General features: G+C 65.3%; 59 protein-coding genes and 1 pseudogene (1 of these 60 running past the window's edge). 26 read left to right on the top strand and 34 right to left on the bottom strand.

Annotation, left to right across the window (positions count from 1 at the left end; all coding sequences use genetic code 11):
* Positions 1 to 459 precede the first annotated feature (459 nt).
* From rpsI to EYE42_RS13235, 12 genes are all read right to left on the bottom strand, one after another.
* On the bottom strand, positions 460 to 954 hold the full coding sequence (rpsI, locus tag EYE42_RS13180) for a 30S ribosomal protein S9 (RefSeq protein ID WP_130991788.1): 495 nt from the start codon (positions 952 to 954) through the stop codon (positions 460 to 462).
* Position 955: 1 nt separating this feature from the next.
* Positions 956 to 1420, bottom strand: coding sequence for a 50S ribosomal protein L13 (rplM, locus tag EYE42_RS13185; RefSeq protein WP_130991789.1), 465 nt, complete (start codon positions 1418 to 1420; stop codon positions 956 to 958).
* A 149-nt stretch (positions 1421 to 1569) separates the two neighbouring features.
* Positions 1570 to 1995 (bottom strand): PaaI family thioesterase, encoded by a 426-nt coding sequence (locus tag EYE42_RS13190; protein ID WP_130991790.1) that lies wholly within the window; start codon positions 1993 to 1995, stop codon positions 1570 to 1572.
* A 128-nt stretch (positions 1996 to 2123) separates the two neighbouring features.
* Positions 2124 to 3527: a UDP-N-acetylmuramoyl-L-alanine--D-glutamate ligase gene (murD, locus tag EYE42_RS13195; RefSeq protein ID WP_130991791.1), complete on the bottom strand. Its 1404-nt coding sequence runs from the start codon at positions 3525 to 3527 to the stop codon at positions 2124 to 2126.
* Positions 3528 to 3600: 73 nt separating this feature from the next.
* A complete protein-coding gene (gene mraY / locus EYE42_RS13200; protein ID WP_130991792.1) occupies positions 3601 to 4683 on the bottom strand; it encodes a phospho-N-acetylmuramoyl-pentapeptide-transferase in 1083 nt (360 codons plus the stop codon).
* 3 nt (positions 4684 to 4686) lie between these two features.
* A complete protein-coding gene (locus EYE42_RS13205; protein WP_130991793.1) occupies positions 4687 to 6069 on the bottom strand; it encodes a UDP-N-acetylmuramoyl-tripeptide--D-alanyl-D-alanine ligase in 1383 nt (460 codons plus the stop codon).
* Positions 6066 to 7565: a UDP-N-acetylmuramoyl-L-alanyl-D-glutamate--2,6-diaminopimelate ligase gene (locus tag EYE42_RS13210; RefSeq protein ID WP_165455793.1), complete on the bottom strand. Its 1500-nt coding sequence runs from the start codon at positions 7563 to 7565 to the stop codon at positions 6066 to 6068. Before EYE42_RS13210 ends, EYE42_RS13205 begins: the two co-directional genes overlap by 4 nt.
* Positions 7555 to 9393, bottom strand: a complete 1839-nt coding sequence (locus EYE42_RS13215; protein ID WP_130991794.1) for a peptidoglycan D,D-transpeptidase FtsI family protein — start codon at positions 9391 to 9393, stop codon at positions 7555 to 7557. The genes EYE42_RS13210 and EYE42_RS13215 overlap by 11 nt, the downstream gene beginning before the upstream one ends.
* 5 nt (positions 9394 to 9398) lie before the next feature.
* Entirely contained in the window at positions 9399 to 9749 is a 351-nt protein-coding gene (gene ftsL, locus EYE42_RS13220; protein ID WP_130991795.1) for a cell division protein FtsL, read from the bottom strand.
* A complete protein-coding gene (gene rsmH / locus EYE42_RS13225; RefSeq protein WP_130991796.1) occupies positions 9749 to 10717 on the bottom strand; it encodes a 16S rRNA (cytosine(1402)-N(4))-methyltransferase RsmH in 969 nt (322 codons plus the stop codon). The genes ftsL and rsmH overlap by 1 nt, the downstream gene beginning before the upstream one ends.
* A gap of 3 nt (positions 10718 to 10720) precedes the next feature.
* A complete protein-coding gene (locus EYE42_RS13230) occupies positions 10721 to 11233 on the bottom strand; it encodes a division/cell wall cluster transcriptional repressor MraZ (protein ID WP_130991797.1) in 513 nt (170 codons plus the stop codon).
* 609 nt (positions 11234 to 11842) lie between these two features.
* Positions 11843 to 12943: an Mrp/NBP35 family ATP-binding protein gene (locus EYE42_RS13235; RefSeq protein ID WP_130991798.1), complete on the bottom strand. Its 1101-nt coding sequence runs from the start codon at positions 12941 to 12943 to the stop codon at positions 11843 to 11845.
* A gap of 346 nt (positions 12944 to 13289) precedes the next feature.
* Here EYE42_RS13235 and EYE42_RS13240 point away from each other — a divergent pair, with 346 nt between their 5' ends.
* The 7 genes from EYE42_RS13240 (at position 13290) to EYE42_RS13270 (ending at position 19206) form a co-directional block, all read left to right on the top strand.
* Complete coding sequence (locus EYE42_RS13240) at positions 13290 to 13511, top strand: YjiS-like domain-containing protein (RefSeq protein WP_246020799.1); 222 nt, start codon at positions 13290 to 13292, stop codon at positions 13509 to 13511.
* Between the two features lie 409 nt (positions 13512 to 13920).
* Positions 13921 to 14139, top strand: coding sequence for a hypervirulence associated TUDOR domain-containing protein (locus EYE42_RS13245; RefSeq protein WP_130991799.1), 219 nt, complete (start codon positions 13921 to 13923; stop codon positions 14137 to 14139).
* Between the two features lie 36 nt (positions 14140 to 14175).
* Positions 14176 to 14958: a 23S rRNA (adenine(2030)-N(6))-methyltransferase RlmJ gene (gene rlmJ / locus EYE42_RS13250; protein ID WP_130991800.1), complete on the top strand. Its 783-nt coding sequence runs from the start codon at positions 14176 to 14178 to the stop codon at positions 14956 to 14958.
* 68 nt (positions 14959 to 15026) lie between these two features.
* Positions 15027 to 15320, top strand: coding sequence for an FtsB family cell division protein (locus EYE42_RS13255; protein WP_130991801.1), 294 nt, complete (start codon positions 15027 to 15029; stop codon positions 15318 to 15320).
* 97 nt (positions 15321 to 15417) lie between these two features.
* On the top strand, positions 15418 to 16470 hold the full coding sequence (gene pdhA / locus EYE42_RS13260) for a pyruvate dehydrogenase (acetyl-transferring) E1 component subunit alpha (RefSeq protein WP_130991802.1): 1053 nt from the start codon (positions 15418 to 15420) through the stop codon (positions 16468 to 16470).
* 15 nt (positions 16471 to 16485) lie between these two features.
* Positions 16486 to 17856, top strand: coding sequence for a pyruvate dehydrogenase complex E1 component subunit beta (locus EYE42_RS13265; protein ID WP_130991803.1), 1371 nt, complete (start codon positions 16486 to 16488; stop codon positions 17854 to 17856).
* A 12-nt stretch (positions 17857 to 17868) separates the two neighbouring features.
* Positions 17869 to 19206: a pyruvate dehydrogenase complex dihydrolipoamide acetyltransferase gene (locus EYE42_RS13270; protein ID WP_130991804.1), complete on the top strand. Its 1338-nt coding sequence runs from the start codon at positions 17869 to 17871 to the stop codon at positions 19204 to 19206.
* Positions 19207 to 19330: 124 nt separating this feature from the next.
* On the opposite strand, the gene EYE42_RS13275 is transcribed toward EYE42_RS13270, so the two are convergent.
* The 7 genes from EYE42_RS13275 to EYE42_RS13305 all read right to left on the bottom strand — a co-directional run bounded on the left by EYE42_RS13275 (position 19331) and on the right by EYE42_RS13305 (position 27481).
* Positions 19331 to 19849 carry a type 1 glutamine amidotransferase domain-containing protein gene (locus EYE42_RS13275; RefSeq protein ID WP_130991805.1) on the bottom strand — a complete coding sequence of 173 codons (519 nt, stop codon included), beginning with the start codon at positions 19847 to 19849 and terminating at the stop codon, positions 19331 to 19333.
* Positions 19850 to 19906: 57 nt separating this feature from the next.
* Entirely contained in the window at positions 19907 to 22960 is a 3054-nt protein-coding gene (locus EYE42_RS13280) for an efflux RND transporter permease subunit (RefSeq protein ID WP_130991806.1), read from the bottom strand.
* Positions 22957 to 24126: an efflux RND transporter periplasmic adaptor subunit gene (locus EYE42_RS13285; RefSeq protein ID WP_130991807.1), complete on the bottom strand. Its 1170-nt coding sequence runs from the start codon at positions 24124 to 24126 to the stop codon at positions 22957 to 22959. Before EYE42_RS13285 ends, EYE42_RS13280 begins: the two co-directional genes overlap by 4 nt.
* 80 nt (positions 24127 to 24206) lie before the next feature.
* Entirely contained in the window at positions 24207 to 24977 is a 771-nt protein-coding gene (locus tag EYE42_RS13290; RefSeq protein ID WP_130991808.1) for a division plane positioning ATPase MipZ, read from the bottom strand.
* A gap of 120 nt (positions 24978 to 25097) precedes the next feature.
* On the bottom strand, positions 25098 to 25970 hold the full coding sequence (locus EYE42_RS13295; RefSeq protein WP_130991885.1) for a DMT family transporter: 873 nt from the start codon (positions 25968 to 25970) through the stop codon (positions 25098 to 25100).
* A gap of 32 nt (positions 25971 to 26002) precedes the next feature.
* Positions 26003 to 26572: a peroxidase-related enzyme gene (locus EYE42_RS13300; protein ID WP_130991809.1), complete on the bottom strand. Its 570-nt coding sequence runs from the start codon at positions 26570 to 26572 to the stop codon at positions 26003 to 26005.
* A 63-nt stretch (positions 26573 to 26635) separates the two neighbouring features.
* Positions 26636 to 27481, bottom strand: coding sequence for a LysR family transcriptional regulator (locus tag EYE42_RS13305; RefSeq protein WP_130991810.1), 846 nt, complete (start codon positions 27479 to 27481; stop codon positions 26636 to 26638).
* A gap of 98 nt (positions 27482 to 27579) precedes the next feature.
* Here EYE42_RS13305 and EYE42_RS13310 point away from each other — a divergent pair, with 98 nt between their 5' ends.
* The 9 genes from EYE42_RS13310 (at position 27580) to rpmE (ending at position 33103) form a co-directional block, all read left to right on the top strand.
* Positions 27580 to 28167 carry an FMN-dependent NADH-azoreductase gene (locus tag EYE42_RS13310; RefSeq protein ID WP_130991811.1) on the top strand — a complete coding sequence of 196 codons (588 nt, stop codon included), beginning with the start codon at positions 27580 to 27582 and terminating at the stop codon, positions 28165 to 28167.
* 176 nt (positions 28168 to 28343) lie between these two features.
* The gene (gene ffh / locus EYE42_RS13315; protein ID WP_130991812.1) at positions 28344 to 29837 is read left to right on the top strand and encodes a signal recognition particle protein; all 1494 of its coding nucleotides are present in this window, start codon (positions 28344 to 28346) and stop codon (positions 29835 to 29837) included.
* A gap of 4 nt (positions 29838 to 29841) precedes the next feature.
* Entirely contained in the window at positions 29842 to 30372 is a 531-nt protein-coding gene (locus tag EYE42_RS13320; protein ID WP_130991813.1) for a GNAT family N-acetyltransferase, read from the top strand.
* The gene (locus tag EYE42_RS13325; protein WP_130991814.1) at positions 30369 to 30665 is read left to right on the top strand and encodes a chorismate mutase; all 297 of its coding nucleotides are present in this window, start codon (positions 30369 to 30371) and stop codon (positions 30663 to 30665) included. The genes EYE42_RS13320 and EYE42_RS13325 overlap by 4 nt, the downstream gene beginning before the upstream one ends.
* A 41-nt stretch (positions 30666 to 30706) precedes the next feature.
* Positions 30707 to 31063 carry a 30S ribosomal protein S16 gene (rpsP, locus tag EYE42_RS13330; RefSeq protein ID WP_130991815.1) on the top strand — a complete coding sequence of 119 codons (357 nt, stop codon included), beginning with the start codon at positions 30707 to 30709 and terminating at the stop codon, positions 31061 to 31063.
* 46 nt (positions 31064 to 31109) lie between these two features.
* On the top strand, positions 31110 to 31610 hold the full coding sequence (gene rimM / locus EYE42_RS13335) for a ribosome maturation factor RimM (protein WP_130991816.1): 501 nt from the start codon (positions 31110 to 31112) through the stop codon (positions 31608 to 31610).
* Entirely contained in the window at positions 31603 to 32490 is an 888-nt protein-coding gene (gene trmD / locus EYE42_RS13340; RefSeq protein ID WP_130991817.1) for a tRNA (guanosine(37)-N1)-methyltransferase TrmD, read from the top strand. Before rimM ends, trmD begins: the two co-directional genes overlap by 8 nt.
* Positions 32487 to 32870, top strand: a complete 384-nt coding sequence (rplS, locus tag EYE42_RS13345; RefSeq protein WP_130991818.1) for a 50S ribosomal protein L19 — start codon at positions 32487 to 32489, stop codon at positions 32868 to 32870. The genes trmD and rplS overlap by 4 nt, the downstream gene beginning before the upstream one ends.
* Positions 32871 to 32881: 11 nt before the next feature.
* On the top strand, positions 32882 to 33103 hold the full coding sequence (gene rpmE, locus EYE42_RS13350) for a 50S ribosomal protein L31 (RefSeq protein WP_130991819.1): 222 nt from the start codon (positions 32882 to 32884) through the stop codon (positions 33101 to 33103).
* A gap of 52 nt (positions 33104 to 33155) precedes the next feature.
* Here the strand turns inward: rpmE and EYE42_RS13355 are convergent, their stop codons facing one another.
* Both EYE42_RS13355 and EYE42_RS13360 read right to left on the bottom strand, forming a co-directional pair.
* The gene (locus tag EYE42_RS13355; protein WP_130991820.1) at positions 33156 to 33362 is read right to left on the bottom strand and encodes a hypothetical protein; all 207 of its coding nucleotides are present in this window, start codon (positions 33360 to 33362) and stop codon (positions 33156 to 33158) included.
* Between the two features lie 167 nt (positions 33363 to 33529).
* A complete protein-coding gene (locus EYE42_RS13360) occupies positions 33530 to 33736 on the bottom strand; it encodes a hypothetical protein (RefSeq protein WP_130991821.1) in 207 nt (68 codons plus the stop codon).
* Positions 33737 to 33895: 159 nt separating this feature from the next.
* Here EYE42_RS13360 and EYE42_RS13365 point away from each other — a divergent pair, with 159 nt between their 5' ends.
* The gene (locus tag EYE42_RS13365; RefSeq protein ID WP_130991822.1) at positions 33896 to 35428 is read left to right on the top strand and encodes an ATP-dependent DNA helicase; all 1533 of its coding nucleotides are present in this window, start codon (positions 33896 to 33898) and stop codon (positions 35426 to 35428) included.
* Between the two features lie 69 nt (positions 35429 to 35497).
* Here EYE42_RS13365 and EYE42_RS13370 read toward each other — a convergent pair whose 3' ends face one another.
* Positions 35498 to 36286 carry an EcsC family protein gene (locus tag EYE42_RS13370; protein WP_130991823.1) on the bottom strand — a complete coding sequence of 263 codons (789 nt, stop codon included), beginning with the start codon at positions 36284 to 36286 and terminating at the stop codon, positions 35498 to 35500.
* 100 nt (positions 36287 to 36386) lie between these two features.
* Positions 36387 to 36863 (bottom strand): annotated as a pseudogene (locus EYE42_RS13375) (GNAT family N-acetyltransferase); the annotation flags it as partial.
* A 122-nt stretch (positions 36864 to 36985) separates the two neighbouring features.
* Between EYE42_RS13375 and EYE42_RS13380 the strand changes: the two are divergent.
* Together EYE42_RS13380 and EYE42_RS13385 are read left to right on the top strand one after the other, a co-directional pair.
* On the top strand, positions 36986 to 37588 hold the full coding sequence (locus tag EYE42_RS13380; protein WP_130991825.1) for a flavin reductase family protein: 603 nt from the start codon (positions 36986 to 36988) through the stop codon (positions 37586 to 37588).
* Positions 37585 to 38118, top strand: a complete 534-nt coding sequence (locus tag EYE42_RS13385; protein ID WP_130991826.1) for an adenine phosphoribosyltransferase — start codon at positions 37585 to 37587, stop codon at positions 38116 to 38118. Before EYE42_RS13380 ends, EYE42_RS13385 begins: the two co-directional genes overlap by 4 nt.
* 89 nt (positions 38119 to 38207) lie before the next feature.
* Here EYE42_RS13385 and EYE42_RS13390 read toward each other — a convergent pair whose 3' ends face one another.
* The 11 genes from EYE42_RS13390 to coxB form a co-directional block, all read right to left on the bottom strand.
* On the bottom strand, positions 38208 to 38735 hold the full coding sequence (locus EYE42_RS13390) for a hypothetical protein (protein ID WP_130991827.1): 528 nt from the start codon (positions 38733 to 38735) through the stop codon (positions 38208 to 38210).
* A 13-nt stretch (positions 38736 to 38748) separates the two neighbouring features.
* Positions 38749 to 40146, bottom strand: coding sequence for an FAD-binding oxidoreductase (locus EYE42_RS13395; RefSeq protein ID WP_130991828.1), 1398 nt, complete (start codon positions 40144 to 40146; stop codon positions 38749 to 38751).
* A gap of 10 nt (positions 40147 to 40156) precedes the next feature.
* Complete coding sequence (locus EYE42_RS13400) at positions 40157 to 40738, bottom strand: GNAT family N-acetyltransferase (RefSeq protein ID WP_130991829.1); 582 nt, start codon at positions 40736 to 40738, stop codon at positions 40157 to 40159.
* Positions 40738 to 42012, bottom strand: coding sequence for a M16 family metallopeptidase (locus EYE42_RS13405; RefSeq protein WP_342772714.1), 1275 nt, complete (start codon positions 42010 to 42012; stop codon positions 40738 to 40740). The genes EYE42_RS13400 and EYE42_RS13405 overlap by 1 nt, the downstream gene beginning before the upstream one ends.
* Positions 42009 to 43385 (bottom strand): threonine synthase, encoded by a 1377-nt coding sequence (gene thrC, locus EYE42_RS13410; RefSeq protein WP_130991830.1) that lies wholly within the window; start codon positions 43383 to 43385, stop codon positions 42009 to 42011. The genes EYE42_RS13405 and thrC overlap by 4 nt, the downstream gene beginning before the upstream one ends.
* Positions 43386 to 43394: 9 nt before the next feature.
* Positions 43395 to 44066: an SURF1 family protein gene (locus EYE42_RS13415; protein ID WP_130991831.1), complete on the bottom strand. Its 672-nt coding sequence runs from the start codon at positions 44064 to 44066 to the stop codon at positions 43395 to 43397.
* A gap of 73 nt (positions 44067 to 44139) precedes the next feature.
* Positions 44140 to 44970: a cytochrome c oxidase subunit 3 gene (locus EYE42_RS13420; RefSeq protein ID WP_130991832.1), complete on the bottom strand. Its 831-nt coding sequence runs from the start codon at positions 44968 to 44970 to the stop codon at positions 44140 to 44142.
* Positions 44971 to 44998: 28 nt separating this feature from the next.
* A complete protein-coding gene (locus tag EYE42_RS13425; protein WP_130991833.1) occupies positions 44999 to 45574 on the bottom strand; it encodes a cytochrome c oxidase assembly protein in 576 nt (191 codons plus the stop codon).
* A complete protein-coding gene (locus tag EYE42_RS13430; protein WP_130991834.1) occupies positions 45571 to 45771 on the bottom strand; it encodes a hypothetical protein in 201 nt (66 codons plus the stop codon). Before EYE42_RS13430 ends, EYE42_RS13425 begins: the two co-directional genes overlap by 4 nt.
* Entirely contained in the window at positions 45771 to 46688 is a 918-nt protein-coding gene (gene cyoE / locus EYE42_RS13435) for a heme o synthase (RefSeq protein WP_130991835.1), read from the bottom strand. Before cyoE ends, EYE42_RS13430 begins: the two co-directional genes overlap by 1 nt.
* Positions 46689 to 46716: 28 nt before the next feature.
* Positions 46717 to 47613 (bottom strand): cytochrome c oxidase subunit II, encoded by an 897-nt coding sequence (coxB, locus tag EYE42_RS13440; RefSeq protein ID WP_170309511.1) that lies wholly within the window; start codon positions 47611 to 47613, stop codon positions 46717 to 46719.
* 182 nt (positions 47614 to 47795) lie between these two features.
* On the opposite strand from coxB, the gene tldD reads away from it, so the two are divergent.
* From tldD to ybgC, 7 genes are all read left to right on the top strand, one after another.
* Positions 47796 to 49217, top strand: a complete 1422-nt coding sequence (gene tldD, locus EYE42_RS13445) for a metalloprotease TldD (RefSeq protein WP_130991836.1) — start codon at positions 47796 to 47798, stop codon at positions 49215 to 49217.
* A 65-nt stretch (positions 49218 to 49282) separates the two neighbouring features.
* Positions 49283 to 50413, top strand: a complete 1131-nt coding sequence (gene dprA / locus EYE42_RS13450) for a DNA-processing protein DprA (RefSeq protein ID WP_130991837.1) — start codon at positions 49283 to 49285, stop codon at positions 50411 to 50413.
* Positions 50414 to 50509: 96 nt separating this feature from the next.
* Positions 50510 to 53191, top strand: a complete 2682-nt coding sequence (gene topA, locus EYE42_RS13455) for a type I DNA topoisomerase (RefSeq protein ID WP_130991838.1) — start codon at positions 50510 to 50512, stop codon at positions 53189 to 53191.
* Positions 53192 to 53299: 108 nt separating this feature from the next.
* Positions 53300 to 54004, top strand: coding sequence for a CoA transferase subunit A (locus tag EYE42_RS13460; protein WP_130991839.1), 705 nt, complete (start codon positions 53300 to 53302; stop codon positions 54002 to 54004).
* Positions 54004 to 54630 carry a CoA transferase subunit B gene (locus EYE42_RS13465; protein ID WP_130991840.1) on the top strand — a complete coding sequence of 209 codons (627 nt, stop codon included), beginning with the start codon at positions 54004 to 54006 and terminating at the stop codon, positions 54628 to 54630. The genes EYE42_RS13460 and EYE42_RS13465 overlap by 1 nt, the downstream gene beginning before the upstream one ends.
* A 102-nt stretch (positions 54631 to 54732) precedes the next feature.
* On the top strand, positions 54733 to 55308 hold the full coding sequence (locus EYE42_RS13470; protein WP_130991841.1) for a hypothetical protein: 576 nt from the start codon (positions 54733 to 54735) through the stop codon (positions 55306 to 55308).
* Positions 55305 to 55511, top strand: the 5' portion of a protein-coding gene (gene ybgC, locus EYE42_RS13475) for a tol-pal system-associated acyl-CoA thioesterase (protein WP_165455796.1). Its footprint extends 207 nt past the window's final position; the window shows 207 of its 414 coding nt (coding positions 1-207); the start codon lies at positions 55305 to 55307; its stop codon lies off the right edge, out of view. The genes EYE42_RS13470 and ybgC overlap by 4 nt, the downstream gene beginning before the upstream one ends.

The following is a 55511-nucleotide window of genomic DNA, read 5'->3' on the forward strand; positions in this document are numbered from 1 at the left end:
ACTCTCACGACGCACCGTCCGGTCAGTCATTCCCAGAATTTTCCCAGGAAACCCAGGCCATCAAGCCCGTCCCCCCGTCCCGACAACGTTCCCGCCTTCGGTGAAGCGGTATTTACGGAGACGAGATCGAAGCCGCAAGCCGAAAAATTAGCGACTGCGCAATTTTTCCTGTAACCCAATATCTCTAAAGGAAAATTTTCTCACCGGGAATGCCCGGTTCGATGGCATCAGGCCGGCTTGGTGCCGGCACCCAGACGAATCTCAGCCCTGATCGCGCCGTGATTCTGTCCAGATAACCTCGTCTGCCCTGTGCTTTGCCCGCGGAATCACCCCAAGCCATTCTGTTGAGCAGTCTCCTCCTACCCGATGACACGCAGATGACGATCCCATGGCAGTCAGGAAACGAAACAGGCGCGGCCCTTGCGGGTCGCGCCTGGTCGATAGGCCGTTTTGCCGGGATCAGCGCTTCGAGAACTGGAAGCTGCGGCGCGCCTTGGCCTTGCCGTACTTCTTCCGCTCCACCACGCGAGAGTCGCGGGTCAGGAAACCGGCCGCCTTCAGCGCCGCGCGCAGGGACGGTTCGTGCAACTGCAGCGCCTGGCTGATGCCGTGCTTTACGGCGCCCGCCTGGCCCGACAGCCCGCCTCCCTTGACGGTGGCCTGCACGTCATACTGACCCGCCACCCCAGCAACGTCGAAGGGCTGGCGCAGAATCATTTGCAGCACCGGGCGCGCGAAATACTCTGCGATATCCTTGCCGTTCACCACCACCTTGCCGGAACCGGGCTTGACCCAGACCCGGGCAACGGCGTCCTTGCGTTTGCCGGTCGCATAGGAACGGCCATGCTGGTCGCGCTGCGATTCGCGGCGGATGGGGGCTTCGGCCGGGGCAGCGGCAGCCGCGCCCGACACGACGGATTTCAGATCGTCGAGGCTTTTGATGTCTTCGGCCATATTACGCGCTCCGGGTGTTCTTGGGGTTCAGGACCTTGACGTCCAGAACTTCGGGCTGCTGCGCCTCGTGCGGATGATCCGAGCCCGTATAGACGCGCAGATGGGTCATCTGCTGCTTGCCCAGCTTGTTGCGGCTGATCATGCGCTCGACGGCCTTGACCACCACGCGCTCGGGGTGAGCGCCTTCCAGAATCTGGCGTGCGGTGCGGTGCTTGATGCCGCCGGGGTGGCCGGTGTGCCAGTAGTATTTCTTGTCATCGCGCTTGTTGCCGGTCATCTGCACCTTGTCGGCGTTGATGATGATGACATTGTCACCCATGTCCATGTGGGGGGTGAAGGTCGGCTTGTGCTTGCCGCGCAGGCGATTGGCGACGATCGTGGCGAGGCGGCCCAGAACGACGCCTTCGGCATCAATCAGGATCCACTTCTTCTCGATCTCCGCCGGTTTCGCGGTATAGGTTTTCATCTTTCGTCCCTTCCAGGGTCGTCAAAATCCGAGATGGCGGTGTATCTGCGATTGCGCCTGCTCCGTCAAGCACAGAAGAAGTCATTATTCCACAATAAAACATGAACTTAATATTTAGGTATTTTAATACCCAATTGAAGGGTGCTGTTTTATTGGCGCTTTGGGGGAATCGAATAGGTCATCGAACAGCGGGCCACCCCTTCAGCCGATCCTTCCGAGAAGATCATCGCCTCGGCAACCGCAAGGCTGCGTCCCAGCTTGAGAATCCGGCATTCGGCCAGAAGATTCCGGCCTGCAGCGGGCTTGCGCATGAAATCGATCGAGGCATTGATTGTCACCGCCAGCGCAACTGGCCCGATCCGCGACAGGATTGCGCAGTAGATTGCCACATCCGCCAGCGCAAAGATGGAAGGGCCGCTGACGGTGCCGCCGGGGCGCAGGTGCTGATCACCGATCTGCAACAGGGCGACCAGCTTGTCAGGGGCCACAGACCGAATGCTGCATCCGTCAGCCACCTGCGGAAAATCTGTTGCCAGAAAAGCGTTAAGCCTGTCGGCATCCATCAGGATTTCCATACTTTCCCCTCTCTCGTTCCCCCTTGAGGCTTTCGGTAAAACACCAAGAGTTCAAGTAGCGGCCGCCATACCCCGTGGCCGTGATCGTTCGTTTCGGCGGAAAATATCCTCCGGAAGGTTCCGGACGTTCAGCGTGAAGCCAAGGCCTTCACCAATGCGGTAAAATGCTCGCCGCGCTTTTCAAAGTTCGGATACTGGTCAAAGCTGGCGGCAGCAGGCGCCAGCAGCACGGTGTCGCCTGGCTGTGCCTCGGCAGCGGCGCGGGCGACGGCGGCGTCCATCGTTTCGGCGATCTCGTGGGGGGTCTGGCCGATTTCCAATGCGAAATCGCGGGCAGAATGGCCGATCAGATAGGCTTTGGCAACGCGGCCCAGATAAGGCGCCAGGGCACCGATCCCCCCGTCCTTGCCAAGCCCCCCGGCAATCCAGCGGATGCGGTCGAAGGCCTGAAGCGCCTTGGCGGCGGCGTCGACATTGGTTGCCTTGGAATCATTGACGTAACGGACACCGTCGATATCCGCGACCGTCTGGCTGCGATGCGGCAGGCCCGCGAAACTGTGGAACGCGGCCTCGATGTCGCGCGGCGCCAGGCCCACGGCGCGGCAGGCGGCATAGGCGGCACAGGCGTTCTGGTGGTTGTGGGCGCCGGGAAGGCCCTTGATGTCGCGAAGGTCGATGGACGCAGCCTGCCGTCCCTTGCGGTATTCGGCCAGATACCCCTTGCGCGCAAAGACCGACCACGCCGCACCATCAAGCTTTTGCCCCGCCGAGACCCGGATCACCCGGTCGTCGGCCGGGCCCATCGACAACTGGTCGGCCAGATACAGCCCTTCGATTTCGTCAACGCCGATCACCGCACGGTCCGGCCCGCCTTCGGCAAACAGCCGGCGCTTGGCCGCGAAGTATCCGCCGGGACCGCCGTGGCGATCCAGGTGGTCGGGCGACAGGTTGGTGAAGACCGCGACATCGGGCGTCAGGGCGCGGGCAAGTTCGGTCTGATAGCTGGACAGTTCCAGCACCACGACCTCTCCGTCGATCGCCGGTTCCAGCGACAGGACGCCCGTGCCGATGTTGCCACCTACCTGCGTGGGGCGGCCGGCTTCGGTCAGGATGTGGTGGATCAGCGCGGTGGTCGTGGATTTGCCGTTCGACCCGGTGACCGCGATCACGCGGGGGGCGCGGTCGAACCCCTCCCAATCCTCGGTCGCATAGCTGCGAAAGAACAGGCCGATGTCGTTGTCCACCGGGATGCCCATTCCGTAAGCCTTGGCGATCACTGGATGCGGTTTGGGATACAGATGCGGGATGCCGGGGCTGACGATCAGCGCGGCCACGCCCGCCCAGGCATCGTCGCGGGTCAGGTCCGCAATGGTCAGGCCATCGGCCGCAGCGGCGTCGCGCGTATCGTTGCCGTCGTCCCAGGCAATAACACGCGCGCCGCCCGCCACCAGGGCGGCAGCGGTCGCCCTGCCGGAACGGCCGAGGCCGAGAACGGCGACGGTTTGCCCTTCGACTCCTTGGACAGGGATCATGTGCGCAACCTTTCAACCAAGCCGGGATCCTTCCGCCCCCGACCCCCTCGAGGATATTTCGCCAAGATGAAGATCAGCGCAGCTTGAGGGTTGCAAGCCCGATCAGCGCCAGCACCAGCGCGATGATCCAGAACCGGATCACGATCTGCGCCTCGCCCCAGCCCTTTTTCTCGAAATGGTGGTGAATGGGGGCCATCAGAAAGACGCGCCGTCCGGTGCGCTTGAAATAGGCGACCTGGATGATGACCGACAGCGCCTCGACCACGAACAACCCGCCGACAATGGCCAGCACGATCTCGTGCTTGGTAACAACGGCGATGGCACCCAGCGCGCCACCCAGCGCCAGCGATCCGGTATCGCCCATGAATACGGCCGCCGGCGGGGCATTGTACCACAGGAAGCCCAGGCCGCCGCCGATCAGGGCCGCGACGAAGATCAGGATCTCGCCCGTGCCGGGAACATGATGGACGCCCAGATAATCGGTGAAATCCACCCGGCCCACGGTATAGGCGATGACGCCCAGCGTTCCGGCGGCGATCATCACCGGCATGATCGCCAGCCCGTCCAGCCCGTCGGTCAGGTTGACTGCGTTGGCCGAACCTACGATCACCAGCATCCCGAAGGGAATGAACAGCAGCCAGAGATTGACCAGCACGTCCTTGAACACCGGCAGAGCCAGTTGACCGCTCAGCCCCGCCGGATGCAGCCACATGGCCCAGCCCGCCGCGATCAGCGCCAAGGCAAGACCCAGGGCCATCCGCACCCGGCCCGAGACGCCCTTGGTGTTCTGCTTGCTGACCTTGGCATAGTCGTCGGCGAACCCGATCGCGGCATAGCCCGCCGTGACCAGCAAGACGATCCAGACATAGCCGTTGTCCAGCCGCGCCCAGAGCATGGTCGAGAAGAACAGCGCCGCCAAAATCAGAATGCCGCCCATCGTCGGCGTGCCGGCCTTGACGAAATGGCCCTGGGGGCCGTCGTCGCGGATCGGCTGGCCCTTTTTCTGGACGCGGCGCAGATAGTTGATCAGCGGGCGACCGAAAATGAAGCCGAAGACCAGCGCCGTGAAGAACGCAGCCCCCGCCCGGAAGGTGATATAACGAAACAGGTTGAAAAGGTCGCCCCCTTCGGAAAGGCCGCTCAGCCAATAAAGCATCGGTTATTCTTTCGGTTGGAATGCGGGCGTCTGCGCCGATTTCCGCAGGGCGTCAACGACGGTCGAGATTTTCGATGATTTGGAGCCCTTGACCAGAACGATATCGCCGGGCGCCACCAAGTCATCCAGTCGGCTGGCAAGGCCCGCTGCGGTTTCGGCCCAGATCCCGCGCCTGGCGGGCGGCAGGGCATCGTGCAGATGGCGCATCCGCGGTCCGGCGCTGTGGACCAGATCGACCTGTTCCATCGCGGGATCCTCTGCCATGGCGCGATGCAGGGCTTCCTCGTCCGCGCCCAGTTCCAGCATGTCGCCCAGGATCGCGATCCGCCGCCCGCCTTGCAGACCGGCCAGCGTGGCAAGTCCGGCCGACAGCGAGGTCGGATTGGCGTTATAGGCGTCATCGATCAGGCGGATGCCCCCCAGATTCTCGACCGCTCCGCGTCCTTTGGGCGGCAACCAGTCGCCCAGACGCTTTCCGGCGTCCTTGACATCGGCTCCGGCGGCGGCAAGCGCCGCCAGAACGCCGACGGCGTTCATCGCGAAATGGGCGCCGGTGGTCTGCAAGGTAAAATCCACCGTGTCGCCACCGATCCTGGCGCGGCACGGGAGGGTGCCGTCTTCGGATTTGGCCTGGACCAGCTTTGCCTGACCGTCGCGGCCAAAGCCCACCACCAAGGCACCGGCCGCATCGGCGCAGTCGCGCAGGATTTGCGTCACCGCCAGATCCTCGGGGATGATGGCATGGCCGACGGCTTCAAGCCCTTCGAAGATCGAGCCCTTTTCGCGGGCGATCCCTTCGATGGCACCGAACGCCTCCAGATGCGCGGCGGCAACCGTGGTAATCATCGCGACATGCGGGCGGGCCAGCCGCGACAGGGGCGCGATTTCGCCCGGATGGTTCATGCCGATCTCGACGATCGCGAAGTCGGTATCGGCAGGCATCCGCGCCAAGGTGAGGGGCACGCCCCAGTGGTTGTTATAGCTGGCCTCGGCCGCGTGGATACGCCCCTGCCCCGTCAGCGCCACACGCGCCATCTCCTTGGTCGAGGTCTTGCCCACCGACCCGGTGATGGCAATGACCCGGCCCGCCATGCGCGCCCGGCCCGCGCGACCCAGCGATTCCAGCGCGGCCAGCACATCGGGGACGATCAGCAGCGGCGCGGACGGATCGACGCCGTCGGGGATCCGGCTGACCAGGGCCGCAGCCGCGCCCCTCTCCAGCGCCTGCCCCACAAAATCATGCCCGTCCCGAACATCGGCAAGCGCCACGAACAGATCGCCCGGCCGGAGGGTGCGGGTGTCGATGGACACGCCCTCGGCCTCCCAGTCGCCCTGCGTCCTGCCGCCCGTCGCGGCCGCGGCCTCGTTGGCTGTCCACAGGCTCATATCTTGCCGTCCAGCGCCGCAACCGCGACGGATGCCTGTTCGGCATCGTCGAAGGGATAGACGTCATTGCCGATGATCTGGCCGGTTTCGTGCCCCTTGCCGCAGATCAGCAGCGCATCGCCCGGCACCAGCGCATCGACGCCGCGCAGGATCGCCTCGGCCCGGTCGGCGACCTCGGTTGCCTCGGGGCCGGCGCCCTCCACCACGGCGGCGCGGATCGCGGCGGGATCCTCGGTCCTGGGGTTGTCGTCAGTAACGATCACCACATCCGCAAACTGACGCGCGGCCTCGCCCATCAGGGGGCGCTTGCCCCGGTCGCGGTCGCCGCCCGCCCCGATCACGCAGACGATGCGGCCCATCACATGCGGGCGCAGCGATTGCAGCGCCGCCACGACCGCGCCGGGCTTGTGGGCGTAATCGACAAAGACCGTCGCGCCGTTTTCCCGCTGTGCGACCAGTTGCATCCGTCCGCGAACGGTGTGCAATTCGGGCAGCGCGCGCAGGACGGCATCGGCGGAATCGCCCGCCGCCAGCGCCAGCCCCACGGCGGCCAGAACGTTTTCCGCCTGGAACCCGCCAATCAGCGGCAGGCGCACCATATGCGGCTGGCCCATCAGCGAAAACCGCAGATCCTGACCGGTTGCATCATAGCGTTGCCCAAGGATTCGCAGCATGGCGTTATCGGTGATGCCGACGGTCGTCACGGCAAGCCCGCGATCACTGGCGATGTCCAGCATCTGGCGGCCCCGGTCGCCGTCGATGTTGATGACGGCCGCCGCGCCGTCCTCCAGGATATGGTTGAACAACAGCGCCTTGGCCGCGAAATATTCGTCAAAGCCTGCGTGATAGTCCAGATGGTCCTGGCTGAAGTTGGTAAAGGCCCCGGCCTCGACCCGCACGCCGTCCAGGCGGCGCTGATCCAGACCGTGGCTCGATGCCTCCATCGCGGCATGGGTGACGCCGGCGGCTGCCGCCTCGGACAGGATGCGGTGCAGCGTCAGGGGGTCGGGCGTGGTATGGGCAAGCTTGGCTTGGTAATCGCCCTGCACCCCCATGGTCCCCAGGCTGATCGCCTTGCGGCCAAGATGCTGCCAGATCTGGCGGGTAAAGCTGGCGACGCTGGTCTTGCCCGATGTTCCGGTGACGGCCACGACATGCTCGGGCTGGGCCTCGAACCACAGGGCGGCGGCGCCTGCCAGGGCTGCGCGTGCGTCCTCGGCCACCACGACCGCCCCGTCCCATCCCGACAAGGCGCTTGCCGCCATCTCGGCCCCCGCGCGGTCGGTCAGGACGGCAATCGCCCCCATCCGCAGGGCATAGGGAATGAACTCGGCCCCGTGGACCGCCGATCCGGGCAGGGCGGCGAACAGGTGTCCGGGTTTCACCGTGCGGCTGTCCAGTGACAGTCCCGTGACGTCCAGGTCGCGCCCATCCCTTGCCCGCAGCCCCAACTGCGACAGCGTTTTCGTCCCCTGCCCCACCGTTTCACCCATCATTGGTTTGTGCGACCCGCTCTATCCCATCGTCTGCGGGCGGTTCAACACGGGGTTGAAAACGAGGAGTGATGACCGGCAGTGTCTCGCCTGTCACCGGCTCAAGACCCACCAGCGGTGCCAGACGGCGGATGATGGCCGAGGCGACGGGCGCCGCGGTGGCGCCCGCGGTGCGGCTTTCCCCGCCGGGACCGGTAACAGAGGGTTCGTCCAGGGTCACGATCATGACGTATTTCGGCGCGCTGGCAGGAAAGACCGATGCAAAGGTCGAGACGACCTTGTTGTCGTAGTACCCGCCCGAGGGACGCGGCTTGTCGGCGGTGCCGGTCTTGCCTGCGACCTCGTAACCCTCGACCTCGGCCTGCTTGGCGGTGCCGCGCGTCACGACCTGCCGCAGCATGTCCACCGCACGGGCTGCAGCCCGGGGTGACAAGACCTGCTCGCCTTCCGGGCGGGTGCGCCCATGGATCAGCGTCGGCGTGACCTTGCGACCGCCATTGGCGATGGTGGCATAGGCCGCCGCCAGGTGCAGCGGGCTTGCCGCAAGGCCGTGGCCAAAGGACACGGTGGCAGCGGTCACGGCAGGCCAGCGGGGGGGCACCAGCGGCTTGCCGGTCGGTGCCTCGACCATCTCGAGGGGCAGGGGATCGAAGAAGCCCAGCTTGTCCAGAAAGTCCTTTTGCTTGTCCACGCCGATCATCTGCGCGATGCGCACCGTGCCGACGTTGGACGACTTGACGATCACGTCCGTTGCCGACAGTTGCGGACCGTAATTCGAGAAATCGTTGATGCGGTACTTGCCGATCCGCATCGGCGTGGTGGTGTTGATGCCGCTGTTGGGGTTGATGATCTGCAAGTCGAGTGCCTGCGCCACCGGAAAGATCTTGAAGGTCGATCCCAGTTCATACTGCCCCTGCACCGCGCGGTTGAACAGCGGGCTGTCGGACGGATCGCCCTTCAGCAGCGGACGCGGGCGGTCGTTCGGGTCGAAATCGGGCAGGCTGGCCATCGCCAGGATCTCGCCCGTGGCGATCTCCATCAGGATGCCGGTAGAGCCCTTGGCATTCATCACCTCCATGCCCGAGGCCAGAACCTCCTCCATCGCCGCCTGCACGCCCAGGTCGATGGACAGTTGCAGCGGGGCGCCTGCATTGGCCGGGTCGCGCAGCCAGCCGTCAAAGGCTTTCTCGACCCCCGCCACGCCCAGAACCTCGGCGCTGCTGACGCCTTCGTTGCCAAAACCCGATCCGCCCAGGATATGGCTTGCGACACGACCGTTGGGATAGACACGCATCTCGCGCGGGCCGAACAGCAGGCCGGGCTCGCCCAGATCGTGGACAGCCTGCATCTGTTCGGGCGACATCTTGCGCTTGATCCACATGAACTTGCGGCTGCCGGTGAAATCGCGCAGCAGCTTGTCGCCATCCAGATCGGGAAAGATCCGCGCAAGGCCCTCGGCCGCGCCCACCGGATCGACCATCTGATGGGGATGGGCATACAGGGAATGGGTTAACAGATTCGTGGCAAGGACGCGGCCCTGCCGGTCGGTAATGTCCGCGCGCTGCGATGCGATCTGGGCCGACATGATCCCGCTCTGCGGCTCGACGGGATCGGTCGAGGCCAAGGCGCCCATCCGCAGCCCTACCACGCCGAACCCCAGCACGAACAGACACGCCATCAGCGCCAGACGTCCCTCGGCCCGGCGGCGGGCCTTGTCCTGCATGGCCTCGTGCCGCAGGCGGCGGTTCTCGGCCTCGGTCTCGTCAGGATTCTCGCCGCGATCATGGGTGCGAAGGAGGCGGGCGAGCGGGCGCAAGGGGATGCGGGTCATGACGGTCACTCCTGCGGGGCGGCGTCGCCGGGTTCGCCGGCCGGATCGGCAGGCGGCGGCGGCGCGGGGGGTCGGGGATAATCGATATGGTTCAGATCAACGACTTGTCCGCCTTCGCGCGGGACCAATTGCAGCCGGTCGAAATTCAGATCAACCAGTTCGCGCAGCCGCTCGGGTCGGTTCAGATAGGCCCATTCCGCGCGCAAGATGCCCAGTTCCTCGCGCAGGCGGGCGATATCGCGCTGGATCTGGTTCATCTCTCCGATAACGGCCTGGGTGCGGTAATTCTCGCGATAGGCCCAGAAGGCCAATGCCATCACCACCAGAGTGCAGGCCAGATAGGTCAGCGGGCGCATCAGCGGCCCCCTTTCGCAGACAGGCGCGGCATGGCCAGGGCTTCGGCGTCCACCGTCCCGGCGGGCACATCGGTGCGGATCGCCACGCGCAGCAGGGCGGACCGGGCACGAGGGTTTGCGGCCTCCTCCTCGGGGTCGGGACCGATGGCGCGGCGGAACGGCAGGGTAAAGGCCGGTGGCGTCGTGCCCTGCACGGGGGCATGGCGGCTGCCCCCACCTGCGCTGTTCGACCGGGCCTGCATGAAGCGTTTCACGATCCGGTCTTCCAGCGAATGAAAGCTGACCACCGCCAGCTTGCCGCCCGGCTTCAACGCGCGCTCGGCCGCCGACAGGGCCTGCACCAACTGGCCGAATTCGTCGTTCACCCAGATACGGATCGCCTGAAAGCTGCGCGTGGCGGGATGGCTCTGGCCCGGCTTGGGGCGCGGCAGGCAGGCGGAGACGACCTCGGCCAGTTCCGATGTGCGACCCAGCGGACGGGCGGCCAGAATGGCGCGGGCGATCCGGCGGGCGGCGCGCTCCTCGCCATAGTGATACAGAACGTCGGCAATGACCGATTCCTCGGCCGTGTTCAGCAGTTCGGCGGCCGAAGATCCGTCCTGACCCATCCGCATGTCCAGGGGCCCGTCGCGCAGAAAGGAAAATCCCCGCTCGGCCTGGTCCAACTGCATGGAACTGACGCCCAGATCCAGCACCACGCCGTCCAGCGGCTGCCCCGCAAGCCTATCCAGCTCCGAGAATGTCCCGCGCACAAGACGCAGCCTGTCGCCGTATTCCGCAGCCCAGCCGGCAGCCATGTCGAAGACCAGCGGGTCGCGGTCCACGCCGATCACCGGATCGGCGCCCGCTGCCAGCAATCCACGGGCATAGCCTCCGGCCCCGAAGGTGCCGTCCAGCCAGGCGCCCTCGACGGGCGCCACCGCCCGCAGCAGCGGAGCCAGCAGCACGGGAACATGCGGTTCGGCCATGGCTCAGCCCTCGTCCACCTGATCGAGGAAGGACCGCGGGTCGAACTCGGCGCCATGCTGGGCGGTAAAGTCCTCCAGCGCGGCGACATCCTTGGGACGCGTGTCGGGGTGATAGACCTGGATATAGTCGCCGCGCGATTCGAAGATGGTTTCCGCGCCTTCGGTGAAACCCAGCTTCTCGCGCAGCTTCTGCGGCAGGACGAGCCGCCCCTCGCGGTCGATCTCCAGATCGGTGGACTGGCCGTTCATCAGCATTTCCAGCCACCGCCGCTGCGGCGAACCGCGCGTCAACTTGTCGATCTGCTCGTCGATCTCTTCGATGGCTTCGATGGTGTAAAGCTCGATCCAGTTCCACCAGTCGGGACCATAGACGGCGACAAGCTGCGTGCGCCCTGTGTTCGCGGTGGCAAAGGCGGGATCGCCGGCATCGAACACGCGACGCAGCCGGGCCGGGATCGACATTCGACCCTTGCCATCGACCTTGACGGATTCAGTGCCTCTGAACTTCCGCGCCACCCTGGGCCTGCCTCACTGCCATCTTCCGCCCGCCCGAAAGAGAAAGGGCGGATCGGGCTGCTGCCACTGCCCGATCCGCCGCCCTCGTTCCCACGTTTGGGCCCCTTGCCGGGGTCTCGCCCTGTCACGCGCCACCTGGGGGAGGTGTTGCTCGCACGTGCGGACGCCTTATTTGGAAAACGGATGCCTGTATGAAAGCCTGCTCGCCCGCGGGGTCTTTGTTGCCCCTTTACTGCCCGTCTTCGTGATCCGGTTCTGGCATGGGAATTCACGGGAAGCAACGGTATTCTTCGCCCATTCGTGAAGCCAAACGGCGAACAAGTTTGCAGATCCCGGCCCCAAACCCTTCTACCGAATCGGAAAAATCCACTATCCCTAAGGTTGCAAGAAAATAAATCGCCTAGAATCTAGCGACTTAATTTTTGTTGCATGATTTCGGCAGAACCCCGCGCAACACCAGAATGCCCGCGAACCTGTTGCCATTTATCCACAGAAATCCCGGCCTAGAGAGGGGTTTCACAGTTTCTCACAGCGCCGGTATGCACCGGGATTACTGCGTCAGGGGGTCGCAGCCCCGATGTTCCCGTTCTTTCCCATGCCCGACCAGCGTCAGGCAACCCCATCGCGAATCAATCGTTCCGCCAGCCGTGCATAGGCCTGAGCCGTCGGCCCCTCTCCCAACGAGACGGGACGCCCCGAATCACCGGCAAGACGCACTTCCAGTTCCAGCGGCAAGGATCCCAGAAACGGTAGGTCCCGCCGTTCCGCTTCGGCTGCCACGCCGCCATGGCCAAACAGATGCGCTTCATGGCCACAATTCGGACAAACGTACGAGGACATGTTTTCCACCAGACCCAGGACAGGGGTCTTGAGCTTGTTGAACATGTCGATAGCGCGGCGCGCATCCAGCAGCGCCACGTCCTGCGGCGTGGACACGATGACCGCCCCGGATACGGCGGCCTTCTGGCACAGGCTCAGTTGCACATCACCGGTGCCGGGAGGCAGGTCGATCAGCAGCACATCCAGTTCGCCCCAGTTCACCTGTTGCAGCATCTGCTGCATGGCCCCCATCAGCATCGGCCCACGCCAAACGACGGATTCCCCCTCCTTCAGCATCAGGCCAAGGGACATGATCGTCACCCCATGGGCATGAAGCGGCTCGATCCGCTGTCCGTCAGGGCTGGCCGGGCGGCCCGATACGCCCATCATCCGGGGCTGCGAAGGACCATAGATATCCGCATCCAGCAAGCCCACGCGCCGCCCCGCCCGTGCCAGCGCCACCGCCAGATTGGAGGTGACGGTCGATTTGCCCACGCCTCCCTTGCCAGATCCGATGGCCACGATGCTGCGTATGCCGGGAATTGGCTGGGGTCCGGCCTGTGCCGTCGGATGACGCCCTATTTGCAGCGATGGCGCAGCACCCGAGCTTCGCACAGGCTCGCCCTGCGGGCGGGGGGCCGGCCCTGCCGGTGCCGTCATCACGATCTGGACGTTGCCCACCCCGGCCATGGCCTGCAGACGCCGCCGGGCCTCGGCCTCGGTCGGGCCGAGGGTCCGGGCGACAGAGGCGTCCGCGACCTCCAGAACAAACCGAATCGTGTCACCATCGACCACAAAGGCGCGCACGATGTCGGCCTGACCCAAGGTCCGCCCGTCCGGCAGGACGATGTCCGAGATTTCCCTTAAGGCAGCTTCACGGTTAACGGACATGTTGAGACCTCTGGCTGGAACTATCGGGCATACATGGTCTACCAGCGCCCGATCATCAACCATCTGCCTCAAAGGCCAGCACGACGATGGCCAAGACTGCACATCGCCCGGTTTTGCAGCGCCGCGTGATCGCTAACATGCATAGCTTTATCACAAAACCGTCAGATTTCGTTCATCTTTCTTAACGGGTTAATCAGTCAGTCATGCGATTGCTGCATGGCAGCATTCCCAAAGCATTCATTGTGCAGGCGCAGCATAAAGGCCATCTTTGGTTCATCGAAAGGCGCCGGGCCAATCCGGGAACGGCACCTAGGCAAGACCGAAGATACGCTGAAAGGAATACATCATGGCTGTTATCGCACAGGCCCACGACGCTGCAGCCCTCGGGTTCGCCGGTCGGCTGACGGCAGCGATCCAGCGCATGCAGGAAAACCGCGCTCGCCGGGCGATCTATCGCCAGACCCTGCGCGAACTGAATGCCCTGACCACCCGTGATCTGCACGATCTGGGCATCGACCGCGCCATGATCGGCCGTCTGGCCCATGAAGCGGCTTGGGGCACACGGTAACAAGGAATATCCCGCCCCCTCCTCCCGGGGGCAGGATCTGCGGCATCATCCTTTCCTCCCAGAGGATGCCGCACAAGACAGCGCGAAACCCTTCCTCCTCCCAAGGGTTTGCGTTGCAGGCGGCGACCCTGCTCCTCCCTTCGGGGTCGCCGCACAAGATACATAGCCGCCCCGTTCCGCGGCATCCCGATACGACGGACCCCTCCCTCCTCCCTGGGTCCGCTCGTTGGCGGCAACGGCCTCTCCTCCTCCCTAGGGCCTTGCCGCATCCATACGCGGCCCTCCCTCCTCCCTCGGGCCAGCGTCATGCGGCAGCACCCCTCCTCCTCCCTGGGTGCTGCCGCACCCCATTGCGAGGGAACCGCATGATGCGTGCGACGTTTGGGGCCATGTGGAGCACGGCATCGCCATGACGAAATATCGCATCGGATCAAAGGTCGAATGGGACTGGGGCAAGGGAACTGCCACCGGCAAGGTGGCCGAATCCTTTACCGAGCCTGTGGAACGCACCATCAAGGGCGCCAAGGTCAAGCGCGATGCCTCGGACGAAAACCCGGCCTATCTGATTGAACAGGACGATGGCGACCGTGTTCTGAAAGGCTATTCGGAACTGCGCAAGCCGACCTGATCTTTTTCCGGTCCTCATTCTGGGCTATTGCAGGGTATGCTCAGCTATCAGCACGCGTATCATGCCGGAAACCTGGCCGACCTGCACAAGCACGCCATTCTGGCAAATGCGCTGGCTTACCTGACCCGCAAGGACAAGCCCCTTTCCTATCTGGAAACCCATGCCGGGCGGGGACTCTATCGCCTGGATGGAGCCGAGGCCACAAGAACGGGCGAAGCGCAGGCCGGCATCATCCGTGCCCTGGCCGAAGGATGGTTTTCACCCGACCACTCGTTCCTGTCGGCCCTGCACGCCATCCGTCGCCATCATGGCCCTTTCGCTTATCCTGGTTCGCCACTGGTCGCTGCGCATTTCCTGCGGCCCGGCGACTCGGCTCATCTGGCAGAACTCCATCCTGCCGAACATGATGCGCTGTCAGCCGTGGCAGGTTTCGCCACGCTGCACCGCCAGGACGGGTTCCAGATGGCCCAGGCCCTCTGCCCACCCACGCCCCGCCGTGGCCTGATGCTGATCGATCCCAGCTATGAGGTAAAGACGGACTATGCCGCCATCCCCCGGCAGATCGGCCTGATCGCGCGGAAATGGAACGTCGGGGTGATTGTCCTGTGGTATCCGGTCCTGACCGACGGCCGACACCGTGCGATGCTTGACCTGCTGAGGGCTGTCCATCCCGATGCCCTGCAGTCCGAGGTAGCCTTTGCCCCGGCCCGCCCGGGCCATTTCATGATCGGGTCGGGCCTGTGGATACTGAACGCCCCCTTCGGCCTTGCCGAGGAAGCAGACCGGATAGAAGGCATCTTTCGCCGTCACGCAGGCTGAACAGGTATTCCCCTGTCCGGCCCCCCTGTGCCATGATCCCCTGTGAACCCATCGCTAACGGTTTTCCGATGTCGCAACGCCTGTCCATCAGCGCCACCGTGCTTCTGGCCCTGGCTGTTGCCCTGGGGCTTTATTTCGCCTTTGCCGCCGTTCAGGGGCCATCGGGCATCCTGCGCCGTATCCAGCTCGAGGCTGAAATAACGGACCTTGCAGCGGAACGCGACCGCCTGCGCACCGAGGTGCAGGGAATGGAAAACCTGACCCGGCGGATGTCGGACGAATATCTGGACCTCGACCTGCTGGACGAACGCGTCCGCCAGGTGCTGGGCATGGTCCGGCCAGACGAGGTGATCCTGCGCTGACGCCCGGCGGCGTTCGCGGATTGCACGCTCCAAAATGATGGGCTACGGATAGTTTAACGCTGAACTATTCGATCCGCGCTATCAGGAGGAGCCCCGCATGGCCAGAAAGCCTGCCCCCGCCGCAGCCGAAGGCAAGTCCCCCAGCCCATCGCCGAACGTGTCCCGGGACGAATTGCTGCAATATTACCGTGACATGCTGCTGATTCGCAGGTTCGAGGAAAAAGCGGGACAGCTTTACGGCATGGGCCTGATCGGCGGGTTCTGCCATCTGTATATCGGTCAAGAGGCCGTGGTTGTGGGACTCGAAGCCGCCGCGAAAGAGGGCGACAAGCGCATTACCAGCTATCGCGATCATGGTCACATGCTGGCCTGCGGCATGTCCGCGCGTGGCGTGATGGCCGAATTGACCGGCCGCGAGGGGGGATACTCCAAGGGCAAGGGCGGCTCGATGCACATGTTCAGCCGCGAAAAGCATTTTTATGGCGGCCACGGCATCGTCGCGGCGCAGGTGCCGCTGGGCGCGGGGCTTGCGTTTGCCGACAAGTATCTGGGCAATGACAATGTGACTTTCGCCTATTTCGGCGATGGCGCGGCCAACCAGGGTCAGGTCTATGAAACCTACAACATGGCCGTGCTGTGGGAGCTGCCGGTGATCTTCGTGATCGAAAACAACCAGTATGCCATGGGCACCTCGATGAAGCGGTCCACCCGCTCGACCACGTTGTTCGGACGGGGCGAAGCGTTCGGGATTCCCGGCGAACAGGTGGACGGCATGGACGTGCTGGCGGTCAAGTCGGCGGGCGAAAAGGCCGTGGCCCACTGCCGCGCGGGCAAGGGCCCCTATATCCTCGAGGTGATGACCTATCGCTATCGCGGCCATTCGATGTCCGATCCGGCCAAGTACCGCTCGCGCGAGGAGGTGCAGAAAATGCGCGACGAACGCGACGCCATCGAACATGTCCGCGAACTGCTGCTGCAAGGCAGCCACGCCTCCGAGGACGACCTGAAGGCCATCGACAAGGAGATCAAGGACATTGTGAACGATTCGGCCGAATTCGCCAAGGAAAGCCCCGAACCGGCGCTCGACCAACTGTGGACCGACATTTATGCCGAAGACCTGCCGCAAGGCAGCGCCGAAGAAGTCGCCTGAGGGAGGGCTGAACGAATGGCAACCGAAATCCTGATGCCCGCCCTGTCCCCGACCATGGAGGAAGGCACGCTGGCGAAATGGCTGAAAAAGGAAGGCGACGCGGTCAAATCCGGCGACATCATCGCCGAGATCGAAACCGACAAGGCCACGATGGAATTCGAGGCCGTCGATGAAGGCATCCTGGGCAGGATCCTGATTGCCGAAGGATCGCAGGGCGTCAAGGTGAACACCCCCATCGCCGTCCTGGTCGAGGAAGGCGAATCCCCCGACGCCGCATCCGCCCAGGCACCCAAGGCCGCAGCCGCCCCGGCCCAGGCCAAATCCGAAGCGCCTGCCGCGTCCGCCGTCGAACAGGTCAAGACGCCCGAGCCCGACCGCAGCCCGGACTGGCCCGACGGCACCAAGATGAAGACCATGACCGTGCGCGAGGCGCTGCGCGAGGCCATGGCCGAGGAAATGGAACGCGACGAAACCGTCTTCCTGATGGGCGAGGAAGTCGGCGAATACCAGGGCGCCTACAAGATCAGCCAGGGGTTGCTGGACAAGTTCGGCCCCCGCCGCGTCGTCGATACCCCCATCAGCGAGATCGGGTTTGCCGGTATCGGCACGGGCGCGGCACTGGCGGGCCTGCGTCCCATCGTCGAATTCATGACCTTCAATTTCGCCATGCAGGCGATGGACCATATCATCAACTCGGCCGCCAAGACGCTGTACATGTCGGGCGGGCAGATGGGCTGTCCCATCGTCTTCCGTGGCCCGAACGGCGCCGCCGCCCGTGTGGCCGCCCAACACAGCCAGGATTATGCCGCCTGGTATGCCTCGGTCCCCGGCCTGAAGGTCGTGATGCCCTATACGGCCGCCGACGCAAAGGGCCTGATGAAGCAGGCGATCCGCGACCCGAACCCGGTGGTCTTCCTGGAAAACGAAATCCTGTATGGCCGCAGCTTCGAAGTGCCGGACCTGCCGGATTTCACCATCCCCTTCGGCAAGGCCCGCATCGCGCGGCAAGGCAAGGACGTGACCATCCTCAGCTTTGGCATCGGCATGGCCCATTCGCTGGAAGCCGCCGACAGGCTGGCCCAGGACGGGATCGAGGCCGAGGTGATCGACCTGCGCACCCTGCGCCCGATCGATTATGCCACCATCATCGACTCGGTGAAAAAGACCAACCGCTGCGTCACGGTCGAGGAAGGCTTTCCCGTGGGCTCGATCGGCAACCATCTGTCGGCCTATATCATGGAAAACGCCTTCGATTACCTGGATGCCCCGGTGATCAACTGCACCGGCAAGGACGTGCCCATGCCTTATGCCGCCAATCTGGAAAAACACGCGCTGATCACCCCGGCCGAGGTGGTCGAGGCCGTGAAAAAAATCACCTATCGCTGAGGGGAACGCGTCATGCCGACAGAAATCCTGATGCCCGCGCTGTCCCCGACCATGGAGGAAGGGACGCTGGCCAAATGGCTGGTCAAGGAAGGCGACGAGGTGAAGTCCGGCGACATCATCGCCGAGATCGAGACCGACAAGGCCACGATGGAATTCGAGGCCGTCGATGAGGGCAAGATCGGAAAAATCCTGATCGCGGAAGGCAGCGCAGGGGTCAAGGTCAACACCCCCATCGCGGTGCTGCTGGAAGAAGGCGAGGACGCTTCGGCCGCGTCATCCAGCCCTGTGACTGCCAGGTCCGCCCCGGCAGCCGAAGACAGGGCCGCTGCGGAAAAGGGCTATGGTGGCCCGACCGGCGCGCCGGTCGCGGGTGACGCGGCAACGGCAAAATCCGCTCCTGCCCGGACCGATGGCGACCGGGTCTTCGCCTCGCCCCTGGCGCGCCGCATTGCCGCCGAAAAAAACATCGACCTGTCGGGTATCACCGGCACCGGCCCGCGCGGCCGGATCGTCAAGGCCGATGTCGAGGGCGTGAAACCCGGGGCAGCCAAGGCTGCTGCGGCACCTGCCGCCACGCCGTCTGCCGTTGTCGCCTCTGCACCGGCCGCGCAGGCCCCCAAAGCGCCATCGGCCGATGCGGTCCTGAAAATGTATGCCGACCGCGAGACGACCGAGGTGCAGTTGGACGGGATGCGCCGCACCATCGCCGCGCGACTGTCAGAGGCCAAGCAGACCATCCCGCACTTCTATCTGCGCCGTTCGGCCTGGCTGGACGCGCTGATGGAGTTCCGCGCCATGCTGAACAAGCAGTTGGAACCGCGGGGCGTGAAACTGTCGGTCAACGACTTCATCATCAAGGCATGCGCCCTGGCGTTGCAGCAGGTGCCCGATGCCAATGCCGTCTGGGCGGGGGACCGGATCCTGAAGCTGAAGCCGTCCGATGTCGCCGTGGCTGTCGCAATCGAAGGCGGGCTGTTCACCCCGGTCCTGAAGGACGCGCATCAAAAGACCCTGTCGGCCCTGTCGGCCGAGATGAAGGATCTGGCCAGCCGCGCCAAGACAAAGAAACTGGCCCCCCACGAATACCAGGGCGGCAGCTTTGCCATCAGCAATCTGGGCATGTTCGGGATCGAGAATTTCGATGCGGTCATCAACCCGCCGCACGGCGCGATCCTGGCAGTCGGCGCGGGTATCCAGACGCCCGTGGTCGAAAAGGGCGAAGTTGTCGTCCGCAACGTCATGTCCATGACCCTGTCGGTCGATCACCGCGTCATCGACGGCGCCCTGGCTGCGCAACTGCTGGAAGCCATTGTCACCCATCTGGAAAATCCGATGGGGATGCTGGCCTGAAACGCCATCCAGACTGAAAAGGGGGGCGCCATTTTGGCGCCCCCCTTGCCCATTTTCACCTTTGCCAAAAACCCTCCCGGGTCGGGACAAAGCTCCCTCGGCAGCCGTGGGACGCAAGGTAAGGTCAGCCCAAGGCTTCCTTGATGGCGCCGACAAAGGCGTCCAGATCGTCGGGATTGCGGCTGGTGATGACGCCCCGGTCCACCACCACTTTTTCGTCCACCACATCGGCGCCTGCGTTCTTCATGTCGGTGCGGATCGAATCATAGCTGGTGAGCCGCCGCCCCCGTGCCAACCCGGCCTCGGCCAGCAGCCAAGGCGCATGACAGATTGCGGCGACGGGCTTGCCCGCCTCGGCAAAGCTGCGGATCAGAGCAACGGCGGTCTTGTCGGTGCGCAGGGTGTCGGGATTGATGACCCCGCCGGGCAGGACCAGGGCGTCGTAATCGCCTGCGCTGACATCCGAAATCGCCTTGTTCGCCGTGACCGACTTGCCCCAATCGTCCTTGTCCCAGGCCTTGATGTCACCGGTTTCCGGCGCGGCGATATCGACCTGATGGCCTGCATCCTTCAGCTTTTCCAACGGGACGAACAGTTCCGACTGTTCGTACCCGTCCGATGCCATGATCAGAACCTTTGCCATGATGGACTCCTTTTCGCGTTCAGCCCATCCAATGCGACCCGGCCCGCGAAGTTCCGGTCATTCCGCAGGTTGCCGGGGACGATTCAGCCCGGCCCGCCGGGCGATCCACCCCGTCAGCCGGTCCTGCCCGCCATGGATCACCGAAAACAGCGAAGGCACGAACAGCAGCGACAGCACCGTGGACAGCAGCAGCCCCCCGATCACGGCAATGGCCATGGGCGCGCGGAACTCGCCCCCTTCGCCGGTGGCCAGGGCCGAAGGGATCATTCCCGCGCTCATGGCGATGGTGGTCATGACGATGGGGCGCGCGCGCTTGTGAACGGCGTCAAGGATGGCCTCGCGCTTGGTCGTCCCCGCCTCTATCGCCGACAGAGCGAATTCCACCAGCATGATCGAATTCTTGGTGACGATCCCCATCAGCATCAGGAACCCGATCACGACCGCCATGCTGATCGAATGGCCGGTGACGAACAGCGCAAGGATCGCCCCGCCGATCGCAAGCGGCAGCGACAGCAGAATGGAAACCGGCGTGATGAAGTTGTGAAACAGCAGCACCAGCACGACATAGACCAGCAGGATTCCCGCCCCCATGGCGATGCCGAAGGCACCGAAGACCTCGCCCATGATCTCGGCGTCGCCCGAAGGCTGGATGCGCGTTCCCGGCGGCATCTCGATCCCGGCCCGGATCGCCTCGACCTGGGCGCTGACAGGCCCCAGCAACTGGCCGTCGGCCAGATTGGCGTTCACCGTGGTCTGGAATTGGCGGTCATAGCGTCCGATCTCGGTCGCGCCCGCAGAAAAAGTCACGTCTGCAAGCGCCCCCAGGGGGATCTGGCCCGATGCCGAATTGACGCGCAGGCTCTGGATCTGCATCAGGTCTGCCCGGGCATCTGCATCGAGGCGCACGAGGATGGGAACCTGTTCGTCGCCGGCATTGAACTTGGCCAGGTTCGCCTCGACATCGCCGAGGGTGGCGATCCGCAGCGTGGTCGCCATGTCGCTGGCCGAAACCCCCAGTTGCGCAGCCAGATCGGCACGCGGCGTGATGCGGATTTCCGGCCGTTGCAGCCGTGCCGTGGTGGTCACGCTTTCCAGCGAGGGCAGTTTCGCCATCGCCGCGGCCAGACGCTCGGCCGCCAGCGTAGTGCTGTCCTCGGTTGGGCCCAGGACATTGATGGTCAGGTCGTTCTGGCCATTTTCGTTCTGGAAATCGATGCGCATGTCCGGGGTCGGCTCCAGCAGCCGCTTGACCTCGGCCTCCAGCTCGAACTGGGACCGCTCGCGGTCATCCTTGCTGCCATAGTTGATCATGACCCGCGCCTCGGTCACGTCCGATCCGTCGGAATAGAAAAAGACCGACCGGACCTCGGGCACCTCGTCGATACGGGCGGACAGACGGCGGGCGGCGTCTTCGGTGTCACTGATTGTGGCGCCCGGTGGCAGTTCCACCTTGATCTGGCTACGGCCGATGTCCGAGGCGGGGATGAATTCGGTGGGCAGCAGCGTGGCCGACCAGATGGATACCGCAAAGATCCCCACCCCCGTCAGCAGCGTCAGCCCCCGATGGCGCATGGTCCAGCCGACCACGGCCATCACCCGGCGCATGACGAAACCGTCCTTGCGATCGCCCGGATGGGACGCGCCCCGCATCAGATAGGCCGCCATCATCGGCGTGATGATCCGCGCCACCAGCAGCGAAAACAGCACCGACACCGCCACCGTCAGGCCGAACTGCTTGAAATACTGCCCGGGAATGCCGCCCATGAAACTGACCGGCGCAAAGACCGCGACGATGGACAGACTGATCGCGATCACCGTCAGGCCGATCTCGTTGGCGGCCTCCTCGCTGGCCTCATAGGCGGGCACACCCATGTTGATATGGCGGACGATATTCTCGATCTCGACGATGGCATCGTCCACCAAAATACCCGTAACCAGCGTAATCCCCAAAAGGCTGATGCCGTTCAGCGTAAAGCCCAGCCAGTGCATCACGAAGAACGTGGGGATGATCGACAGGGGCAACGCCACGGCGGCAACAAGCGTCGCGCGCCAGTTACGCAGGAACAAAAACACCACGATCACCGCCAGCGCCGCCCCTTCGTAAAGGGTGGTCATGGCGCTGTGATAGCTGGCCTGGGTATAGGTGGTCGCATCGTCGATCAGGGTGATGCGAGTGTCGGGATACTGGTCGGCGATCTGCGCCAGGCGTTCCTTGGCCCCGTCCCCCGCCGCCAGATCCGAGGCGCCGGTGGCCCGGTAGATGCCAAAGGCCACCACCGGCTGGCCGTCCAGCAGGGCAAAGCTGCGTTCGTCGGCGGCGCCGTCGCTGACCCGGCCAAGCTGGTCCAGCCGGACCGTGCGCCCGCCAGCGATGGTGATCGGGGTCGCCGTCAGAAGATCCACGGTATCCGCCGCGCCCAGGGCGCGGATCGAATATTCCCGCCCGGCCAGATCGCCCCGCCCGCCACCCAGGTCGATGTTCCGCGCCCGAAGCTGGTTCGACACGTCCGCCGCCGTCAGCCCATGAGCCAGCAGACGGTCGGGGTCAAGATCCACCCTGATCTCGCGCGCGGCACCGCCGATGCGGGTGGTCTTGCCGATGCCGTCCACCGTGGACAGGTCGCGCCCGATCACGTCGTCCACGAATTTCGACAGCGACTCGATGGACTGGCCCGGATCGCTGACAGCATAGGTCAGGATCGGCATTCCCATCACGTCCAGCCGCCGCACCAGGGGTTCGTTGATGCTTTCGGGCAGTTGCGCCCGGACGTTCGACACCGCGTCCTTGACGTCGTTCACCGCCCGGTCGCTGTCCGTTTCCAGTTCGAATTCCACCACAATGGCCGCCGAACTGTCCATCGCGGTCGAGGTGATGTGGCGCACGCCGGTGACGGATGCGATGCTGTCCTCGACCGGCTGGACGATCTGAGATACGATCTCGCTGGGCGCGGCGCCGGGCTGGGCGATGGTGACCTGGACGATGGGCAGGTCGATATTGGGCATCGCCGTGACCGGCAGGCGCATGAAGCTGTAAAGCCCGACCACCAGCAGGACCAGAAACACTGCGATGGGTGGAACCGGATGGCGGATCGACAGGGTGGAAAAGTTCATGGCGCGGCCTGGGCCACCGGGACCGGACGCACTTGATCGCCGGTGCGGAAAAAGGCGCCCGACCGGGCGATCACCTGTTCCCCTGCAATCACGCCGTCCACGATTTCGCGCTGGCCGTTCCACAACACGCCGGTGCGGACAGGGCGGCTTTCGACAGTGCCGTTCCGGACGACCTGAACCCGCTCGCCTGCGTCGTCGGCCAGCACCGCCCCCGCCGGAACGGTGACGGCGTGGCGCCGGTCGGTGATGACCCAGCCACTGGCGAACTGGCCGATCCTGATCCCCTCGGCCCGGTCCAGGGCGATCCGCATCACGCCCAGCCGGGTGACCGGATCGACCGATGGCGGAACCAGGCGGACCCGCCCGGCCACCGTGCCTGCGCCCGCCACCGTGATTTCAGCCGGATCGCCTACCTTCAGCGCCGGCAGGGCGGTTTCGATCACCTCGGCCGACACCTCGACGGCGCCATCAGCCAGCAGGGTGAACAGCGGATCGCCACCGCTACCGGCAAGCGCGCCCAGTTCCGCCCGGCGTTCGACAACGACCCCCGCAACCGGAGCCGCGATCTCGGCCCGGTCAAGGTTCATCTGGGCGATCCGCTGCGCGGCCTCGGCCTGTGCCAGGGCCGCGCGGGCCACCGCCAGCCCATCGGCGGCAGACGCGGCCTGTGCACGGGCATTGGCCTCGGTTGCGACGGCATCGTCCAGCGTCGATTGCGGCGCGGTGCCGCCCGTGCGCAGCCGCTGCACCCGTTCCAGCGTCGTGCGCGCCTGCGTCAGCAGCGCCTCGGCGCTGTCGATGGTGCTCTGGGCCTGACGAACGCTGGCTTCGGCACGCTGGTATTCCGCGCGGGCCTGCTCAAGCTGCACCGTCAGCGTGTCGGTGGCCAGTCGCGCCAGAACCTGGCCCTGGGCCACGCTGTCGCCGGCCTCGACCAGGATCTCCACGATCTCGTAGCCCGCGACCCGCGGAAAGACCTGCACCTCTTGCCGGGCGACGACCGAGCCCGAGACCGGAACGCGGGCCTGGACTTCGGACTGCGAGGCCGGCTCGACCGTGACGGACGGCAGGGATGGCCCGGATGGCGTGGCGGCAATGGCCGCTTCGTTGGCCAGGGCCGACAGCGGCAGGACCAGAACGGCAAAAAGAACGGAAAGGAAACGCATGTCTCAGCCCGATGTCCCGTGGCCCTGCCACCAATCTAGGGGCGCAAAGCCGTGCCAACAACGTGCCGTAATGCCGCTGCCTAGAAATTGACCGAAACCCCCGGCAGGTTCAGTTCTGCAACAAGGTCGCGCAGTTCCTGCCGGGCAGCGATGTTGGACATGGACAACTGTTCGGTGCCGATGTCTTTCAGGTCAAGCAGCGTCAGCCCGCGCGGAAACAGTTCGCGAAAGATCACCCGTTCCGAAAAGCCCGGCGCGACCCGGAATCCGATGCGCTTGGACAGCGTCTGCAAGGCACCGCCGACCTTGCGCTTGTTGTGCATCTGCTGGGTGCCCAGGCGGTTGCGCAGGACCAGCCAGTCGATCGGCCCGGCGCCCGCCTGGGCCCGCATCTGACGCGCGGCCCAGACCATTTCCGCATAGATCGAGGGCCCGAGGATCCTGCCTTCGGGCGACAGGCGGGCCAGCAGGTCAAAGTCGATAAAGCTGTCGTTCATCGGCGTGATCAGCGTGTCGGCCAGCGTATGGGCCATCTGGCTCAGCCTGGTATGGGATCCGGGACAGTCCAACAGGATGAAGTCACAGGATTTTTCCAGTTCGGTCAGCGCGGGTGTCAGCGGATCGGCGCCATCGCCCAGCGCGCCGATCAGCGGCATTGGCAGGCTCAGCCCTTCGCGCTGGACGAAATGGGCACGGTTTTCCAGATAGCGGCCAAAGCTGCGCTGGCGCACGTCCAGATCCAGCCCGCCGACGCGGTGGCCCATGCGCACCAGCGCGGTCGCCAGATGCATCGAGGTGGTGGATTTCCCCGAGCCGCCCTTTTCGTTGCCGACAACAATGATATGCGCCACATGCCGCCCCTTGCCGTCCCTTATCCGGGCGAAACCTATCCGCGCGTACAGGCGAAGAAAAGCGCCGCCCTGCAATCGGCACGGGCAGTGGTGCGCCAAGGACGCGCCTTGTCAGAAAGGTCAGGCCGCCCGGACCGGTTCGTCCGATTTCAGCAGCATCGCCAATGCGCCCAAGGTGGCCAGGATGCCCGGCAACAGCGCAGGGCCGGGCAGACCATGGCCCAGGGCGGCTTCGGTCAGGATGACCCACAAGGGCGTCAGATAGGTATAGGCCATGACCTTGGCGGCAGGCAGGCGCAACGCGGCATACTGGACCAGCATGGTGGTGACGGCGCTGGCAAAGACCGCCACATAGAAGATCGTCAACCAGACGATGGCCGGCAGCGCGCCCCAGGCGGTTGCGGTCAGCGCGCCCCATCCCCACAGCGCCGTCAGCAGGCCCCCCGCCACCAGCGTGCCGAGCGAGGAGATCAGCGGCCCCTCGCCCCGGTTCAGCCGGCGCACCAGGGGGGTATAAAGCGCATGCAGCGCGCAGCCGACGAAATAGATCGCCTCGCCCCGCCCGATGTCCAGCCGCAGCAGCGCGGCCGGATCGCCGCGAAAGATCACCCACAGCGCCCCTGCGCCACCCAGGGCCAGCGCCGCCGCCAGATGCCCTGTCATCCGCTGCCGCAGCAGCCACCAGCCAAAGCCCGCCGCCATGATCGGGGTCAGGGTAAAGACCGCGCTCGCCGCGACGGCGGGGGCGGTCTTCAGCCCCTCGAACATCAGCACGAAATAGCCGGCAAAGGCCCCGCCCAGCAGCAGGTACCGCCAGGGCGCCTGCACCAGCGCGCGCGGCCTGCCCCGGCCGGGAAACAGTAGCGCGATGCCCGCCAATACCCCCGCCGCGATGACAAAGCGCGCGACGGTGATCGCTGCCGGGTCGATCAGGTTCGCGGTCCTGACCCCCAGCGAGAACGACCCCGCTACCAGCGCCGAAAACAGCAGCATCGCGGCATGTCCGCGCAGGGCATCCCGGCGCGTCACGCGCGGCCGAGCATGTAGAATTCGTCGTTGGCCCGGAAATCCCCGGCATTGGCCATCCGGTTCGACATCCCGAAAAAGGCCGCGATGGCGCCGATGTCCCAGATGTCGTCGGCGTCGAACCCAGCATCGTACAGCGCCCGATGATCGGACTCGTCGATCCGATAGGCCGCAAGCGTCACCTTTTCGGCATAGGCCAGCATCGCGCGTTGCCGGTCGGACAGATCCGCCTTGCGCCAGTTGACCGCGATCTGGTCGGCGATCATCGGGTTCTTGGCCCGGATGCGCAGGATCGCCCCATGGGCCACCACGCAGTACTGGCAGTTGTTGAGAGCACTGACCGCGACCACGATCATCTCGCGTTCAGCCTTGGTCAGGCCGGTCTCCTTGTCCATCAGGGCCTGATGATAGGCAAAAAAAGCGCGGAATTCGTTGGGCCGATGCGCCAGGGCCAGAAAGACATTGGGTACGAAGCCCGATTTTTCGGCCACGGCGGCGATGGCGTCACGCATGTCGTCGGGAAGGCTGTCCAGGTCGGGGACAGGAAAGCGGCTGATGGGATGGGTCATAGGATTCCTTTTGCCCGATGGATCAGCGTCAGACTGGCCTGCGGCGTGCAGACTGTGAAGGGGTCAGGCGTCGCGCAGTGCCGCAACGGCAGCCTGTACCTTGGTCGAGCGGTGCAGATCGACATGCGTAACCAGCCACAGGCGCGAATCCCATTCGGGCAGGGACATCACCTCGACCAACCCCCTGGCCCGCGACAGCGGCAGGGGACCGATGGCAAGACCTGCCCGGATGACGGCCTCGCGCGCGGCGTCGTCATTGGCGGTCAGAACGATCTGCCGGGGGTCGATCCGGTCGCGCAGCCAGACCATCAAGGGCGCGTTGCGCGCCTGCGGACCCAACACGGCCAGCGGATGCCCGGCAAGGTCCGTCACGACGCCATGCGCGGCGACATAGTCGGGCGCGGCATACAGGGGATGGCGCATCCTGCCCATGGGGCGGACGATATAGTCCGGCTCGGTCGGCTGGCTGCCCGCGCGGATCGCCACATGCGCCTCGCCAGCGTCCAGGCGGAACAGGCGCACGTCGGTTTCGTAACGGACTCGCAGCCCCGGATGCCGCCGCATCAGGCGAACCAGGCGCGGCAGGACCACATCGCCCAGATCGGGCAGCGAGGTGACGACCAGCTCGCCCTCGATCCGGTCGCCGCTGCCGGCGATCTGCGCGGCAAGCTGGGCAAAGCGTTCGTCGGCGTCGCCCGCGACCTTCAGCAGGGCCTGCCCGGCGTCCGTCAGGGCATAGCCGCGGGGATGGCGCTGGAACAGCTTGGCGCCCAGCCGCGCCTCGAGCCCGTCGATGCGGCGGATCACCGTGGCATGATGAACCCCCAACGCCGCCGCAGCGCCGCTGACAGTTCCGGTGCGCGCCACGGCCAAGGCGGTGCGCAGATCGTCCCAACTGTCGATACTCATGTGCATCTCCGCACAGACCTTGCGCGTTTATCGCCATTCCGTTCGTTCAAGCCCAGCCCTAAATCATCCGCAACGCATCAAACCAAGACGGATCCGACATGAAAATTCTGCATATCGACAGCGCCATCACCGGCGAAGCCTCGGTGTCGCGCAAGCTGACTGCCGACATCGTGGCCAAGCTGACCGCAGCCAACCCCCAGGCGACCGTGACCCATCGCGACCTGAACGACGGCGTGCCAGCCATCGACAGCAACTGGTTCTCCGCCGTGCGCATGACGCCGGAAAACCCCACGCCCGACCAGCAGCGCCTGATCGACATGTCGGATGCCTATCTGTCCGAGGTTCAGGCGGCGGACGTTCTGGTGATCGGCCTGCCGGTCTATAATTTCAACCTGCCTGCGCAACTCAAGAACTGGCTGGACCAGATCGCGCGGGCCGGAAAATCCTTCCGTTATACCGAGGCCGGGCCCGAGGGCCTGCTGACGAACAAGCGCGCCATCATCGCCTATAGTGCCGCGGGCACCCCCATAGGGTCGGACTTCGATCACGCTTCGGGCTATCTGCGCTTCATGCTGGGATTCCTTGGCATCACCGATGTTGAATTCGTGGCTGCTGATCGCCTGGCGATGGACCGCGAGGCCGGGTTGGCCCGCGCGCAGGCAGCCCTGGACGATCTGGCGGCCTGACCTGCTGTTTTGACGGGCATTGCGGCCTGCGTTGACTCGCAGGCCGTTTTTGCGTATCAGCCTCTGGATTCCCGGAAGGATTGACCTTCCGGTCCCTTCCTTGCGTGGGGATCGCCCTCCGTCAGCGCGTTGCGCCCACGGGGGCTGCAGTGTTTTGGACCCAAGGAGGCCCGGCGATGTTCGAGAACCTTTCCGACCGTTTGGGCGGCGTCTTCGACCGGCTGACCAAGCAGGGCGCCCTGACCGAGGATGACGTGACCGCCGCCATGCGCGAGGTCCGCGTGGCCCTGTTGGAGGCTGACGTCTCGCTGCCGGTGGCACGCAACTTCGTCAAGGCGGTCACCTCCAAGGCCACTGGGTCTGCCGTCACCAAGTCGATCACCCCGGGCCAGCAGGTCGTCAAGATCGTTCATGATGAACTGATCAAGACCCTGCAGGGCGACGACGCGCCCGACGCCCTGCGCATCGACAACCCGCCCGCGCCGATCCTGATGGTCGGCCTGCAAGGGTCCGGCAAGACCACCACCACCGCGAAGCTGGCCCTGCGCCTGAAGGATCGCGAAAAGAAGCGCGTGCTGATGGCGTCACTGGACACCAACCGCCCCGCCGCGATGGAGCAGTTGGCGATCCTGGGCACCCAGATCGGCGTCGACACCCTGCCCATCGTGCCGGGCCAGACCGCCCCGCAGATCGCACAGCGCGCCAAGCAGCAGGCGTCGCTTGGCGGCTATGACGTGGTGATGCTGGACACCGCCGGCCGCCTGCACATCGACCAGCAGTTGATGGACGAGGTCCTGGCCGTCCGCGACATCGCCCAGCCGCGTGAAACCCTGCTGGTGGTCGATGGCCTGACCGGCCAGGACGCGGTGAACGTCGCCACCGAATTCGACGGCAAGGTCGGGATTTCCGGCGTCGTGCTGACCCGGATGGACGGCGACGGGCGCGGCGGCGCGGCGCTGTCGATGCGCGCCATCACCGGCAAGCCGATCCGGTTCGTGGGTCTTGGCGAAAAGATGGATGCGCTGGAAACCTTTGACGCGCAGCGCGTCGCGGGCCGCATCCTGGGCATGGGCGACATCGTGGCCCTGGTCGAAAAGGCCCAGCAGGTGCTGGAGGTCGAGCAGGCCGAACGCATGATGAAGCGGTTCCAGAAGGGGCTGTTCAATATGAACGACCTGAAAGGCCAACTGGAACAGATGCAGAAGATGGGCGGGATGCAGTCCATCATGGGCATGATGCCCGGCATGCAGAAAATGGCCAAGCAGGCCGAGGCCGCCGGCATGGACGACAAGGCCATCTCCCGCCAGATTGCGCTGATCAATTCGATGACCAAAAAGGAACGCGCCAATCCCGACATGCTGCAAGCCAGCCGCAAGAAACGGATCGCAGCCGGCGCAGGCATGGATGTGGCCGAACTGAACCGCCTGCTTAAGATGCAAAAGCAGATGGCCGACACGATGAAGAAGCTGGGCAAGATGGGCAAGGGCGGGATGCTGAAACAGGCCATGCGCGCCATGACCGGCAAGGGCGGCGGGTTGCCCGACATGGAAAACTTCGATCCGGCAAAGATGGCCGAGGCGCAGAAGATGCTGCAGGATCCGCGCGGCCTGGGGGGTCAGTTGGGCAAGGCCGGGCTGCCGGGCGGCCTGTCGGGCATGTTCAAGAAATAGGCCGATGGTCACCCTGTCCGATACCCCTGTCCTGACCACCGAACGCCTGGTCCTGCGCGCGCCGCAGGCAGGCGACTGGCCCGCCTGGCGCGATTTTGCGGCATCCGGACGGTCGCGGCACATCCTTGACGGACGCACGGATGCGGGCTTTGCCTGGCGGGTGTTCGGGCACGCGGTGGGCCACTGGGTGCTGCGGGGATACGGCATGTTCGTCCTGACCCTGCGGGACGGCAACAGGCCCATCGGCATGGCCGGACCCTGGTTCCCCGAAGGCTGGCCGGAACACGAACTCGGCTGGACGATCTGGACATCCGAGGCCGAAGGCCGGGGCTATGCGTCCGAGGCGGCACGGGCCACGCTGGATTTTGCCCGCGCAGCTTTGGGCTGGGTCGAGGTCGTCAGCTATATCGACCCCGACAACCTGCGGTCCATCGCCTTGGCGGAACGCCTCGGCGCCCGGCGTGACGCGGGCGCCGCCGTCCCCTGTCCCGACGAGCCCTGCCTTGTCTATCGCCATCCCAGAGAGGCCCGCTGATGGACACCGCGACCCGCGCCGCAGACCTGCTGAGGGAACATCGCGCCAGCATCGACCGGCTGGACGCGATCCTGGTCTATACGCTGGCCGAACGATTCAAGCACACCCAATCCGTCGGTCGTCTCAAGGCGGAACACGACCTTCCGCCGTCCGATCCCGCCCGCGAAGCGCAGCAGATCGAGCGGCTGGAACGCCTCGCGCGCGAGGCCGATCTCGACCCGGAATTCGCGCGCAAATTCCTGACCTTCGTGATCGCCGAAGTGATCCGGCACCACGAAACCTTCCAATCCTAGGGGGCCTTGCCCCGCATTCGCCATTCATAAGGAGAAAACCAATGGCAACGAAAATCCGTCTGGCCCGTGGCGGCAGCAAGAAGCGCCCGCATTACGCCATCGTTGTGTCCGATTCGCGTATGCCGCGCGACGGTCGCTTTCTGGAAAAGCTGGGCACCTACAACCCGCTGCTGGCCAAGGACAGCGAGGATCGCATCAAGCTGGACCTGGACCGCGCCAAGCACTGGCTGGACCAGGGCGCCCAGCCGACCGACCGCGTGTCCCGCTTCCTGGAAGCTGCCGGCGTTCGCGAAAAGGCCGCCCGCGCCAACATGAAGAAGGCCGAGCCGGGCAAGAAGGCCAAGCAGCGCGCGACCGAGAAGGCCGCGAAAGCCGCTGCCCCCGCCGAGGCCGAGTAATCCGACCGGGCGGGGGCTGCCCCGCCTTTTTCACACCGGGGTTGGCATGACAGTGGACCGCATCTGCGTGGGCGCGATCGCCGGGGCCTTCGGGGTCCGGGGCGAGGTGCGGCTGAAAAGCTTCTGCTCTGATCCTGCCGACATCGCCACCTATGGCCCCCTGACGACCGAGGACGGCAAGCGCAGCTTCACGGTGACGCTGACACGCCCCGTCACCGGCGGTCTTGGCGCGCGCCTGTCGGGCGTGATCACCCGCGAGGATGCGGAAGGCTTGCGCGGCGTCACCCTGTGGGCGCCGCGCGACGCCCTGCCGTTGCTGCCGGACGAAGAGTTCTATCATGCCGACCTGATCGGGTTGGAGGTCGTCGATCCCGGCGGCGCGGTCCTGGGCCGGGTTCGCGCGATCTTCGATCATGGCGCGGGCGACATCCTGGAGGTCGTGGGCGGCAAGGACGTCCTGCTGCTGCCCTTTACCCGCGCCGTCGTGCCGACCGTGGATCTGGCCGCGCGCCGGATCGTCGCCGATCCCCCGGCCTCTGATGAGTGACCCGCCCAAATCCCCCCCCTCGAAGTCTCACGGCCGCCTGTCCATCAGCGCCAGCCTGCGCCCGCGCGAGCTGATGGCCGAGCCGCAGGTGCAGGGCGCATGGACCGCCAGCATCGTCACCCTGTTCCCCGAGGCCTTTCCCGGCATCCTGGGCCTGTCGCTGACCGGCAAGGCGCTGGCGCAGGGCCTGTGGAACCTGCGCACCGTCCCGCTGCGCGACTTCGGCACGGGCAAGCACCGCAATGTCGATGACACCCCGGCAGGCGGCGGCGCGGGCATGGTGATCCGCGCAGACGTAATGGATGCGGCCCTGCGCGAGGCGCGGCAGGGTCCGGCCCGCCCGGTGATCTACATGTCCCCGCGCGGTGCGCCGCTGACCCAGGCCCGCGCGCGCGATCTGGCGCAGGGCAACGGCGTCACCCTGATCTGCGGCCGGTTCGAGGGGGTGGACCAGCGGGTCCTGGATGCGCATGCCGTCGAGGAGATCAGCATCGGCGACTATGTCCTGACCGGAGGAGAGATCGCAGCCCAGGTCTTGATCGACGCGACGGTTCGCCTTATACCGCGCGTGCTGGGGAATCACGACTCTCTGGCCGAGGAATCCTTTTCCATCGGCAACAGGGGGCTTCTGGAAGCCCCCCAGTTCACGAAGCCCGCCCAATGGGAAGGCCGCGAGATACCGGAGGTTCTGCTGTCCGGCAATCACGCGGCCATTCGTCATTGGCGCGTCAGTGAGGCCGAGAGGCTGACCAAGCAACGCCGCCCCGACCTGTGGCGGGCATACCAGGACGGTATGGACCCGGCAAAGGACCGACAGCTCTCGGGCGCATCAGACCAATCGCGGGACCGCCGCGAGCATGACAAGGAACCCAGGCGATGAACCTGATCGCAGAACTCGAAGCCGAGCAGATTGCCTCGCTCGGCAAGAATATCCCGGATTTCAAGGCCGGCGATACCGTGCGCGTCGGCTACAAAGTGACCGAAGGCACCCGCACCCGCGTCCAGATGTACGAAGGCGTCTGCATCGCGCGCAAGGGCGGCAGCACCATCAGCGCCAGCTTTACCGTGCGCAAGATCAGCTTTGGCGAAGGTGTGGAACGCGTATTCCCGCTGTATTCGACCAATATCGATTCGATCGAGGTGGTCCGCCGCGGCAAGGTCCGCCGCGCCAAGCTGTATTACCTGCGCGACCGTCGCGGCAAATCGGCCCGGATCGTCGAAAAGACCAATTATCGCCCGCTGTCCGACGCGAAAGCCTGAGGGTTCATCCGATGAAAAAAGACATCCACCCCGATTACCACACCATCGAGATCAAGATGACCGATGGCACCACCTACCAGACCCGCTCGACCTGGGGATCCGAAGGCGCCACCATGACGCTGGACATCGACCCCACGGTGCATCCGGCCTGGACCGGCGGTTCGGCCAAACTGATGGACACCGGCGGCCGCGTGTCCAAGTTCAAATCGAAATACGCGGGCCTGGGCTTCTGAAACCCGCCCCCAAAGAAACGAACGCCGCCCTGTTCCGGGCGGCGTTTTGATGTCAGGCCCGGACCTCTCGGGTGTCGATCATGCGGCATTTCCAGTCCCGCACGATCTGGCCGGGATGGGTTTGGCTCCATCTGGCGATTGCGGCCTGGCCGTGGATCATGCAGGTCATCAGCCCGGTTTCGGGGGCGTAAAGCAGGCTTTGGGTTCGGCACTGGTCGGGTGCGGCGGCAAGGCAGGAAACGAATACCAGTTCGATCATGACATTATCCTCTGTGCAGCGGGCAATCAGAGGATAAGGCACCGGCGTGAAACAGGCGTGATTATCCGATAAAGGTCTGAATTGACTTTATCGCGGCCTGCAGAATGCAAGCGAATCAGGCGCAGTGCCTTTGTCCAGGGCGTTCCAGGATCGGGCCGTTCCGGCTGTCAGGCCGCACGCTCGTCCTTGTCCGCATAGCGGCATTTCCAATGCACGACCTGATCCTTGGGATGCGTCTCCACCCAGCGGACCAGCTCGGCCTGGCTGGACAACATGCAGTCCTGCAAGCCCGACCGGGCCTCGAAAAGCAGGCTGCGTTCGGTGCATTGGCCGGGATCGGCAATCAGGCAGGTGACAAAGAGCAGTTCGATCATGGGCGCTCCTTTTGCTGGTGCTGCATACACGCAACAACAGCCGGAAAGTTGCGTGACCCCGCCGCCATGCGTCATCCTGCCGCCCGGCTGATGATCCCGGCAGCGCCCGCCGGCGGCCCAAAGGGTTCGCTTTCCATCGGGGACACGCTATGGCGGGGCATGACCAGTTCCATCCCCGCCCAGACCCTTTCCCCCGACCAGGCCGAGGCTTGGGACGCGCTCGCCGAAACCCTGGGCGCCGCCGGCATCGACCTGATCGCCCGGGAACTGCGTCCCCCGCAGCCCGGCAAGGGCGGCGTCATGGCGGTGATCGGAAAGGCCGGATCGGGCAAGACCCTGCTTTTGTCGCAGATCACGGCGGCCTTGCGCGCAGCCGGTGTCGAGATCGTCAGCGGGGATTACGAAGGCCGGCGGCGCAAGGACCGGCGCAGCCTCGCGGTTCTGGCCCCCACGAACAAGGCGGCCTTCGTGCTGCGGATGCGCGGCGTTCCGGCAACGACCATCCACCGTATCCTGTACACCCCCGTCTATGACCCGGAATACGAAAGGCTGGCCGAATGGCTGACGGGCAGCGGCGACCGTCCGGCGGTCGAGGGAATGACCGATGCCGCCCTGGACCGGGCCAAGGCGTTCCATGACCAGCACGCCTCGATCCCCGGTGCCTTGGCCGCAGCGGGACTGCGCGGCTCGGATTTCATACGGGGCTGGAAACGGCGCGAGGATGCCCTGGACATAGGCCTGATCGACGAGGCCTCGATGCTGGACGAAAAGCAGTTCGACGACCTGCGCGAGATTTTTCCGATCCTGATCCTGTTTGGCGATCCCGCCCAGCTTGCCCCCGTCGGGCAATCGGGAGAGATGGTCTTTGACCGGCTGACGCCTGCGCAGCGGCTGATGCTGAACCGTGTGCATCGGCAGGCCGAGGACAGTCCCATCCTGGACCTGGCCCACGCGCTTGGCGACGACAGCCTGTCCTTTGACGGGTTTGAAAGCCTCATTCGCGCGGCGGCCCGGCGCGATGACCGGGTGGTCTGGGCGGAACGGGTCGAAAGCGACCTGATGGCGCGCAGTCCGGTCCTGGTCTGGCGCAACGCCACCCGCATCCGTCTGATTCAGGCCTTTCGCAGCGCCCATGGCGCGCCGGGCGATGCCCTGCTGCCGGGCGAGCCCTTGATCTGCGACGGGATCGAACTGCCCCTGAAACACCGCAAGAAGCGGATCGACCTGGAGGCACGGGGTCTGATCAAGGGGGCGCAGGTGGTCTATCTTGGCCCCGGACGCAAGCCCGGCTTTTCCCGCCTGCATGTCATCGGGGCCGAGGAGCCGCGCCTGTCGGCCGCCAGCATCGTCAAGATCGAGCTGCCGGACGAGGAAGAGCCCTTCATTCCCTATGCCGCCCGCATGGGCGCGACCTTTTTGCATGGCGCGGCGGTGACGATCCACAAGGCGCAGGGCAGCCAATGGCCCGATGTCCAGGTGTTCGGTCCCGACATCGCGGCTGCCGCATGGTCCAACCGGTCCGAGGCGGGACTGCCGTTATGGAAGCGGCTGGCCTATGTCGCGATCACCCGCGCGCAGGAACGCCTGCTCTGGATCACCAGGGCGCGGCTGGCAAGGCCATCGGCGCCGCTGGGAACGGATGATCTGGACGTTCCGGCAGCGGACCTTGCGCTGGCTGACGAATCCGAGTGATGGCGTCCCGCGATGGCCGGGGGCGCTTCGCCCCCCGGCCCCCCGAGGATATTTCGGTCAAGGCAAAGATCAGCGCGATGCGCGGCGGTGATCCAGCCGTTCGATCGACAGGCGCAGCGCCTCGACCAGGGCTTCCTTGGGGATGCCCGTTTCCTGCGACAGGCGCATGATGCCGAAATGCACGCGGGCCAGTTCCTGATAATAGCGTGCAAAGGTATAGTTGATCGAGGCGCCGACCACCGCACCAAAGATCGGCGCAGCCTGTGCGGCCAGCTTTTGTCCCATCGATACCGACAGGCGTGGTGCCACCTTGCTGATAAGACTTTGCACCGTCTGCCCCGTCACCGACAGCCGCGCGGCCAGAAGTCCCAGGTCGGTCGTGTCATCCTCGGCAATCGGGCCGCCCGCCGCAAAGATGCGCAGGCATTCCATCCGCACGTCCTCGCTGTCGGGATCAAGCCCGTGTTCCACCGCGATGTCCAGCATGGACCGCAACAGCAGCGTGATGGTCACGGGCAGTTCGACCATGGCGCCTGCAAAGCCGCCGATACCCCCCACCGCGCCGCTGACGGTCGAGGTCAGGCGGTTGAACCAGTCCCCCCGGTCGCGCACGATCCGGCGCGACCGTGTTGCCACCCTGAACGCCCGGTCCAGCGCCGCGCGCGTCAATCCGTCCATCCGGCTGCGCACAAAGGCGGGCAGCCGCTCGATCAGACCTTCGGCGCTGTTGCCGACAACGGCCATAAGCTCCATGCCCAGCCCGCCCGCATCCAGATAACGCCGGGCAAGGCGGTCGATCTGGGCGTGTACCGAAGGGTCACTGATCGGCGGAAGCACCAGTTGCGATGGGGTGGGCATCGGTATCCTCGTGTGGGTGATCGACCGTGATGCAGGCCGATGCGCTGCGGGTGCCGGGGGGTATCCTGCCCTGTCCGGCCTGATCGTTCGACGGGCTTTCTCGGCTGACAAGCCCTGTCACGTCAACCCAGGCGCCGGGGCTAAGTTCCAAGCCAAGAACGCGGTCGGGGTTGGTGGGCGGCGGCATGACCACATGGTCCAGACGCGAGAACCCGAAGCGGCTGTAATAGGGCGCATCCCCTACCAGCAGCACCCTTTCCCACCCCAGGGCGCGTGCGCGCCCAAGACTGTCGCGCATCAAGAGCCCGCCCAGCCCCTCGCCCTGCGCCGTCGGATGAACGGCGATCGGTCCCAGCAGCAACACCGGCCGCCCCCCGACGCGCACCGGCCAGAACCGGATCGCGGCCAGCAGGATGCCGGTCGGATCGCGCAGCACCAGGCACAGGTCGGAAACCCTGGGCACGCCGTCCCGCAGGCGATAGGACGACAGCGCCGTCCGTCCCGGCGCGAAGCAAAGATCGTAAAGGCTCTCGACCTCGGCTTCGTCGGCGGGCGTTTCGGGGCAGATTTCGTACATCGCGCCTCCTGTCGGTCCTCGCGGCCCCTTAGCACGGGCCTGTCTGCGATGAAACCGGCGGCGGCCATTGCGGGTTCACGCGGCTGATGGCAGGTTGGCCGGACAGGCAAAGGAGGCCCGCGATGTTCTACCGCCCCGAGGCTGGCCACGGGCTGCCCCACAACCCCTTCAACGCGATCATCGCGCCGCGCCCGATCGGCTGGATTTCCACCCGAGGAAAGGCGGGCGACAATCTTGCGCCCTATTCCTTCTTCAACGCCGTGGCCTATGTGCCGCCGCAGGTCATGTTCGCCTCGACCGGGGCCAAACCCGACCGGCGCGGCACCAAGGACAGCGTGGCGCAGATCGTCGAGACGGGCGTGTTCTGCGTCAACATCGCCACGGGCGACCTGCGGGACGCGGTGAACGCAAGCTCGGCCCTCCTGCCCGCGGGTGTCAGCGAGTTCGAGGCGGCGGGGATCACGGCCGCAGAATGCGACACCATCGCCTGCCCGCGCGTGGCCGGGGCCGCCGCCGCCCTGGAATGCCGGATGACCCGCGTGGTCCCCCTGGCGGGCGACGCGAACTATGCCGTTTTTGGCGTGGTGACCGGCGTGCATGTCCGCGACGACTGTCTGGTCGATGGCCGCTTCGATCCCCGCGCGGCGGGCGGCTGGATCGCGCGGCTGGGTTACAAGGACTATACGACCGTCACCGAGCTGTTCCAGATGGACCGTCCGGCATGAGCCTGAACGTCAGGGACTATATCCGCACCATCGCCGATTTTCCCCATGACGGGATCCTGTTCCGCGACGTGACGACGCTGTTTGCCGATGCACGGGGCTTTCGCATCGCGGTCGATCAGCTTCTGGCCCCCTATGCGGGCGCGCGGATCGACAAGGTGGTGGGGCTCGAGGCGCGCGGATTCATCCTGGGCGGCGCGGTGGCGCATCAGTTGTGCACCGGCTTCGTGCCGATCCGCAAAAAGGGCAAGCTGCCCGGCGCGGTGATTTCCGAAGCCTATCACCTGGAATATGGCGAGGCCGTGGTCGAGGTCCATGACGACGCCATGAGGCCGGGCGAGCGGGTGCTGATCGTCGATGATCTGTTAGCGACAGGCGGGACAGCGGCGGCGGGGATTGCGTTGTGCGAGCGGCTGGGGGCGAAGGTGGTGGGGTGTGCCTTTGTCATCGACCTGCCGGATCTGGGGGGACGGAAGGTGCTGGAAGGCTTGGGGCATGAGGTTCATGCGTTGTGCGCGTTCGAGGGGGAATGAGGACAATAATATATTCAGTCGTTAATCCCATCCGAATGATTTACTAGGATTATTCTGCGCAGAGTATTTTAAATCTGCGCATAAACCTTTTAATTTTCGGAAAGATCAACGCCTGGGTAAATTTCGGAGATCATCGCAAAAGCGGCAGAATCAACATGCTGCTCTGCCACCTTGACCCGCCGGCGAAGACTATCCATCCCGTCTATCAACTGTAACATTGCGGCTCGGGAAAACATCTTGTCGTTTTCTTCTCGGAAAAAGTGATGTGCAAAATAGTCTCTCTTTTTCTTCAAGTCGTCCAGTTCGCCCTGATACGCCGAAAGAAAGACGCAATTAGACAGTAGTTTCAATAAGGTGCCAAAAGTTGACGCGTGCGCATGCCTTTCTAGGAAATCGTAGCTAACTTCCCATGCTGCTTGATCGGATATCCTTCCACCCGATTGCAGGGTGCGGAGTTGCCAGAATATGTAACAGTTTTGCAGACCTGTCTCTAGCAAGGCATATCCAGAAAAGAGGAGGCCAAAGTGGGCTAGTACTTCCTTTTCTAGCATAGCCTCCGGTGCCCGAAGTTCTGGAAAATCCTCAAACAGCAATGAAAAAGATGAGCTACCCTCCATCGTCCCGCTCCTTTTAAGTCAGAATCACCCCCGGATTCATGATCCCCGCCGGATCCAGCGCATCCTTGATCGCCCGCATCGCTGCCAGCCGCGCGGGATCGCCCCATTCGGCCAGGTCCGCCGCCTTCAGCCGCCCGACCCCGTGTTCCGCCGAAAACGACCCGCCGCGCGTCACGACCATATGATGCACCGCGCGGGACAGGGCGCGCCGGACCCCGTCATAGACATCCCGCGTCCGACCCTCGGCCGGGAACAGGTTGAAATGCAGGTTGCCGTCGCCCAGATGGCCGAAGCAATTGATCCGCAGATCGGCCATGCCCGCCAGCATGGCACCTGCGTCGCGGATGAAGCGGGCGATCTCGGTCAGCGGCAGGCTGATGTCGTGGCTGGCGATGGCGCCGATGTGGCGGTTGGCCTCGGGGATGGTTTCGCGGACCGCCCACAGATCGGCGGCCTGCTGGCCGGATCGGGCGATCACGCCGTCGCTGACAAGACCGGCCTCGGCGGCATCGGTGAACAGGGTCTCCAGCGCGTCGTCGGCGGACAGGCCGGAAGGCAGGCCGACCTCGATCAGCACCAGCCAGTCGGGGCGGTCGGGGAAAGGCTGGCGCAGGTCTGGAAAGGCCACGTCCAGGAACCGCAACCCCTGCCCCGAGATCAGTTCGAACGCCGTCACCCCGCCCGCCATCCTGGCCTGGGCCAGCGACAGCAGGATCAGCGCGGATTCGGGCGAGTCCACGACCAGCATCGCCACGCCGGTTTCCGCCGGCACCGGGGCCAGCACCAGCGATGCGGCGGTGATGATGCCCAGCGTGCCTTCGGCCCCGATCAGCAGGTCGCGGATGTCATAGCCGGTGTTGTCTTTTCGCAGCCGCTTCAGGTCGTGCATGACCTGGCCCTGCGGCAGCACCGCCTCGACCCCCAGGCACAGGGCGCGGGCGTTGCCGTAACGCAGCACGTTCACGCCGCCCGCATTGGTGGCCAGAACGCCGCCGATCTGCGCCGTCCCGCCCGAGGCCAGGGCCAGCGGGAACTGGCGCCCCGCCCTGCCTGCCGCATCGCGGATCTGGTGCAGCGTCGCCCCCGCCTCGGCCACGATCACGCCTTCCTCGGGGTAGATGGCGCGAATGGCGCTCATGCGTTCCAGCGACAGGACCAGCGGCACGGTGCCGTCGGGCATCACCTGCCCACCCACCAGTCCGGTGCCGCCGCCACGCGGCACGATGGGCACGTGCGCATCGGCGCAGGCGCGGACAATGGCCGAAACCTCATCCACGCTGCGGGGGGCGGCGATCAGACCCGCCCGTCCCCGGAAACGGCCCCGCGGCTCGTCAAGATAGGCGGGCGCCATGTCGCGCAGCACACCCGCCGGCAGCAGCGGGATCAGCGCATCGGTGGCATCGTTCAGCATCGCCCCCCCCTTACCGGGCATCGCTGCGACCGCGCCGGTCGCTGCGAAGGTTGGCATACAGCACATGGTTGCGCCACCGCCCGTCGATCTGCAGATAGCTTTGCGCCACCCCTTCGTACTTGAAGCCCGACCGTTCCAGCACCGCCCGCGAGGCTGCGTTTTCCGGCAGGCAGGCCGCCTCGATCCGCGACAGGTCAAGGGCGGTAAAGGCGTGGTGGACCAGCAGGCCGATCGCCTCGCGCATGTAGCCCTGCCGGGCAAAGGGCTGGCCGATCCAGTAGCCGATGGTTCCCGACTGCGCCGGGCCACGGCGAATATTGTCCAGCGTGATCGCCCCCAACAGCACGCCGTCGCGGCGTATCAGGAACAGCGGCAGGGCGGTGCCGCCCCGGCTGGCGCGGGCAGCCCAATAGACCCGGTTCACGAAACTTTTGCGGGTCAGGTGGTCGGGCGACCAGACGGGCTCCCAGGGGGTCAGGAACGACCGGCTGGCCTGGCGCAGAGAGGACCAGGCATGGAAATCGCCGTGGGCAGGCAGGCGCAGCACGATCCGTTCGGTTTCCAGCCGCACGGGTCGCTGGCGCAGGAACATCAGGCGGCAAGCCGTTCGGCCAGCGTGCCCAGCGCAGGCGCCGCCCTGACCGGACCATAGAGCGCCAGCGCCGGACGGGCATGGGCGATCAGCCCTTCGGCATGGCCGCGCACCTCGGCCACGGTGACGGCGGCGATACGGTCGGCCACCTCGGCCGCGTCGGGCACCCGGCCCCAGATTGCCAGCGTGCGCGCCATCCGCTCGGCTTGGGCGGAGGGGCTTTCCAGCGACATCAGCAGGCTGGCGCGCAACTGCGCCTTGGCGCGGGCGACCTCGGCCTCGGACATGTCGGCGGCGGCGCGGCGGATTTCGTCGATGGTCAGGGTGGACAGGTCGGCCAGATCCTCGGCTCCGGTGCCGGCATAGATGGTCAGCATTCCGGTGTCGTCATGAAATCCCGACTGCGCGAAGATCGTGTAGCACAGGCCCCGTTCCTCGCGGATCTTCTGGAACAGGCGCGAGGACATGCCCCCGCCCAGGGCCGAGGAAAAGATCTGCGCGGCATAGAAATCGGGTGCCAGATAGCCCGGCCCCTCCAGCGCCAGGGCGAAATGGGCCTGCTCCAGCTTCTTGACCTTGCGGGTTTCCAGGCCCTGCCAGCGGGCGGCCTCCTTCGGGGCCTGCATCACGGGCACAAGATGCCCGAAGGCGCGTTCGGCCAGGCGAACAATGCGGTCGTGATCGACCGCGCCCGCAGCCGCCACGATCATCTGGCCGGGACCGTAATTCTCGGCCACGAAGCCCGACAGGTCGGCGCGCGCAAAGTGACTGACGCGTTCGGCATGGCCCAGAATGGTGCGGCCCATCGGCTGGTCAGGATAGGCCGCCTCTTGCAGCCAGTCGAAGATGATGTCGTCGGGCGTGTCCATCGACTGCCCGATTTCCTGCAGGATCACACCGCGCTCGACCTCGATCTCGCGCTCGTCGAAAACCGGGTTCAGCACGATATCCGCGATCACGTCGAAGGCCAGATCCACGTCGCTTTGCAGGACACGGACATAATAGGCCGTGGCATCGCGCGAGGTATAGGCGTTGATATAGCCGCCCACATCCTCGATCGCCTCGGCAATCTGCAAAGCACTGCGGGTCGTGGTGCCCTTGAAGGCCATATGCTCAAGGAAATGGGCGATGCCGTTCTGGTCGGCGCGTTCATTGCGTCCGCCCGCATTGACCCAGACACCAAGCGTGGCAGAATGCAGTCCCGGCATCAGCCGTGTGGCGATGCGCAAGCCGTTCGGAAGGGTCGTGATCTGCTGGCCGGGATCTTGGTTCACTGGGTTCTCCGCTCAAGGATCAGCGATTTAAGCGCGGCCACGTCGTTTTCAACCCGCGTCATACGCTCGGGCAGATCGAACAGGGTCGCCATATGCGGGGGCAGGGCGGGTCGGATGCCGATGGCGGCCTCGACCGCGTCGGGAAACTTGGCCGGATGGGCGGTGGCCAGCGTCACCATCGGCACGCCGGGTTCGACATGCCGGCGGGCGACGGCGACGCCCACCGCACTGTGCGGGCACAGAACCTCACCCGTTTCCGCACGGATGGTGCGGATCATCGCCAACGTCTCATCCTCGGACACGCGGCCCGACAGATACTGGTCGCGCAGGGACTGAAGCGCACCCTGACTGATGACAAAGCCGCCTTCGCGCAACTCGTCCATGAGTTGCGCGACCGCAGGCGCATCCCCGCCATAAGCCAGATACAGCGCCCGTTCGAAGTTGGAACTGACCTGGATATCCATGGAGGGACTGATCGAAGGCTCGACCGTGCCCACCCTGTATTCGCCGGTGGTCAGAGCCCGGTGCAGAATGTCGTTCTGGTTCGTCGCCACGATCAGCCGGCGGATCGGCAGACCCATGGCGCGGGCCACGGATCCCGCGAAGATGTCGCCGAAATTGCCTGTGGGCACGGTGAAGTCGGTTTCCCGCATCCCCAGGCTGGCGGTTGCGGTGACGTAATAGACGATCTGCGCCACCACCCGTGCCCAGTTGATGCTGTTGACCCCTGCCAGTCCCACCCGATCGCGAAAGGCATGGTCGTTGAACAGATCCTTCAGCCGCGCCTGGCAGTCGTCGAAGTGGCCCGTTACGGCAAGGGCATGAACATTTTCGGCGGTGGGCGTGGTCATTTGCCGGCGCTGCACCTCGCTGACGCGGCCATGAGGGAACATGATGAAGACATCGACATTGTCGATGCCCTTGAACGCCTCGATGGCGGCGCTGCCGGTATCGCCCGAGGTCGCGCCGACGATGGTGATCCGCTGGCCGGACCGCTTCAACGCGATCTCGAACAATTGCGCGATCAGTTGCATCGCGAAGTCCTTGAAGGCCAGTGTCGGGCCGTGGAACAGTTCCATGAGGTGATGGCCGGGGGCCAGTTGGCGCAGCGGCGCCTTGGCCGCATGTTCGATGCGCGCATAGGCGCGGGCGATGGCGCCGCGCAGGTCCGCATCGGAAAAGCTGTCGCCGGTAAAGGGCCGGATGACGCGGAACGCAACCTCGTCATAGGCCAGGCCGTCCAGCTCGTTCAGCCCGCCCAGGGCCGGGATCGTCTCGGGCAGATACAGCCCGCCGTCGCGGGCGAGACCGGACAGCATGGCCCCTTCGAAGTTCAGAACCGGGGCCTTTCCCCGCGTCGAGACGTAGCGCATCCTGTTCCCTTAGTATGTCCGCTGCCTGATACGCCAGATCAGGGCCAGTGTCATCCCTGCCCAGGCGGCCGCGATCAGGAACCATTGAACGGCATAGGACAGGTGGTTGTTGGGAATGCCCTCGATGGCGACCGGAAGGGGCTGGACCCCCTGTGCGTCGCCTTCGACAAAGCTGGCCACGACCAGCACGGGTTCGGTTTCCAGCACCTCGGCCATGGCGGGCACGTCGCGGGCGAACCAGATGTTCTCGTCCAGGTTGGGGTCGGGCGTGGCCTCGCCCTTCTCATCCGGCCAGTGCAGGTTTCCCCGGATGGACAGCCGGGTGGGACCGCGTTCGGCGTGGCGCAACTCCTGTGGGACAAAGCCCCGGTCCACCATGATCGCCCGTCCGTCGTCGGTCACGAACCGCGACACGACCTGATAGCCGCCGCCTTGCTCCTTGGTGTGGGACAGCACGTCGATCTCGGCGCCGGTGGTGGTGCCGCTGACGATGACGGGCAGGTATTTCATCGAGGGATCGACCGTGGCGGGCAAGGGGACGGAATCGGCATTGATGCTGGCCTGGATCTGTCCAAGCACGTCCTCTTTCCAGTCCAGCCGGCGCAACTGCCACAAGCCAAGCTGGATCAGGATCGCGCAGCCGACGATGCCGAGGATCAGGGGGAACAGGATGCGGCGCATGATGTATCAGCCAATCGCAACGAAAAACGCGCGGGGAGCTGCCCCGCGCGGTGCATCAGAGAGGAGGCGGGGATCAGCTTCCCCAGACATAAACTACTGCGAACAGGAACAACCAGACCACATCGACGAAGTGCCAGTACCAAGCGGCGGCCTCGAACCCGATATGCTTGTCCTGATCCATTTGTCCCTTCATCAGCCGCACCAGACAAACCGCCAGAAAGATGGTGCCGATGATCACGTGCAGGCCGTGGAATCCTGTCGCCAGATAGAAGGCGCCGGCATAGGCCGTATCGGCCAGCCCGAACGCCGCATGGCTGTATTCGTAGGCTTGCAGGATCGAAAAAACGACCCCCAGGATCACCGCGATGATCAGGCCGTTGATGGTGGTCTTGCGGTCGTTCTCATGGACCAGGGCATGGTGGGCCCAGGTCACGGCCACGCCCGACAGCAGCAGGATCAGCGTGTTGATGAAAGGCAGGTGCCAGGGATCGAAGGTCACGATCCCCTCGGGCGGCCAGACGCCGTCCTTGATGGGGCTTTCCGGTCCCATCGGATACATGGCCTGCTTGATGAAGTTCCAGAACCAGGCGGCAAAGAACATCACCTCTGAGATGATGAACAGGATGAAGCCGTATTGCAGGCCGATGCGGACCACCGGCGTGTGATCGCCCGCCTGGCTTTCATGAATGACATCGGCCCACCAGCTGTACATCACATACAGCACCCCGACAAAGCCGATCAGGAACAGCCAGGGTCCGGTAACCGGAATGCCCAGCAGCGTCACCTCGTCGGGGCGCATCCAGCCGACGGCGCCATACAGCATCAGAAAGGCCGAGACGGCACCGATGAACGGCCAGATCGACGGCGGAAGGATGTGGTAGTCGTGGTTCTTTGCGTGCGCCATGAGCGGTCCCCGTCGTGTCTGCTTGTTGTCAGTTTACCGTGTCGGAGGCAGGGGCTTCAAGCGCCGCCTGCCGGGGTTCGGTTGGGTGAAAGGTATAGGACAGGGTAATGTCCCGGATCCAGCTTGCGTCGCCGTCGCCGACCAGTGCGGGATCGACGAAAAAGCTGACCGGCATCTCGATGCGCTCGCCCGGTTGCAGGGTCTGTTCCGTGAAGCAGAAGCATTCGATCTTGCTGAAATAATAGCCCGCCACCTCGGGCGCAACGTTGTAGCTGGCGGTGCCTGTGACGGGCACGTCCGAATTGTTGATCGCCTCGTAGAAGGCCATGCCATTCTCGCCGATGCGCAGTTCCATGCTGGTCTGCATGGGACGGAAGGTCCAAGCCATCCCCTTGTCCACATTGGCGTCAAAGCGCACCCGGATGGTGCGGTCCAGCACCTGATCCGATCCCGCCGCCGCGACCTGCGTGGTCCCGCCGTATCCCGTCACCCGGCAGAACCAGTCATAGAACGGCACCGCGGCCCAGGCCAGTGCGCCCATGGTCACGACAAGCCCGACCAGCCAGGATACGGTCCGGGCCTCGGGTGACATGCGCCGGCTCATTCCTCGGCCTCGGCGGGTTCTGCCGGCAGAACCGACACTCGGGTCTGATGGTCGAAAGCCTCCATCATGTCCCCTTGCTGGACCTTGACCACCGTCAGGCCGAAGACCAGGGCGATAAAGCCGACCAGCACTGCGGCCAGCCCGACATTGCGCGACCGGCGGCGGGAATGGATCTCGTGTTCGGTGTTCAGCGGCATCACCAGCCCCCCATCCAGTTTTGCACCAGAAGCGCCCCGAAATGCAGGAACAGATAGTTCAGCGACAGCTTGAACACCCGCCGTTCGACCGCATAGCCATCCGCCAGGGCCATTTCCTCGCTCCGGCGCAGGATCCGCCAGCCGCCCAGGATGAACAGCGCGTTCAGCACCACCGATGCTGCCAGATAGACCGGCCCGCCGACCGAGGTCATTCCCAGCCCCAGCGCAAAGGGCGCCAGCACCAGGGTATAGGCGAAGATATGGCGCCGGGTGGCAGGGCGGCCATGCGTAACGGTCAGCATGGGCACGCGGGCCTTGTGATAATCCTGCTTCATGAACAGGGCAAGGGCCCAGAAATGCGGCGGCGTCCAGAAAAAGATCAGGGCGAACATCAGCAGGGATTCGGTGCTGATCCCGCCCGTGGCGCAGGCCCAGCCGATCATCGGCGGAAAGGCCCCGGCGGCGCCGCCGATGACGATGTTCTGCGGCGTCCACCGCTTCAGCCACATCGTATAGACGACGGCATAGAAGAAGATCGTAAAGGCCAGAAAGCCCGCCGCGAACCAGTTCGCCGCCAGCCCCAGCATCATGACCGAAAAACCTGACAGGATCAGGCCCAGCGACAGCGCCGCGCTGGCCTCGATCCGGCCGGCCGGGATGGGCCGGTTCCGGGTTCGCTGCATCACGGCGTCGATGTCGGCGTCGTACCACATGTTCAGCGCGCCCGACGCCCCACCCCCCAGCGCAATGAACAGGACCGAGCAGAAGGCGATGAACGGATGCACATCGACAGGTGCCACCCACAGTCCCACGAAAGCGGTGAAGACGACCAGCGACATGACACGCGGCTTCAGCAGCGCGACGAAATCGCGGAACTCGGCCTCGGGGGCGCCTTCATACGTGTTGATGTCGGTCATCGCTTCGTCTGACTGTTGGAATCGGCGATCACTCGGCCTTGGCCAGCGTCACGCCGGAAAGGTCGAGCGCAGCCGTCGCGGCGGGGCCCTCCAGGGAACCGCCCTGATCGGCGACCCACTGGGCATACACCTCGGGGCTGACCGCCTTGACGACGATCGGCATGTAGGCATGGTTGATGCCGCAGAGTTCGCTGCACTGGCCGAAATAGACGCCTTCCTGTTCGACGTTGAACCAGGCCTGTGCAATCCGGCCGGGAACGGCGTCCTGCTTCACGGCGAATGCCGGGATGGTCCAGCTATGGATCACGTCATCCGCCGTCACCTGCAAAAGAACCGTCTGGCCCACGGGCACGACGACGGCGGTGTCGGTCGCCAGCAGGTATTCGTCCTCGGCATAGCCGTAATCGGCCAGTTCCTCCTTGGCCAGCATGATCGAATCGAAGCTGACGCCGTTTTCGGGATATTCATAGGACCAGTACCACTGGTGGCCGATGGCCTTGATCACCACATCCGGATCGGATGGCATCTCCTGGCTGCGGAACAGGATCGGCAGCGAAAAGGCGCCGATCGCCACCAGAATCAGCACCGGAACCAGCGTCCAGCCGATTTCCAGCGGCGTATTATGGGTGAACCGGGCGGGAACCGGGTTCGAGCGGCTGTTATAGCGCAGGATGACGACCGCCAGCAGCGCGCACACGAAGACCGTGATGACCGCAATGATGACCAGCACGAAATGATCCAGCCACTGCTGGTCGCGGGCCAGTTCGGTCGCAGCCGGCTGAAAGTTTATGCCCCGAGGTTGGGGCTTGCCGATCACCGGCAGGTCGCCCAGGGCGTCCTGGGCAAGCGCGGCACCTGCCACCGCTCCCCATGCCGCAAGCCCGGACATTGCCGCGACCGCGCGGCGAATCATCGCTGTTGCCATTATCCCATCCCGTATCCTTGGTGCGGCCGCGCGACCGCAGGGCGCCCGAGGGCCACCCTTTTCCTTGAGCATTCCTCGTTCTATGACCATATCTTGTCCCTACGGGCAAGTGATACATCGTCGCAGTGTCGCAAAATCGCGGCGCTGTTCGCCCTGCCGTCCGCCAGAAAGACCTCTTCGCCATGACCCTCGGCACCTTTGATCCCTTTGCGTCGCATCTCGACCGCAGCCACGCCCTTGCCATCCTCCAAAAGGCCCTGGCCGGGGCCGATGACGGCGAATTGTTCCTGGAACGCTCGGTATCCGAGTCCCTTGTCTTCGACGACGGCAGGCTGCGCAATTCCGGCTACAACGCCACGCAGGGGTTCGGCCTTCGCGCCGTGCGGGGCGAGGTGACAGGCTATGCCCATGCAACCGAACTTTCAGAACAGGCCCTGCGCCGCGCGGCGGAAACCGCGCGTCTTGCGGTGGGCGCGGGCGGCGGCACCCTGGCCAAGGCGCCGCCCATGACGGTCACGCCCCTTTACATGGATGCCGATCCCGCCCAGGGGATCGCGTTCGCCGACCGCATCGCCCTGCTGCGCGAAATCGACGATCATGCCCGCTCGCGCGATCCGCGCGTGGTCCAGGTCACGGTATCGCTGGCGTCATCGCTGCAAGAGGTGGCGATCCTGCGTCCCGAAGGCCAGCTTGTGACCGACATCCGGCCGATGGCCCGGCTGAATGTCGGCGTGATCGTGGAAAACAACGACCGCCGGGAATCGGGCAGCTTTGGCGGTGGCGGGCGGGTGTCGCTGTCCGGCCTGATGGACCCTGCCTATTGGCGACCCGCTGTGGACGAGGCGCTGCGCATCGCCCTGGTCAACCTGCGTTCGGTCCCGGCACCGGCCGGGGTGATGGACGTGGTGCTTGGCCCCGGCTGGCCCGGCATCCTGCTGCACGAGGCTGTGGGCCACGGGCTCGAGGGCGACTTCAACCGCAAGAAGGCGTCGGCCTTTGCCGGGCTGCTGGGCCAGCGGGTCGCGGCGCCGGGCGTCACGGTGGTCGATGACGGCACCATCCCCGATCGCCGGGGCAGCATCGGCATCGACGACGAGGGCACGCCCCCTGCCCGGAACGTGCTGATCGAGGACGGGATTCTGGTGGGTTACATGCAGGACCGGCAGAACGCCCGGCTGATGGGGGTGGAACCCACCGGCAATGGCCGCCGGCAAAGCTTTGCCCACGCGCCCATGCCGCGCATGACCAACACCTACATGCCCGGCGGCGACGCCGACCCGGCAGCGATTCTGGCCGATCTGCGGGACGGCATCTATGCCGTGGGCTTTGGCGGGGGCCAGGTGGACATCACCAACGGCAAGTTCGTGTTTTCCTGCACCGAGGCCTATCGGGTCAGGAACGGCGTCGTCGGCGATCCGATCCGGGGCGCCACGCTGATCGGCGACGGCGCGACTGCCCTGCAACAGATTCGCGCCATCGGCAACGACATGGCTCTGGATCCCGGCATCGGCAATTGCGGCAAGCAGGGTCAGTGGGTGCCGGTGGGCGTGGGCCAGCCCACGCTGCTGATCGGCGGGCTGACGGTGGGCGGATCGGCCGCGTGACGGATCGCTAACCAGTTGTTAACGCCTTGCCGGTAACGCTGAGGCGCAGGCAAGGCGGAGGCAGCATGGACACCGGACATCTTTCCTTTTCGCGGCCGCCGTTGTCGGGGGCGGATGACGACCTGACGGTTCTGCGCCTGATCCGCTCGCGCCGGGTGGGGCCTTCGACCTATCACCGCCTTGTGGCCGAACACGGCAGCGCGCGCGCGGCCCTGGACGCCCTGCCCGCCATCGCGGCGGCGGCGGGAATCATGGACTACGAGGCCTGCCCCGAAGACGTGGCGGCGGCCGAACTGGCGGCCGGGCGCAAGGTCGGCGCGCGGCTGATCCGCTGCGATTCGCCCCTCTACCCTCCTGCCCTGCAAGAGATCGACGGGGCGCCCCCGGTTCTCTGGGTGCGCGGCGATCCAGCCTGGCTGACACGCGATCCGGTCGCCGTGATCGGGGCGCGCAATTCGTCCTCGCTGGGCCTGCGCATGGCGCGCGGCATGGCGGCAGGTCTGGGCGAGGCAGGGCATACGGTCGTGGCGGGCCTTGCGCGCGGCATCGACACCGCCGCCCATAACGCCGCCCTGCCCACCGGCACCATCGCCGTCATGGCGGGGGGGGTCGATGTGATCTATCCGGCGGAAAACGTCGTGCTGGCCGCGCAGATTGCGGAAAAAGGCGCGCTTCTTTCCGAACAGCCGCCCGGCACCGAACCCCAGGCCCGCCACTTCCCGACCCGCAACCGCATCGTGTCCGGCCTGTCGCTGGCTGTCGTGGTGATCGAGGCCGCGCATCGGTCGGGAACGCTGATCACCGCCAAGAATGCACTTGACCAGGGGCGCGAGGTGATGGCCGTGCCGGGTCATCCGATGGACGCCCGCGCCGGCGGCTGCAACCAGTTGATCCGCGACGGCGCGGTTCTTGTGCGCAACTCGGGCGATGTCTGCGCGGCCCTCGGCCGGACCGGCGACGCCGCCCCACGGGCTGCGCCCGGGACCGGGCTGCCCCCTGGCCCCGCGCCCGAATCCATTCAGCCGGTCGAGGTCGAGGCGCGCATCCTGTCGCGGCTTGGTCCGTCGCCATGCGATGAAAATGACGTGATCCGCGACCTTGGTCTGCCCGCGGCAACGGCCAGCGCGGCGATCCTGTCGCTGGAATTGCAGGGGCGCCTGCTGCGCGTGCCGGGCGGACGGCTGGCGCTTGGCTGAGGACGGGCCCGAGGCAATCGGATGGCTGCCGCCGGTTGACACGGGCAGGCACCCGACCCATGTTCCCGCCCCATTGAAGCCTGCCCCGAGGTAAGAATGCCCGTCGTTGTCGTCGAATCCCCGGCCAAGGCCAAGACCATCGAGAAATATCTCGGCGGCGACTATCGCGTTCTGGCCAGCTTCGGCCATGTCCGCGACCTTCCCCCCAAGGACGGCAGCGTCGATCCCGATGCCGATTTTGCCATGAAGTGGGAGGTCGCGGCCGACAGCAGAAAGCACCTCAAGGCCATCAAGGACGCGCTCAAGGACGACCAGACCCTGATCCTTGCGACCGACCCCGACCGCGAAGGCGAGGCGATTTCCTGGCACCTGCTGGAAGCCCTGTCCCCCGCCCTGAAAAAGGGGGCGCAGGTCAACCGCGTCACCTTCAACGCCATCACCAAGGCCGCCGTGACCGAGGCGATGGCCCAGCCTCGCCAGATCGACCAGCCCTTGGTCGATGCCTATCTGGCGCGGCGGGCGCTGGATTATCTGGTAGGCTTCAACCTGTCGCCGGTGCTGTGGCGCAAGCTGCCGGGCGCGAAATCGGCGGGCCGGGTGCAGTCGGTCTGCCTGCGCCTGATCGTCGACCGGGAAATGGAGATCGAGGCCTTCAAGGCCCGCGAATACTGGTCGGTCCATGCCCGCCTGGCGACGCCGGACGGTGCGGAATACGATGCAACGTTGGTGTCTCTGGCCGGATCGAAGCTGGAACGGTTCGACCTGCCCAGCGCCGAAAAGGCCGCGATGGCCGTCAGCGCGGTCGCCAGTCGCAACCTGCGCGTGACCAGCGTCGCGGCCAAGCCCGCGACCCGCAATCCCTGGCCGCCCTTCATGACCTCGACCCTGCAACAAGAGGCCAGCCGCAAGCTGGGCATGGGCGCCAAGGCCTGCATGTCGGCGGCGCAGCGCCTGTATGAGGCCGGGCTGATCACCTATATGCGGACCGACGGGATCGACATGGCACCCGAGGCGGTCCATGCCGCGCGCGATGCGATCAAGGCCAAGTTCGGCGACAAATACGTGCCCTCCAGTCCGCGGATGTACAAGAACAAGGCCAAGAACGCGCAAGAGGCGCACGAATGCATCCGCCCGACCGACATGATGCTGTCGCCCGACAGGCTGAAGGTCAGCGCGGACGATCAGCGCAAGCTTTATGACCTGATCTGGAAACGGACCATCGCCAGCCAGATGGAAGCCGCGCGGATGGAGCGCACCACGGTCGAGATCGCCAGCCCCGACAATCAGGTCGGCCTGCGCGCGACCGGTCAGGTGATCCTGTTCGACGGCTTCCTGCGCGTCTATGACCAGGGACGCGACGATGAGGATGGCGAGGACGGCGCCCGCCTGCCCGCAATCCGGCAGGGCGAGGCTGCCCGACTGGTTACCCAGGCTTTCGACGCAGAATTTGCCAAGGCCCGCGAAAAGCACGACCCCCTGCCTGCTGCGCCCGCAGGACAGCGGGCAGCGCCCGGCCTGCTGCTGAACGACAGCGCCGCCGTGGCCGCGCGCCAGCACTTCACCCAGCCGCCCCCCCGCTATACCGAGGCCACGCTGGTCAAGCGGATGGAGGAACTGGGCATCGGTCGTCCGTCCACCTATGCCAGCATCGTGACGACCATCCAGGACCGGGAATATGTCCGCAAGGACAAGAACCGCCTGATCCCCGAGGACAAGGGCCGGCTGGTCACGGTCTTCCTGACCAAATATTTCCCGCGCTATGTCAGCTATGACTTCACCGCCGATCTGGAAAACGAGCTGGACGAGATCAGTGCGGGCGATCTGGTCTGGCGCGAGGTTCTGGGCCGGTTCTGGAAGGATTTTTCAAAGGCTTTGCAGGGCACCTCGGAACTGCGGATCACCGAGGTTCTCGAGGCGATCGACGAGGCTCTTTCTCCGCACCTTTATCCGCCGCGCGCCGATGGCGGCGATCCGCGCGGGTGCCCGCTGTGCGGCAAGGGGCGGCTGAACCTCAAGACCGCGCGGTCGGGCGGGGCCTTTATCGGCTGCACGAACTATCCGGAATGCCGCTATACCCGTCCGATTTCCGCGCCAGATGGCGAGGAAGCCGTGGGCGACCGCATTCTGGGCGAGGACAACGGCGATCCGATCAGCCTCAAGACCGGCCGCTTTGGCCCCTATGTCCAGCGGGGCGAAGCGACCGAGGACAATCCCAAGCCCGCCCGATCCTCGATCCCCAAGGGCTGGAACGCGGCGACGCTGGATCTGGATCGCGCGGTTCAGTTGCTGTCGCTGCCGCGTCCGGTCGGCGCGCATCCCGATGATGGCGCGATGGTCGAGGCCGGAATCGGCCGCTTTGGCCCCTATGTCAAGCACGGGGCGAAATACGCCAACCTTCCGGACGCGGACGAGGTTTTCACCATCGGCATGAACCGGGCGGTCGAGGTTCTGGCCTCCAAGCAAATCCGTGGCGGTGCCGCCGCCGCAGCGCCCCTGCGCGAACTGGGCGATCATCCCGACGGCGGCGCGATCCAAGTGATGAACGGACGCTATGGTCCCTATGTGAAATGGAACAAGGTGAACGCCACCCTGCCCCGCGATGTCGCACCAGAGGATCTGACGGTCGAACAGGCGCTTGACCTGATCGCCGCGAAGGCCGGAAAATCGCCTGTCAAAAAGAAGGCGGCCCCCAAGGCCAAGGCCGCACCAAAGGCCAAGGCCGTCACCAAGAAACCGGCGGTGAAAAAAGCGCCCGCGCCAAGGACCGCCAAGGGCTGAACGCAGGCAACCCGGTGCTGTGCTGCCCCTCATGCTGCACTGCGGCATTGACTTGGGCTGCATGGCACGCCACAAACGTTTCGCGCTGTTCGATCCATGGGAGGGACGATGAAAAAGGTCTATGCCACTGCGGCCGAGGCACTGGACGGCCTGCTGCAGGACGGAATGTTCATTGCGGCTGGCGGGTTCGGGCTGTGCGGCATTCCCGAACTGCTGATTGCGGCAATCCGCGATGCGGGCACCAAGGATCTGACGGTTGCGTCCAACAACTGCGGGGTGGATGATTTCGGCTTGGGGATCCTGCTGCAAACGCGCCAGATCAGGAAAATGATCAGCAGCTATGTCGGAGAAAACGCCGAGTTCATGCGCCAATACCTGTCGGGCGAACTGGAGCTGGAGTTCAACCCCCAGGGCACGCTGGCCGAACGGATGCGCGCGGGCGGCTGCGGCATTCCCGGTTTTTACACAAAAACCGGGGTCGGCACCGTCATTGCCGAAGGCAAGGAACACAAGGAGTTCGGCGGCCAGACCTATATCCTGGAGCACGGCATCGTGGCGGACCTGTCGATCGTCAAGGCCTGGAAGGCCGACGATACCGGCAACCTGGTGTTCCGCAAGACCGCGCGCAACTTCAACCCGCCCGCCGCCATGTGCGGGCGTGTCTGCGTGGCCGAAGTCGAGGAGATCGTCCCGCGCGGCAGCCTGGACCCCGATCTGATCCACCTGCCCGGCATCTATGTGCACCGCATCGTTCAGGGACAACACGAAAAGCGTATCGAACAGCGCACGGTTCGCAAGCGGGAGGACGCATAATGCCTTGGGATCGCAACCAGATGGCCGCGCGGGCGGCGCAGGAACTGAAAGACGGCATGTATGTGAACCTCGGCATCGGCATCCCCACGCTGGTTGCCAACTATGTCGGCGACAAGGATATCACCCTGCAGTCCGAAAACGGCATGCTGGGCATGGGTCCGTTTCCGTTCGAGGGCGAGGAGGACCCCGACGTGATCAACGCCGGCAAGCAGACCATCACCGAACTGAACCGCACCGCCTATTTCGACAGCGCCACCAGCTTCGGCATGATCCGGGGCGGCAAGATCGCCGCCGCCATCCTGGGCGCGATGGAGGTGTCCGAGAACGGCGACCTGGCGAACTGGATGATCCCCGGCAAGCTGATCAAGGGCATGGGCGGGGCGATGGATCTGGTCGCCGGCGTGGGCCGTGTGATCGTTGTCATGGACCACACCAACAAGGCGGGCGAGTCGAAGGTCTTGCGGGAATGCACCCTGCCGCTGACCGGCAAGGGCGTGGTGGACCGCATCATCACCAATCTGGGCGTCCTGGACGTCGTGCCGGGAGGCTTGCGCATCGTCGAGTGCGCCGAGGGCGTCACCGAGGACGAGCTGCGCGCCGCGACCGAGGCCACCATCGTTTCGTGACCCTTTGCGCCCTGCGGACATGTCGGCGGGGGGCCTTGCCCCCCGTCGCCGTTCCGCCGACTCCCCTCAGGATGTTTGGACCAAGGCAATGCAGGCCAGGCCATGACCGCCGACCAGATCGCCGCCCTGTTCACGCGCCCGGACGGGACGTTCCTGTGCGCCCGCTGGGGACGCCCCGTGGCGCCGGTGATCTTTGGTCTGGCCGATGAAAGCCTGCGCGTCTTTCGCGGTGCGATCCGGGCCGGTTTCGCCCATGCGGGGCATCCGGTCGCAGACACGGATGCCGAAATGGGCGCGAACCTGATGCTGTTCTTCGTGCGCGACTGGACCGATCTGGCAGGCATCCCCGATCTGGACCGCCTGACGGGAATGGCCGATCTGCTGGAACGGCTGCGCCGGGCAGAGGCCGACCAGTACCGCGTCTTTCGCTTTGACGCCGATGGCGGCATCCGCGCCTGCCTCGGGTTCCTGCGCATCTCGGGCGCGCTGGCCGACAGCCACCCCGCCCATCTGGCCGAGGCGTTGTTCATGCGCTGCGCCCTGACATTCGCGGGCAATGTCGTGCCCTCGGCCCCCATGGCGGCGCTGATCCGGGCGGCCTATGCTCCGGTCCTGCCGGTTGCGGCCGCGGACCCGTCCCATGCGCTGCGGCTGGCGGCGCGGGTGGGGAACGCCTGATGCACAGCCTGTCCGTTCGCGTCTATTACGAGGATACCGACCTGGCCGGGATCGTTTATTATGCCAATTACCTCAGGTTCATCGAGCGCGCCCGGTCCGAATGGCTGCGCACCCTGGGCGTCGATCAGGCCGCGATGAAGGCCAAGAGCGGCCGCGTCTTTGCGGTCCGCCGGGTCGAGGCCGATTATCTGCGCCCGGCCCGC

Source organism: Paracoccus subflavus (assembly GCF_004310345.1).
Lineage (GTDB): Bacteria > Pseudomonadota > Alphaproteobacteria > Rhodobacterales > Rhodobacteraceae > Paracoccus > Paracoccus subflavus.

Coding starts and splice junctions, on each gene's coding strand:
- rpsI (WP_130991788.1), bottom strand. CDS start 954: ATGGCCGAAGACATCAAAAGCCTCGACGATCTGAAATCCGTCGTGTCG.
- rplM (WP_130991789.1), bottom strand. CDS start 1,420: ATGAAAACCTATACCGCGAAACCGGCGGAGATCGAGAAGAAGTGGATC.
- EYE42_RS13190 (WP_130991790.1), bottom strand. CDS start 1,995: ATGGAAATCCTGATGGATGCCGACAGGCTTAACGCTTTTCTGGCAACA.
- murD (WP_130991791.1), bottom strand. CDS start 3,527: ATGATCCCTGTCCAAGGAGTCGAAGGGCAAACCGTCGCCGTTCTCGGC.
- mraY (WP_130991792.1), bottom strand. CDS start 4,683: ATGCTTTATTGGCTGAGCGGCCTTTCCGAAGGGGGCGACCTTTTCAAC.
- EYE42_RS13205 (WP_130991793.1), bottom strand. CDS start 6,069: ATGAGCCTGTGGACAGCCAACGAGGCCGCGGCCGCGACGGGCGGCAGG.
- EYE42_RS13210 (WP_165455793.1), bottom strand. CDS start 7,565: ATGATGGGTGAAACGGTGGGGCAGGGGACGAAAACGCTGTCGCAGTTG.
- EYE42_RS13215 (WP_130991794.1), bottom strand. CDS start 9,393: ATGACCCGCATCCCCTTGCGCCCGCTCGCCCGCCTCCTTCGCACCCAT.
- ftsL (WP_130991795.1), bottom strand. CDS start 9,749: ATGCGCCCGCTGACCTATCTGGCCTGCACTCTGGTGGTGATGGCATTG.
- rsmH (WP_130991796.1), bottom strand. CDS start 10,717: ATGGCCGAACCGCATGTTCCCGTGCTGCTGGCTCCGCTGCTGCGGGCG.
- EYE42_RS13235 (WP_130991798.1), bottom strand. CDS start 12,943: ATGTCCGTTAACCGTGAAGCTGCCTTAAGGGAAATCTCGGACATCGTC.
- EYE42_RS13240 (WP_246020799.1), top strand. CDS start 13,290: ATGGCTGTTATCGCACAGGCCCACGACGCTGCAGCCCTCGGGTTCGCC.
- EYE42_RS13245 (WP_130991799.1), top strand. CDS start 13,921: ATGACGAAATATCGCATCGGATCAAAGGTCGAATGGGACTGGGGCAAG.
- rlmJ (WP_130991800.1), top strand. CDS start 14,176: ATGCTCAGCTATCAGCACGCGTATCATGCCGGAAACCTGGCCGACCTG.
- EYE42_RS13255 (WP_130991801.1), top strand. CDS start 15,027: ATGTCGCAACGCCTGTCCATCAGCGCCACCGTGCTTCTGGCCCTGGCT.
- pdhA (WP_130991802.1), top strand. CDS start 15,418: ATGGCCAGAAAGCCTGCCCCCGCCGCAGCCGAAGGCAAGTCCCCCAGC.
- EYE42_RS13265 (WP_130991803.1), top strand. CDS start 16,486: ATGGCAACCGAAATCCTGATGCCCGCCCTGTCCCCGACCATGGAGGAA.
- EYE42_RS13270 (WP_130991804.1), top strand. CDS start 17,869: ATGCCGACAGAAATCCTGATGCCCGCGCTGTCCCCGACCATGGAGGAA.
- EYE42_RS13275 (WP_130991805.1), bottom strand. CDS start 19,849: ATGGCAAAGGTTCTGATCATGGCATCGGACGGGTACGAACAGTCGGAA.
- EYE42_RS13280 (WP_130991806.1), bottom strand. CDS start 22,960: ATGAACTTTTCCACCCTGTCGATCCGCCATCCGGTTCCACCCATCGCA.
- EYE42_RS13285 (WP_130991807.1), bottom strand. CDS start 24,126: ATGCGTTTCCTTTCCGTTCTTTTTGCCGTTCTGGTCCTGCCGCTGTCG.
- EYE42_RS13295 (WP_130991885.1), bottom strand. CDS start 25,970: ATGCTGCTGTTTTCGGCGCTGGTAGCGGGGTCGTTCTCGCTGGGGGTC.
- EYE42_RS13300 (WP_130991809.1), bottom strand. CDS start 26,572: ATGACCCATCCCATCAGCCGCTTTCCTGTCCCCGACCTGGACAGCCTT.
- EYE42_RS13305 (WP_130991810.1), bottom strand. CDS start 27,481: ATGAGTATCGACAGTTGGGACGATCTGCGCACCGCCTTGGCCGTGGCG.
- EYE42_RS13310 (WP_130991811.1), top strand. CDS start 27,580: ATGAAAATTCTGCATATCGACAGCGCCATCACCGGCGAAGCCTCGGTG.
- ffh (WP_130991812.1), top strand. CDS start 28,344: ATGTTCGAGAACCTTTCCGACCGTTTGGGCGGCGTCTTCGACCGGCTG.
- EYE42_RS13320 (WP_130991813.1), top strand. CDS start 29,842: ATGGTCACCCTGTCCGATACCCCTGTCCTGACCACCGAACGCCTGGTC.
- rpsP (WP_130991815.1), top strand. CDS start 30,707: ATGGCAACGAAAATCCGTCTGGCCCGTGGCGGCAGCAAGAAGCGCCCG.
- rimM (WP_130991816.1), top strand. CDS start 31,110: ATGACAGTGGACCGCATCTGCGTGGGCGCGATCGCCGGGGCCTTCGGG.
- trmD (WP_130991817.1), top strand. CDS start 31,603: ATGAGTGACCCGCCCAAATCCCCCCCCTCGAAGTCTCACGGCCGCCTG.
- rplS (WP_130991818.1), top strand. CDS start 32,487: ATGAACCTGATCGCAGAACTCGAAGCCGAGCAGATTGCCTCGCTCGGC.
- rpmE (WP_130991819.1), top strand. CDS start 32,882: ATGAAAAAAGACATCCACCCCGATTACCACACCATCGAGATCAAGATG.
- EYE42_RS13355 (WP_130991820.1), bottom strand. CDS start 33,362: ATGATCGAACTGGTATTCGTTTCCTGCCTTGCCGCCGCACCCGACCAG.
- EYE42_RS13360 (WP_130991821.1), bottom strand. CDS start 33,736: ATGATCGAACTGCTCTTTGTCACCTGCCTGATTGCCGATCCCGGCCAA.
- EYE42_RS13365 (WP_130991822.1), top strand. CDS start 33,896: ATGACCAGTTCCATCCCCGCCCAGACCCTTTCCCCCGACCAGGCCGAG.
- EYE42_RS13370 (WP_130991823.1), bottom strand. CDS start 36,286: ATGCCCACCCCATCGCAACTGGTGCTTCCGCCGATCAGTGACCCTTCG.
- EYE42_RS13380 (WP_130991825.1), top strand. CDS start 36,986: ATGTTCTACCGCCCCGAGGCTGGCCACGGGCTGCCCCACAACCCCTTC.
- EYE42_RS13385 (WP_130991826.1), top strand. CDS start 37,585: ATGAGCCTGAACGTCAGGGACTATATCCGCACCATCGCCGATTTTCCC.
- EYE42_RS13390 (WP_130991827.1), bottom strand. CDS start 38,735: ATGGAGGGTAGCTCATCTTTTTCATTGCTGTTTGAGGATTTTCCAGAA.
- EYE42_RS13395 (WP_130991828.1), bottom strand. CDS start 40,146: ATGCTGAACGATGCCACCGATGCGCTGATCCCGCTGCTGCCGGCGGGT.
- EYE42_RS13400 (WP_130991829.1), bottom strand. CDS start 40,738: ATGTTCCTGCGCCAGCGACCCGTGCGGCTGGAAACCGAACGGATCGTG.
- thrC (WP_130991830.1), bottom strand. CDS start 43,385: ATGCGCTACGTCTCGACGCGGGGAAAGGCCCCGGTTCTGAACTTCGAA.
- EYE42_RS13415 (WP_130991831.1), bottom strand. CDS start 44,066: ATGCGCCGCATCCTGTTCCCCCTGATCCTCGGCATCGTCGGCTGCGCG.
- EYE42_RS13420 (WP_130991832.1), bottom strand. CDS start 44,970: ATGGCGCACGCAAAGAACCACGACTACCACATCCTTCCGCCGTCGATC.
- EYE42_RS13425 (WP_130991833.1), bottom strand. CDS start 45,574: ATGAGCCGGCGCATGTCACCCGAGGCCCGGACCGTATCCTGGCTGGTC.
- EYE42_RS13430 (WP_130991834.1), bottom strand. CDS start 45,771: ATGCCGCTGAACACCGAACACGAGATCCATTCCCGCCGCCGGTCGCGC.
- cyoE (WP_130991835.1), bottom strand. CDS start 46,688: ATGACCGACATCAACACGTATGAAGGCGCCCCCGAGGCCGAGTTCCGC.
- coxB (WP_170309511.1), bottom strand. CDS start 47,613: ATGGCAACAGCGATGATTCGCCGCGCGGTCGCGGCAATGTCCGGGCTT.
- tldD (WP_130991836.1), top strand. CDS start 47,796: ATGACCCTCGGCACCTTTGATCCCTTTGCGTCGCATCTCGACCGCAGC.
- dprA (WP_130991837.1), top strand. CDS start 49,283: ATGGACACCGGACATCTTTCCTTTTCGCGGCCGCCGTTGTCGGGGGCG.
- topA (WP_130991838.1), top strand. CDS start 50,510: ATGCCCGTCGTTGTCGTCGAATCCCCGGCCAAGGCCAAGACCATCGAG.
- EYE42_RS13460 (WP_130991839.1), top strand. CDS start 53,300: ATGAAAAAGGTCTATGCCACTGCGGCCGAGGCACTGGACGGCCTGCTG.
- EYE42_RS13465 (WP_130991840.1), top strand. CDS start 54,004: ATGCCTTGGGATCGCAACCAGATGGCCGCGCGGGCGGCGCAGGAACTG.
- EYE42_RS13470 (WP_130991841.1), top strand. CDS start 54,733: ATGACCGCCGACCAGATCGCCGCCCTGTTCACGCGCCCGGACGGGACG.